Below are 56849 nucleotides of genomic sequence, written 5' to 3'. Positions count from 1 at the left end.
GACTCGAACCCCTGCACCCGATGCAGTGCGCGGACCGGTCCGTTCTGTCCACTGTGGACCAAGCGCTGGCGATCGCCGGGGAGCACCCCGCCGAGCAGGTCGGGGTGATCGTCGACGAGTTCCACGTCTGGTGGGACCCGCGGATCGAGGAGTCGATCGCCGCGGCCGCCGGGCGGATCGCCGGGTTCCACGTGTGCGACGTCCTGGTGCCGCTGCCCGACCCGCTGCTCGGCCGCGCCCTGCCCGGCGACGGCCCGATCGACCACCGCCACCTGCGCGCCTGCGTGGAAGCCACGGGCTACCGCGGGCCGATCGAGGTCGAGGTGTTCAACGCGGGACTGTGGGCGCGACCCGGCGCGGAGGTGCTCGCCGAGACGATCGCGGCCTTCGAGCGACACGTGGCGTAACTCCGCGCGGCCCAACGTCTTGAATGACTCATTCAGGTCTTCGGAGGTCCTGAATGACTCATTCAAGACGCGCGCCCGCTGCGGCATTCGAGCGAAAGGCAGCCCACCTCGGTCCACCTGCCGGTATTCTGGGTCCACCAGGCGGACGGGAGGCTGCCGTGAAGGACGAACCCAGCGAGGACGGAGCGGTCCGAAGCGTGCTGCGCGCCTTCGACCTGCTCGCCCTCTTCACCGAACACCGCCGGACGTGGGCGGTCAAGGACCTCACCGCCGCCAGTGGCCTGGCCAAGACCACCGTCTTGCGGCTCGTCGCCACCTGTGAGCAACGGGGCCTGCTCTGGACCCGGCCCGACGGGCGGATCACCGTCGGGCCCGGGATGCTGCGCTGGGCCCAGCTGGCGAACACGGCCTGGCAGCTGCCCGAGCCCGTGCGCCAGGTGCTGCGCGAACTGACCCGCGAATGCCGGGAGACCGTCAACCTCTACGTCCGCAGCACCTCCGTCGTGGTCTGCGTGGCCCAGGAGGAGGGCCCGCTCGCCATCCGGCACGTCGGGCGCGTCGGTGACGAACTGCCGCTCGGGTTCGGGGCCGCCGGGAACGTTCTCGACGGCGCCGAGGGAGCCGCGGTCAGCCACGGCGAGCCGGAAGCCGGTGCGTCCAGCGTCGCCGCGCCCGTGCACGACGGGGACGGGCGGGTGCTCGCCGCCCTCGCGGTGACCGGTCCCACCAGCCGGTTCAGCCCTCCGGAGGTGGCTGCGGTTACCGAAGCCGTCGTGGGTGCGTCGGTGCGGATATCGCAAATCGGCCTCGGGACCCGGACGGAATAGGCCACAGTCGTCCGGGATCCGGCGCATCGTTGGTTAGGCTGCCCGGCATGCCGAACCTGCTGGTGGTGGAAGACGACGCGGCGATCGGCAGCGTGCTCGAATCGACCCTGCGACTGCACGGTTACCAGGTGTGCTGGCGGCGCGACGGCCGCGGTGCGCTGCAGGCCGCCGAGGCGGGCGACTTCGACCTCGTGCTGCTCGACCTCGGCCTGCCCGACCTCGACGGCGTCGAGGTCTGCCGCCGCCTGCGGTCCGCGCTGCCGGGTGCCGTGCTCGTCATCCTCACCGCCCGCCAAGAGGAGATGGACGTCGTCGTCGGCCTCGACGCCGGCGCCGACGACTACCTCACCAAGCCGATCCGGCTGGGCGAGCTGCTGGCCAGGGTGCGGGCGCACCTGCGCCGCGGCGCGCCGTCCGGGGCCCGGCCGCCGGTGACCGTCGGCGGGCTGACCGTCGACATCGCCGGGCGCCGCGCGACGCTGGGCGGGCGCGAAGTCGTCCTGCGCGCGAAGGAGTTCGACCTGCTGGCCCGGCTCGCCGAGCAGCCGGGGGTCGCGGTCAGCCGCGAGACGCTGATGTCCGAGGTCTGGGACGCGCACTGGTACGGCTCGACGAAGACCCTCGACGTGCACATCGCGGCCGTGCGCCGGAAGCTGGCGTCGGCCGCCGGGCCCGGCGACGAGGTCCCCCGGATCGCCACCCTGCGCGGGCACGGCTACCGGCTGGAGGACCCCACCCGGACCGTCGCCGAAGGCTGACCGTGCGCCGCCGGATCACCTCGCTGACGGTGCTGGCCGCACTCGTCGCCACCGTGCTCTTCGCGCTGCCGCTGGGCATCGCGGTGTGGCAGTACTACCACGACGACACGAAGGGCGACCTGGAGCGGGCCGCCGACGCCACCGCGCTCACCGTGGCACCGGACCTGAACTCCGGCCGGACGCCGACCGTGCCCGCGCTCGACGAGGAGGACGACGAAGCCGGGGGCGAGGTCGGCGTCTACGCCCCGGACGGGCGGCTGCTCGCCGGGCGCGGGCCCGCCGTCGCCGGCCCGGTCGAGCGGCGGGCCGCGGCGGCCACGACGGACGTCGTCATCGACCGCGAAGGCGACGAAATCGCGCTGGCGGTGCCGGTGGTCAGCGGCTCTCGGGTGACCGGCGTGGTCCGCGCCGCGATGCCGCTGTCCCAGCTGCGGCTGCGGATCGTGCTGACCTGGGTCGGCATGGCCGGGCTCGCGGTCGCGACGACCGGGGTGAGCTGGCTGATGGCCCGGCGCTCCACCCGGCGGCTGGTCCGCCCGATGGAGGAGCTCGCCGCCGCGGCCGAGCGGCTCGGCGACGGCGACTTCACCGCCCGGTCGCCGCGCGCGGGCATCGCCGAGATCGACCAGGTCGGCGTGGCGCTGGACACCACGGCCGCCCGGATCGGCGAGACGCTGGAGCGCGAGCGCGCGTTCTCCGCGGAGGCGTCGCACCAGCTGCGGACGCCGCTGACCGGGTTGCGCCTGCAGCTCGAAGCCGCGTTGCAGACGCCGGGCGCCGACCCGTACGAGGCGATCCGCGCCGGGATCGCGTCGGCCGACCGGCTGGAACGCACCATCGAGGACCTCCTGGCCCTCGGCCGGGAACGCCGGGCGCCGCGGGCGGAGCTGGATCTCGACGCCCTCCTCGACGAGCTCCGGCAGTCCGGCGAAGCCCTGCTGGAGCCACGCGGGCGGGCGCTGCGGATCGTCCGGCAGGATCCGCCGACGGCGCGGGTGGCGGCCGCGGCGGTCCGGCAGGTGCTCGGCGTGCTGCTGGACAACGCCGTGACGCACGGGCGGGGCACGGTCACCGTGACCGCCCGCGACGCCGGTGACACGCTCGCCATCGACGTCGCCGACGAAGGCCCCGACCTCGGCGAGGCCGACCCGTTCGCGGCCGCGGCCGGCGGGCACGGGATCGGCCTGCGGCTCGCGCGCAGCCTCGCCGAAGCCGAGGGTGGGCGGCTGCGGCTGAGCAAGCCGGACCCGCCGACGTTCACGGTGCTGCTGCCCGCCACCGACTGATCTCCCGCCGGAACGATTCGCCACGATTCGCGGGTCTTGTGCAATGAATCACCTGTGATTCATCTGTACGCGCAACGTTGCCCTGTTTTGTGTGCCGAACACGGCCGATACCGTCGTCGGCATGAACCTGCGAGCCGCGACGGTGCGGCGGAAACCGGTCGCCGACCTGGTCGCCGAAAGTGATCATGGCACGTTGAAGCGCTCGCTCGGCCTCGGGCAGCTGACCATGCTCAGCATCGGAGCGACGCTGGGCAGCGGGATCTTCGTCGTGCTCGGCGAAGCGGTCCCGGTGGCGGGCCCGGCCGTCGTGCTGTCGTTCGTGCTCGCCGGGATCACGGCGTTGTTCTCGGCACTGTCCTACGCCGAGCTGGCCGGGATGATCCCGCTGTCCGGCTCGTCCTACTCCTACGCGTACGCCACGCTCGGCGAGCTCGTCGCCTGGGTCTGCGGCTGGTGCCTGGTGCTCGAATACGGCGTCTCGGTGGCGTCGGTGGCCGTCGGCTGGGGCCAGTACCTCAACGAACTGCTGCGGCTGGCTTTCGGCTTCGCCATCCCGGACGCGCTGAGCCAGCCGCCGGGTTCGGGCGGGATCGTCAACGTGCCCGCCATCGTCGTCGTGCTCCTCGCGATGCTCCTGCTGCTGTCCGGCGCGAAGGAGAGCGCGCGGGCCAACGCGGTCATGGTCGTGGTCAAGATCGGCACGCTGGTGCTGTTCTGCGCGATCGCGTTCACCGCGGTGCGGGCGCGGAACTTCTCGCCGTTCCTGCCGCTCGGGCTGGCCGGGCTCAGCGCCGGTGGCGCGAAGTTGTTCTTCTCCTACATCGGGTTCGACGCGGCCTCGACCGCGGGCGAGGAGGCGAAGAACCCGCAGCGCGACCTGCCGCGCGCGATCCTGCTCTCGCTCGGCATCGTCACGGTGCTGTACTGCCTCGTCGCGGTGGCCGCGGTCGGTGCCCTGCCGTGGCAGCAGTTCGACGGCCAGGAAGCCGCGCTCTCGCACGTGCTCACCGTCGTGTCCGGCAACCCGTTCTGGGCCGGGCTGCTCGCCGTCGGCGCGATCGTGGCGATCTCCAGCGTCGTGCTGACCGTCCTCTACGGACAGACGCGCATCCTGTTCGCGATGTCCCGCGACGGACTGGTCCCCAGCGTCCTGTCCAAAGTGGATGCCCGGTCGGGTTCGCCGCGGGTCAACACGCTCGTGGTGTCCGGCTTCGTCGCCGTCCTGGCCGCGTTCATCCCGCTCGGGAAACTGGCCGACGCCACCAGCATCGGGACGCTGTTCGCGTTCGGGCTGGTCAACGTCGCGGTCCTGCTGCTGCGGCGGCGCCAGCCCGAGCGGCCGCGCTCGTTCCGCGTGCCGTTCTCGCCGGTGACGCCGATCCTGGGCGTGCTGTGCTGCGCGTACATGATGCTCAGCCTCGACGGCGCCACCTGGGTCGTGTTCGGCGGCTGGATGGCACTGGGCCTGCTGATCTACTTCGGGTACGGCATCCGGCGGTCGAGGCTGGCATGAAGGTCGCGATCCACCAGGGCCCGTTCGCCGAGCTGCCCGCCGCGGTCGCCGCGTCCGGCGCGGACCTCGTCGTCACGGCGGAGATGATCACCACCGGCTACCACATCGGCGCGCGCACGCACGAGCTCGCCGAACCGGCCGACGGCCCCACCGCGGCCCGGATGGCCGCGCTGGCCCGGGAAACCGGCGTCGCGCTGGCCTACGGCTACCCTGAAACCGACGGCGAGCACGTCTACAACAGCGTCCAGCTCGTCGACGCCGCCGGGCGCCGCCTGGCCAACTACCGCAAGACGCACCTGTTCGGCGACCTCGACCAGGCGTGGTTCACCCCCGGCGACGAGGCGGTCGTGCAGGCGGACCTCGACGGCGTCCGGGTCGGGCTGCTGATCTGCTACGACGTCGAGTTCCCGGAAATGGTGCGGGCGCACGCGTTGTCCGGCACCGAACTGCTCGTCGTGCCGACCGCGTTGATGCGCCCGTACGAGCTGGTCGCCGACACGCTCGTGCCCGCGCGGGCCTACGAAAGCCAGCTGTTCGTCGCCTACGCGAACCGCTGCGACACCGAACGCGAACTGACCTACTGCGGGCGCTCGTGCGTGGTCGCGCCGACCGGCGAAGTCCTGGCCCGCGCCGGGTCCGGGCCCGGACTGGTCCACGCCGACGTCACCCGCGACGCGCTCGTCGCGTCCCGCCTGGAGAACACCCACCTGGCCGACCGACGGCCCGATCTGTACCGAGGAACCCCCGCATGACCTCCGCCGTCCCCACCGCGATCCACCACGAGGAGCCCGCGGGCCGCCCGATCACGATGTTCGGGCCGGACTTCCCGTTCGCCTACGACGACTACCTCGCCCACCCCGCCGGGCTGGGTTCGGTGCCCGCCGCGTGGTACGGCACCGAGGTCGCCGTGATCGGCGGTGGCCTTTCCGGCATCGTCACCGCGTACGAGCTGATGAAGCTGGGCCTGCGGCCGGTGGTGTACGAGATCGCCGAGATCGGCGGACGGCTGCGCAGCGTGCGGTTCCCCGGCTGCCCCGACGACGTCGTCGCCGAGATGGGCGCGATGCGCTTCCCGCCCGCGTCGACCGCGCTGTACCACTACATCGACAAGGTCGGCCTCGAGACGACGCCGTTCCCGAACCCGCTGGCGCCCGAGACGCCGAGCACCGTCGTGGACCTGAAAGGAGAGAGCCACTACGCGCGGACGCCGGAGGACCTGCCCGCGGTCTTCCGCGACGTCGCCGCGGCCTGGGACCGGACCCTGGCCGAGCACGCGTCCTTCGCCGAGATGCAGACGGCGATCCGGGACCGCGACGCGAAGACGATCAAGCGACTGTGGAACGAGCTCGTCCCGCGGCTGGACAACCAGACGTTCTACGGCTTCCTCTGCGACTCCCCCGCGTTCGCCTCCTTCCGCCACCGCGAGATCTTCGGCCAGGTCGGCTTCGGCACGGGCGGCTGGGACACCGACTTCCCCAACTCCATCCTGGAAATCCTGCGCGTGGTCTACACGGGAGCCGACGACGAGCACCGCAGCATCGTCGGCGGCAGCGGGCAGCTCCCGCTGCGGCTGTGGGAACTGGCCCCGGAAGACATCGCCTTCTGGCCCGCGGGCACGAGCCTGTCCACTCTGCACGGCGGGCGGCCGCGGCCCGGCGTCGCGCGGCTGCACCGCACCGCGCCGAACAACATCACGGTCACCGACACCGAGGGCCACATCAAGACGTTCCCCGCGGCCGTGTTCACCGCGCAGAGCTGGATGCTGCTGTCCAAGATCGAATGCGACGCCGAGCTGTTCCCGATCGACCACTGGACGGCGATCGAGCGCACGCACTACATGGCGTCGTCGAAGGTGTTCGTGCCGGTCGACCGGCCGTTCTGGCTCGACCGCGATCCGGCGACCGGCCGCGACACGATGAGCATGACGCTCACCGACCGGATGCCGCGCGGCACCTACCTGCTCGGCAGCGACCCGGACCGGCCCGCGGTGATCTGCCTGTCCTACACGTGGGCCGACGACTCCCTGAAGTGGCTGCCGCTTTCCGTCGGCGAGCGCGTCGAGGTGATGCTGCAGTCGCTGCGGGAGATCTACCCCGGCGTCGACGTCCGGCGGCACATCATCGGCGACCCGGTGACCGTGTCGTGGGAGGACGAGCCGCACTTCATGGGCGCGTTCAAGGCGAACCTGCCCGGGCACTACCGCTACCAGCACCGGCTCTTCACGCACTTCGTGCAGGACGCGCTGCCGCCGAAGTACCGCGGGTTGTTCCTGGCGGGCGACGACGTCTCGTGGACGGCCGGCTGGGCGGAGGGCGCGGTGCAGACGGCGCTGAACGCGGTCTGGGGCGTGCTGCACCACTTCGGCGGGGCAACCGATCCGGTGAACCCGGGCCCCGGCGACCTCTTCGACGACCTCGCTCCGATCACGCTCCCGGACTGAGCGTGCCCCGATCGTGGCAGCGCTTCCGACACCGTGCTCACTGAACTGCCCGGCGCGACGGGGCATGCGACGATGGGCCCATGAACACCGAGCCGGCGCCGAGATGGCGGAGATTGGAACCGGACGAACGGAAGGAACAGATCTACGCTTGCGCGGCGCGGCTGTTCGGTGAACGTCCCTACTCCGAAGTGTCCACTTCGGACATCGCGGCGGCGGCGGGCGTCGCGCGCGGGTTGATCAACCACTACTTCGGCACGAAACGCGAGCTGTACCTGGAAATCATCCGGCGCGCGCTGACCGTGCCGCGGCTGGCCGTCGAGATCCTGCCCGACGGCCCGCTCGAGCTGCGGGCCGACGTCGCCATCGAGTGGTTCCTCGACATGGTCACCAGCCAGGAACGCATGTGGCTGGCCGCGATCGCGCCCGAGGGCATCGGCCGCGACCTCGAGGTCGAGCGCATCCTCGAGGAAGCCGACCGCGAGTCCGCCGACCGCGTGCTCGAAGCCGTCGGGCTGTCCAGCGCGAGCGAACACGGGCCGGAGCTCAACGCGCTCGTGCGCGCGTTCGGCGGGATGGTGAAGTCGGCCGGGCGGGAGTGGCTCGTGCGCGGCTCGCTGACCCGCGCGCAGGTGCACCTGCTGCTCGCCAAGTCGCTCGTCACGCTGGTCGGCGAAATCTTCCCGGCCATCCAGGCGGAACCGCCGCGGGGCGGGCCGCCGTCGCCGCGGCAGAGCGGCCCGGAATAGCAGACCGGAGCCCCCGGCGCCACGAGGGGGAGGAGGGCGCCGGGGGCTCCGGGCCGGTGGGCGGACCACCGACGCACGCCCACGGTACGCCGGAGCACTGTCAAGTCGCTGTCAACCCCGGTTCGTCCGGTTCGCGAAGTTCGCCCAGGCGGTGGGCGAGGCCGTCGAGGCACCGCCGGACGGCGTAGTCGTAGAGCTGCGCGTAGTAGCCAGCCGCGAGGTCGGGGTCGCCCATCAGGTCGTGCATCGCCGCGCCCAGCTCCGCCATGCCCGGCAGGTCGCCGCGAGCCCGGTACGTCGCGTACTCCTCGGTGTTGTCGATCCGCAGGGCGAGCGCGCCGTCGCGGTCGTCCTCCATCGCGACGAACTGGCAGGCGGTCATCAGCAGCAGGTTGTAGGCCAGCACGCTCTCGCGGCCGAACCCGGCGGCCAGCAGCACCCCGATCCCGGCGTCGATGCTGCGCGAGGCGGCTTTCACCGACGGGCCGAACAACGCGAGCCGCCGCGCGCAACCCGGGTAGGTGCGCAAGAGCGCGCGCAGCCCCGCCAGCAGCTCGGTGAACCACTCCTGCCACGGGAGCCGCTCCTCCGGCAGCTCCAGGAACCCGACGACGCGGTCGACGACGGCGTTGACCACCGCGTCCCGGTCGCCGACGTGGTGGTAGATCACCGCGGGGTAGGCCTCGACCGCGCGGGCGAGCTCGCGCAACGTCCAGTTGTCGAGGCCGCGTTCGGCGGTCAGCTTCGTCGCCGCGCTGACGATCCGGTCGGCCGTGAGCGCCGGCAGTCCCGCCGCGGCCCGCGACCGGGGACGCTGTCCGGTGCCCGAAGAGGAAGTCGGCATGGGGCGTAACGGTAACCGCACGGACGGTGCCGGTGCCAGCCTCGCGCGCGTGCGGCAGGATCGGGGGCATGGCACGCGCACAGGCCAACGGTCTCGAAGCTCGAGTACGACACCTTCGGCGACCCGGCGGACCCGCCCCTGGTCCTGGTGATGGGCCTCGGCGCCCAGATGATCACCTGGGAGGACGATTTCTGCGAGCTGCTCGCCGGCCGCGGGTTCTTCGTGGTGCGCTACGACAACCGGGACGTCGGGCTGTCGACGTGGCTCGACCACCTGCCCGCCCCGGACCTGGCGGCGCTGGCGGCCGGCGACCTGACGACGGCGCCGTACACGCTTTCGGACATGGCCGACGACGCCGTCGGGCTGTTCGACGCGCTCGGCATCGACCGGGCGCACGTGGTGGGGGCGTCGATGGGCGGGATGATCGTCCAGCAGCTGGCGATCGACCACCCGGACCGGCTGCTGAGCGTCACGTCGATCATGTCGACGACGGGCGACCCGGCGGTCGGGCAGGCGGAGCCGTGGGCGCTGGCGTTGCTGACGCGCCCGCCGGCGTCGACCCGCGAGCAGGCGCTGGCCGACAGCGTCGAGGGCTACCGGCGGCTGGGCTCCCCGGGTTACCCGGACGACGAGGCGTTCCTCCTGGCCAAGGCGACGGTGCACTACGACCGGGCCCGCCACCCGATCGGAACGCTCCGCCACGCGGCGGCGGTGGTGGCCTCGGGCGACCGCACGGCCGGGCTGCGTTCGGTGCGTCTCCCGGCCCTGGTGATCCACGGCGACGCGGACCCGCTGATCAACGTGAGTGGTGGCAAGGCGACGGCGGAGGCGATCCCGGGCGCGGAGCTGCTGGTGGTGCCAGGCATGGGCCACAACCTGCCGCGCGCGGTGTGGCCGGAGATCGCGGCGGCGGTGGCGCGCGTGGCGAGTGTGGCGGGTCAATGAATCGTCAAGATCCGGCGGTCCCGGCGTAGGGAATGTGTCCTGGGTCATGGCCGCCGGTGGCGCCGGGCGGTGCGGTGGGGGCATGACTGGTTTCGGGTTCCCGTTCGGCTGCGTGGCCGCGGTGGCCGCGGTCATGCTCGCGGTCTTCGCCGGGGCGACGCGGTATCCGTGGTACGCGCTGGTCACGCTGGGGGCGGTGGTGCTGGTGGTGGCGGTCCGGACGTCGTTCACGGAGGCGGCCGGGGTGGCGGTGGTGGCCTGGGCGCTGCACGACGGGTTCGTGCTGGGCCGGGCGGGCGAGTTGCGGTTCGACTGGCCCTCGGCGGTGGCTGCCGGGGTGCTCGGGCTGGTGCTCGTCGCCGGAGCGGGTGCCGCGGTGCTCGGGCGGGCTCCGCTCGCGGTGCGAGTTCCGGCCCCGCGGCGCCCGGCGAAGCTCCCGTCCCGCAGCCCCGCCCACACGGCAACCTGATCGGGCGCTCGCCGCGCGCGAGCCGCGCGCGGGGCGGCTGTGCGCGGCGAGATCGGGAGGCCTGCCGCGCCACCTCAGCCGCCGCCCGGTCGAGGTGGGCTGAAGGGCCCTTTCCTCCCACCACATGCGAGGAAAGCGCCCTTCAGCTCATCAGATGCCATGAACGTCCCCTTCAGCCCAGCCGGGGGCCGGGTCAGCCGCGGGCGGCCAGCGATGCCCGGCGCGCCGCCACCGCCGCGATGATCCGCGGCAGGCCCGCCGGGTGGATCGGGTCTATGCCCGTCAAGTCCCGCACCCGCCGCAGCCGGTAATCCACCGTGTTCGGGTGGATGTGCAGGCGGGCCGCCGTGCGGCGGCGGTTCGTCTCCAGCTCCAAGTACGTCTCCAGCGTCTCCACCAGCTCCGCGTGCTCCTCCACCGGGGCCAGCGCCGCCGCCAGTCGGTCCCGCGCCGCGCCCGGGCGGGTCAGCTGGTACTCCACCAGCACGTCGTCCAGCCGGTACAACCCCGGCCCGCGGCCGAACCAGCGCAGCACCTCCAGCACCTCGCCCGTCCGGCCCGTCACCTCGCGGACCTCGCCCGGCGCCGCCGTCTCGGCCGCCGCCAGCACCTCGACCCCCGCCTCGCGCCCCGCCCCTTCGAGCAACGCTTGCCACGATGCGACCGAAGCCAGGCGCTCCGCCAGCGGGACCAGCACCAGCCCGCCCGCGCCGTCCAGCGATGCCAGGACGCCGTCGCCGCAACAGCGTTCGAACGTCGCCAGGAACCGGCGGAGCTTGCGCCGGACCGCGATTTCGGCGTCCACCCCCGGCGATGCCTCGTCCGCGTGCGGCCCCAGCTCGACGCTCAGCACCAAGTACCGCGACGGCAACGTGATCCCGGCACTGCGCGCGACGACGTCGACCGGACCGCCGTCGACCAGCGCCGACAACAGCGTGCGACGCGCCGTGTGCTCCTGCCCGACCTTCGTCCGCAGCTCCTCCAGGTACCCGCGCGTGACCGCGCGCGTCACCGTGCCGACGAACGCCAGCACCCGGTCCGCGACGTCGACGAGGTCGGCCGTGTCGGCGCCGCCCGCTTCGGCCGTGCCGACGGCGAGGATCTCGCGCGCGCCGACGTGGTACGCCGTCAGCACCGCTTCGAGCGGGAATCCCTCTTCCGCCCGGCGCACCGCCGACGCGCCGATCCGGTCGAGCTCGGCCGCGTTGAGCTCGCGGTCTTCGCGCAGGCTCCGGGCGAACGCGCGCACCGCCTGCCGGGTGATTTCCGCGATGTCGCCCGTCAGCTCCTCGGCCGGCAGCCGCCGGTAGTCGGCGACCTCGGCCTGGATGCGGGCCAGTACCCTGGCGATCAGGTCGGGCTCCTCGCGGGTGAGCCGCTCGTGCACGCGCTGCCCGCCGAGGGACAGGGCACCGCCGGGCTTGTGCGCCGTCACAACCGATCCCCTCGTTCTCTGCCCGGATTCCCAGTCAGCCCGGGCGCGGCCGGTGCCGATGGTGTCACGGAAACCAACCATCGGCACCACGTCAAGGAGGACCGCGTGCGACTGAGGAAGACGGCGTTCATCGCGATCACGGTCGCCGCGCTGGGGAGCGCGACGGCGGGCCCGGCGACGGCGGCCACCACCGGGGAGTACGTGGCGCTCGGCGACTCGGCGGCGGCCGGGCCGCTGATCCCGCCGCCGGACCTCTCCTCCCCCGGCTGCCTCCGGTCGCTGCTCGACTACCCGCACATCGTCGCGAAACGGCTCGGCCTGCCGCTCAAGGACGTCACGTGCTCCGGCGCGACGACCGCGGACATGACGTCGCCGCAGCAGACGTCGTCGGGTCCGGTGCCGCCGCAGCTGGACGCGCTCAGCGCGCGGACGCGCACGGTGACCGTGACGATCGGCGGCAACGACGTCGGCCTCGTCGGCGCCGCGACCAGCTGCATCACCCTCCTGCCGGGCCTCACCCCGGACTGCGTCGACCGCTACACGGCGGGCGGCCACGACCAGCTCGCCGAGCGGATCGCCGCGTTCGAGCCGACGTGGGGCGCGCTGTTCGACGCGATCCACGCGCACGCCCCGAACGCCGACGTCTACGTCGCCGGGTACGGGACGTACTTGCCGCGCAACGGGTGCTGGCCGATCGCGCCGCTGACACCGCGCGACGCGAACTACATCCAGGGCAGCATCGACAAGACGAACGCCGCGCTCGCCCGGCAGGCGGCCGCGCACAACGCGCACTACGTCGACGTCCGGACGGCCTCGATCGGGCACGACGTCTGCAAGCTGCCCGGCGTCAAGTGGTTCGAAAGCCTGGTCCCGACGTCGGTCGCGGCCCCGCTGCACCCCCACGCCGACGGGATGGTCGGCATCGGGGCGACAGTGGCGGCGGCCATCACCGGCTGAAGTCCCAGCGGGTGGCGCCGTGGGGCTCGGCGGTGGCGACGCCGATGGCCCGGTCCAGCACGAGCCGGTAGAGGGACCACGGCGGCGCCCCGGCGCTCGGCGCGCTGTACGGGGCGGTGAGGGAGTCGCCGTCGACCGTGGCGGGCCAGCCGCCTTCGCGGTAGACGGCGGCCACCCGCTCCAGGGTCGCGGAGTCGGTGACGCGCTGGGCTTCGCCCTCGAGGGTGAGGTCGAGGCCGTTCAAGCGCACGGAAACGACGCACGCCGGGTTCGCCGCGAGGTTGCGGGCCCGGCGGGTGCCGGGTCCGCTCTTGAAGTAGAGGGCACCGTCCACCCAGATGGCGCCGACGGGCGCGGAGTGCGGCCGCCCGTCGGGGCGGACGGTGCCCACGAAGAAGCTCAGGTTTTCCTTGGGGGTCTGGGTGGCGAGGAGGTCGCGCGCCCTGCTCCACGGCAGTGCCGCGAAGCCGTAGCGGTCGTCGAGGTTCTTGGTCTTGGTGGGTTCAGTCATGCCAACGCGTCGAACGGGCCGGGCGCGGATCGACACGCTCCGGCGAAATGACGCTCGGCCTGCGGATCGACACGGTCAGACCGCGGCCTCACGCCAGCTCCGCCGCCCGATCGTCATCGCTGGCCGCGGAGACGATCGCCACCTCAGCGACCCTCAGGCCAGCTCCGCCGCCACCGCCGCGAGCGTCTTCGCGCCACCCGGATCCTCATCGCTGGTCGCGGGCACGATCGCCAGCTCGTCGACCCCGGCCTCGGCGTACTCCCTTGCCTTCGCCGCGATCTCCGACGGCGCGCCCAGCAATCCCACCGCGGCGATCGCCTCCACCGGCACCGCCGCCAGCAGCTCACGCGGGTGCGGCCGCGTCCGTGCGAAGTCCACCAGCTCGCCGAACCCCTCCGCGTGGAACATGTCCGCGTAGCCCGGCGCCGCCAGGTAACCGACCACCCCGCGGCGGAGCTGCTCCAGCTCGGCCTGGCCCGGATCCGCGGCGCCGACCACCCACGCGGCCACCGGCGGCGGCGTGGTCCCGGCCCGTGCGGCCGCGGCACGCAGGCCTCGCACCAGCGAGGCGGCGGCCGCCGGGCTGACGAGGTTCACCACCATCCGGTCGGCGTACCGCGCGGCGACCTCCAACGCCCGCGGCCCGAACGCCGCGATCGTCAGCGGCGAATTCGGCGCGGCCAAGCGCAGCCGGTACCCCTGCGAACCGACCACCGAGCCGTCCACAGTGGACTTCGAACCGGAAACCAGCTGCCGGACGGCGATCGCGGACTCCGCCAACGCCGTCGCCGCGCGGGACCGGGACCGGCCGTGCCAGCCGCGGACCACCACGTCGCTGGACGTGCCCAGCGCCACCCCCGTCGCCCGGCCCGTCAGCGCCGCCACCGATGCCACGCCCATCGCGATCGTCGCCGGGTCCCGCACCGTCACCGCCAGCGGCCCGAACGTCAACGCGATCCGCGAAGTCGCCGCGCCGATCGCCGTTCCCAGCGCGAACGCGTCCCACGTCGCCATCTCGCCGATCCACAGCTCCGGGTAACCCGCGGCCTCCGCGGCCCGCGCCGTTTCCAGCGCCTCCTCCGGCGGCCGGTCCTGCCAGAGCCCCAGCGACACCGAAAGCTTCATGCCGAAGCCCGCACGATCATGGTCACCACCGTAGTGAACGACCCGCCGACGTTCAGCGTCAACGCCGTCCGCGCGCCCTCGACCTGCGTCTCCCCGGCCGTCCCCGTCACCTGCCGCGCCGCGTCGCGCAACATGCGGACGCCCGTCGCGCCGACCGGGTGGCCGAGGCCGATGAGGCCGCCGCCCGGGTTGATCCCCGCCGCGTCGAGCCCGCCGTCGGCGATGAACCGGCCGCCGCCGCCCGGTGGGGCGACGCCGAGGTGCTCGCACGCCACCAGCCCGGTGATCGTGAAGCAGTCGTGCACCTCGATGACGTCCAGCGCGTCCGGCCCGGCCACGCCCGCGCGCTCGTAGGCGTCGACGACCGCGCCGCGCAGGTGCGGGAACAGGTACTCGCCGTCGGCGGCCAGCTTCTCCGCGAGGCCGAGGTGCGCCGTGCGGTGCCCGTACCCCGCGATCCGCGGGAACCCGCCGCCGAGCCGCTCGGCGAACGCGGGTGAGGCCAGCAGGACCGCCGCGGCGCCGTCGGTGATCCGGCCGCAGTCCTGCTTGCGCAGGCAGCCCTCGATGACCGGGTTCAGCGTGTCGTCGGGCCCGAACGCGCCGTCCGGGAAGCGCCAGTCGCGGGCCTGGGCCAGCGGGTTCAGCCTCGCCCGGGCGAAGGCGTGTTCGGCGAACACGCCGAGGTGCGCCGAGTCCAAGCCGTACCGCTCGTCGTACGCCGAGGCGACGTCCGCGAACAACGCGGGCCACGGGAACTTCGCGGACACGGCTTCGTGCCCGGCCCACGCGGCGGATCCGAGGTGCTCGGCGGCGCGCTGCCCGTCGACGTTCCGCATCAGCTCGACGCCGACCACCAGCGCCAGGTCGTACCGGCCCGCTTCGAGATCGGCGCACGCGGCGAGCACCGCGGTGCTGCCGGACGCGCACGCGGCCTCGTGCCGGGTCGACGGCACCCCGTCCAGCTCCGGGACGGCGGCCACCAGCAGCCCGCCGAGCTGCGCCTGGCCGGTGAACAGCTCCGCCGCGAGGTTTCCGACGTGGGCGACCTCGACGTCTTCGGCCGCGACACCGGCGTCGGCCAAGGCGGCGGGCACGACCTCGGCGAACAGCTCGAGGATCCCGTGCCCCTCTTTGGTGACGTTGCGCGCGAAGTCCGTCTGCGCCCCGCCCAGCACGAACACGGTCATGGCCTCACCCCAGACTTTCCCGCAACCGCCGCTTGAGGATCTTCCCGACCGCGTTGCGCGGCAAGGACTCCGCGTACTCGAGCCGTTCCGGCAGCTTGAACGCGGCCACCTTCTTCTCGCGCAGGTAAGCGACCAGCTCGTCGAGCGACGGCTTCCGCGCGCCCGGCACGACGACCGCGCAGACCCGCTCGCCCATGACGTCGTCGGGCACGCCGACGACGCCGATGTCGGCGACGTCCGGGTGCCCGGCCAGCAGGCCCTCGACCTCGGCGGGCGAGATGTTCATCCCGCCGCGGATGACCAGGTCCTTCATCCGGTCCACGTACTTCAGGAACTCCCCGCGGTCCCCGGCGACCTCGAAGACGTCGCCGGTGCGGAAGTGCCCGTCTTCGTCGAAGGACGACGTGTCGAGCGGTTCCCCCAGCGACGTCAGGTACCCGGCGAACACTGTCGGCCCGGCGATGCGCAGTTCGCCGGGCCGCCCGGGCTCGGTCACGTGCTCGCCGGTGACCGGGTCGTGCAGCCGCACCGACGTCCAGTCCGCGACCGGCGTCGACCACGTCACGCCGGAGGCGTAGTTCGGAAAGTAGCTCGCGCGCTGGTCCGGGTCCGGGATGTCCACCGGGCCGGACAGCAGCGCGGTGCCCTCGTTGGAGCCGAAGAAGTTGATGATGTCGATGCCGTGACGTTCCGCCCAGGTGCGCACCAGCCACGGCGAGAGCGGCGCCGAGCCGGACCCGATCTTCCGCAGCGCCGAGATGTCCACTTCGGACAAGATCTTTTCGTTGTGCAGCAGCATGGTCAGCAACGCCGGGGGCGCGAGCGTGTACGTCACGCGCTCGGCCGCGAGCTGGCCGAGGAACACCGGCAGGTCGAACGGGTGGTGCGGGACGAACACCGCGCCGGTCAGCAGCCACGGCAGGAACATCCCGCCGATGCCCGCCATGTTCGTCATGGGGAACGGCGAAAGCAGGACGTCTTCACGGGTGAGACCGGCGGCTTGGACGCAGCCCGCCGCCGTCGCCAGCCAGTCGCCGTGGCAGCGCGGGACCGCTTTCGGCTCGGCTTCGGTGCCGGACGTCCAGCAGATCGTCACGCAGTCGTTGACGTCGGTGTCGAGCGCGGCGAGGTAGCTGTCCAAAGTGGATCGCTCCGCTTCGGACAGTGGATCTTCCGGCCAGGCCAGGGCGCCGGCCGGTTCGTCGTCCCCCCGGGCGACGACGAACCGGACCGACGGCGCCGAAGCGCCGGTTAGCCCAAGGGCCGCCCCGGCGAGCGGGTGCTCGCCGCATCTGGATGCCGTCACCACTCCCACGGCCCCGGTGCGCCGGCACATCGGGCCCAGCTCGTGCTCCCGGTAGGACACCGGGAACGGGGTGACGACCGCGCCGATCCGCACGACCGCGAGGAACGCCTGCACCAGGGCCGAGCAGTTCGGCAGCTGCACGGCCACGACGTCACCTGCTCGCACCCCTCTGGCGAGCAGCGACGCGGCCAGGACGTCGACGCGTTCGTCGAGCCGGCTCCAGGTCCACCGCACCGGGTCGCGTCCGACCAGTGCGGTGGTGTTCGGTGGATCGACCAGCGCGAGACCCTCCGGGTCGGCACCTACCCGCTCCTTCACGAGCCGGTCGATCGTCTCCGCACTCCACCATCCCCGCGCCCGGAAGTCCCGGGCGCGACCCTCTCGATGGCATCTCATGCGCGGAGTGGTTCCAGCTGGTCCGCCCGGACCCAGGTCGCGTGAAAACCGAGCGGGACACGCTGGGGAAGCAGGACCCTGGCCACGGGTCCGGCAGCGAGATCGGCGGCGTCGAAGATATCCAGTTCCGAGCGTCCCTCACGCTCGTCCTGCACGAACGTCACCAGATGACCGTCCGCCGAATCGGCGGCCGCTCCTTCGCGGGGTGCGAACGGAGCCTCACTGCCCCACCGGCCGGGACCGAACCGGTATTCGGTCTTGGCGCCGGCAAGATTGTCGTAGCGCACCAGCCCGTCGAACTTCAGCGTCGACTCGGGCGAGATGTGCACCGCGTAGGAGTACCGGTTCCGCCGTCCGACGCCGCGGGCGTCGACAGTCGGGAACTCGGTGTTGTCGTCGTCGAGCGGGGCCTCGCGGCACACGCCGGTCCGCAGGTTGAAGCGGTAGCGGTGCAGCTGGGCGTCGAGCCGCAGGTAGGAGAGCATCTTTGCGAGCGGCGTGCGCGCGTCGGGCCGGGGCGCGGGCTTGCGCACGCGGCAGACGTCGAGGACGACCTCTTCGCCCTGCTCCCAGGCGTTGACGACGTGGTAGATGTAGCACGGGCTGGCCTCGAACCACCGGATCTGGCTACCGTCTCCGTAGCGTGGCAGGACGCCGAACCGGCTCGGCATCGAGCGGTCGAAGTGCAGCTTGTGCCGCCCCAGCTTCGCCGCCTCCAGGTCCTGGACCAGCGGCAGGTCCATCAGCACCGCGAAGTGCTCGGTGACGGCCATGTCGTGCGGCAGGCGCGGGCCCGGCAGCTCGATCTCGGTCGTGTTCACGACCTCGCCGTCCGCGCTGATCACGCCGTAGCGCAGGTACGGCGGGCGGGGGCCGTAGTCGAACCAGAACAGCTCGCCGGTGGCCTCGTCGACCTTGGGGTGGGCCATCATGTCGCCGACCAGCGTGCCGAGGAAGTCCTCCGCGCCCAGCGTCTCCAGCGAGAGCGGGTCGACCGCGTACGGCGAGCCGCACAGGTACCAGGTCGCGAGGATCCGGCCGCGGTGGAAGATCACGTCGGTGTTGGCGTTGTCCTTGAGCCCCAGGCCGTGCGCGTTGCCGAACGGGTTGCCCGCCGGGTTCTCCATCACGCCGGTCCAGAGCGCCTTGCCCGCCTCGGACTCGGCTTCGAAGGCCTTCGTGCGGACCCAGCGGTTGCGGTAGCGCGCCTTGCCGTTCTCCAGGTGGACGGCGTGGATCATGCCGTCGCCGTCGAACCAGTGGTAGCGGCCTTCCGGGGCGAACCGCGGGTTCGGGCCGTTGCGCAGGTAGACGCCGTTGAGGTCCTTCGGGATCTCGCCGATGACCTGCAGGTCTTCCGCGTCGATCTCGGTGCCGACCGGGGCGTAGACGCCGAGGAGGTAGGGGTTGGCCTCGCCGGTGTCCGCCGTCCGGGCCACCATCAGCGGCTGTTCGGAGGTGCTGGTCATCGGGCTGCTCCCTGACTCTCGGGCTCACCGCGCTGGCTGATGGGGATGAGACTATGATTTGTGTACCCAGGTGTCAATAGGCTTCTTTTGGTGTAGTCAGGTGTACGCTGAGGCCGCTATGCAACGAGGGGGAACGACGGTGACCGAAGCGACCGCACACCGCATCCGGCCGGCGGGGGACCCGCTCCGCCGGGCGCTGGAGCTGGTCGGCGACCAGTGGACGCTGCTCATCCTGCAGAGCCTGTTCCTGCGGTTCCGCCGCTACGAAGAGCTGCGGCTGCGGCTGGGCATCTCGCCGACGGCGTTGTCCGGGCGCCTGCGGGACATGGTGGACGCGGGGATGCTCACGCGCGTGCCGTACCGCGACGCGCGCCGCACGCGGCACGAGTACCGGCTCACCGAGCGCGGCCTCGAGCTGTGGCCGCTGCTGATCTCGATCTGGGCGTGGGAGCGCGAGTGGGTCGAAGGCCGTCGCGAAGTGCTGCCGACGTTGATCCACCTCGACTGTGAGCTGGCTACATCAGCGCCCCTCGGCTGCGCGGCCTGCGGGCGCCGGGTCGACGCGCGCGACGTCCGCGCCGAGCGTCTCGACAGCACCGGCGTCGCCGCCGCGACCGCGTCCAAGCGCTTCCGCCGCAAGGACGCCGAATCGCTGGCCGGCGACCCGCTGATGTTCTTCCCCGACACGATGGAACTGCTCGGCGACCGCTGGTCGACCGGGCTCTTGGTGTCGGCACTGCTCGGCTGCCGCCACTTCTCGGAGTTCGAGCGCGAGCTGGGCATCGGGCCGAGCGTGCTGTCGGGACGGCTGAGCAAGCTCGTCGAAGTCGGTGTGCTGCGCACCGGCACGGCCAAGACCCGCACGGACGCGCGCGACTACCGCCTCACCGCCAAGGGGCTGGCGTTCTTCCCCGCGCTGGCGTTCATCGCGGAGTGGTCGCGCGGGTTCGAGGTGGCGGGCCAGGAGCCGGACATCACGCTGAACCACGTCGAATGCGGCAACCGGCTGCGGCCGATGCTGCTGTGCGACCACTGCGGCCGCCCGTTGACGCGCACGTCGGTGCAGTTCGGCGGCGTGCCGTCCCCGAAACGCTGAAATGAACTCGCCAACCGGGTGCGCGACTGCCAGGCTGGAGTGGTCACACGTCGTCACGTCCGGAGGTCAGCATGAGTGAACCGAATCCGTCGCCGAGCGGCGAGGAGGACGACGTCAAGCGCAAGTTCCGCGAGGCACTGGAGCGCAAGCAGGCCCACGCCCGTGCGGGCGCGTCGCACGAGAGCGGGGGCGGCAAGAACCAGCACGCCCACGGCCCGGCCGCGAACAAGCGCACCTTCCGCCGCAAGAGCGGCTGAGACCGCCAAGCCCCTGAAGGCCACCATCAGAGCCTTGATGGTGGCCTTCGGAGCGTTCACGGGACGAACGTGCCCAGGTGGTCCAGGACGACGAACTCGCTCGCCGGGCTCGCCGCCGTCACCGCCTCGCGCAAGGTGTCGAGGCCGCCGTTGGGGTCGTGGGCCTGGCCGAGCGGGAGGTCGAAGTCGTCCCAGTGCGTGGCCGCCACGTACCGCGGGTTGCCCAGCGTCCGCAGGAGCCGCGGCACGTACTGCGTCACCTTCGCGCCGCCCACCGGCAGGCACACGACGTCCGGGCGCACGCCCGCCAGCTCGGACTCGATGTAGTTCGAGCCGCCGAAGTTCAGCACGCTCGCGCCGCCGCCGGTGACCTGGTAGGCCAGCGTGCCGCCCTCGACGAGGTCTTCGATGACGCGCGGCCGGTCGCGGCGGGACAGCGGCCGCGAGCCGGGGAACGGGACGCGGGCCCGGGGGCCGGTCGCCGAGTGCAGGGACCGGAAGATCCGGATCGAGTAGCCGTCGAAGGTGAGGTCCTCGCCGCCGCTCGCGACCGCCAGCTGGTCTTCCGGGGCGCCGAGCGCGGCCATGAGACTCAAATGGGTTTCGGTGCCGAAGACCGTCGCGCCGGTGCGTTTCGCCAGGTAGGGGACGTCGCTGAGGTGGTCGTAGTGGCCGTGGGTGACGAGGATGTGGTCGGCGCGCAGCTCGCCGCGGTCGAGGTAGCCGTCGATCAGCTCGCGGTTCACCGATAGCGGGGTCTGGGGGTCGGCGCCGGCCGGGGTGTACGTCCCGGTCTTGAAGCGGGTCAGCCACGGGTCGATGAGGATCGTCTTGTCCTCGACGCGGACCTCCCAGCCGTTGTTCCCCCACCACCGCAAGGTCATCCGTGAGGTGCCGGGGCTCGCGGCGGCCGGGCCCGCGCCCACCAGGATGGCCGCCGCCGCGGCCCCCGCGCCGAACAGCCCGCGTCTGCTGAGTCCTGTGTCCATACCGGGCACCAGACCACGGACCGGGCGCGGCTGTCCAAGATCGGGACGTCGGCATGTCGATATGCGGTCGGCTATCGTCGCAGCGTGGACCACCTCCGTTCGCTGCGGTACTTCCTCGTGGTCGCCGAAGAACTCCACTTCGGCCGCGCCGCGGACCGGCTCGGCATCGCGCAGCCGCCGTTGAGCCAGCGCATCAAACGGCTCGAAGCCGAGCTGGGCGCGAAGCTGTTCGAACGCGGCCGCCGCGTCACGCTCACCGAAGCGGGCGAAGTGCTCCGCGCGGAGGCACGCGACCTGCTGTCCCGCTGGGAGCGGATGACGGCGCTCGTCGCGAAGGCCTCGCGTGGCGAGACGGACGCCCTGCGCGCTGGGGTGCCACCCGAACTGCCTGGGCGGGTGCTGGCCGCGATCCTGACGGCGTTCGCTTCGCAGCACCCGATGGTCCGGCTCGACCTGCAGGAGCTGACGACGGCCGAGCAGGCGCGGCTGCTCGCGGACCGGTCGCTGGACGCGGGGTTGCTGCAGCTGCCGGTGGACGTCGTCGGGCTGGAACTGGGTCCCGCGGTCGACACGCCGCTGGGCGTGGTGCTCCCCCGCGACTCGCCGTTGGCGCGGCGGTCGTCGCTGGCGCTCGCCGACCTGGCGGGCGAAGGGCTGGTGCACGCCCCGCGCGCGGCGGCACCGGGGAGTTACGACGCGCTGCTGCGGACGTGCTGGGACCACGGCTTCCGCCCGGCGTCGATCCGCCACGCGCGCAACCCGGAGTTCGTGCTGGGACTGGTGCTGGCCGGGCACGGGGTGGCGTTCGAGCCGCGGGCGCGCAAGGAACCGCGCGTGGTGTGGCGGCCGTTGACGGGCGAGGTGCTGCGGTCCCGGACGGCGTTCGCGTGGCCGTCGTCGAGCCCGCACCCGCAGGCGGCGAAGCTGGCGGAGATCGCGGCGGAGGTCCTCCGCGACGACGGAGTCTCCCGGCTGGTGCCCGCCGACCCCGGAGCAGCCCGCCCCTGGGACGTCTTCTACGACCGCGCCTGAAAGCGTCGTGAGTGTTTAGGGCGGTTCTAACCGCCCTAAACACTCACGACCGCAGGGCCTCCACCGCCGTACGGGCCGCGTCGCCGATCGCTCGGTCGATGTCCGGGCGCCGCAACGTCTCCGCCTCGGCCACCGTGAACACCGCCACCGCGTACGCGGCGCCGTCCGGGTAGGTCACCACCCCGATCTCGTTGCGGATGCCCGGCAACGTGCCCGTCTTGGCCGCCACCGCCACCTCCGGCGGGAACCCGGCCGCGAGCCGGTGCCAGCTGACCTGCGCCGTCATCCACCCGAGGACCCGCGCGCCCGGCCCCGGGTCCGCCCAGAGCGCCGCCAGCAGGCTGGTCATCTCCCGTGGTGTGCTCGCCGACGTCCGCAGCGGATCCAGCGCCCGCAACGGCCGCCGGGCCGCTTGGTCCTCGAGGATCGTCGCCAGCAAGTCCCGCGGCGCGCCGATGACGGACGTCCGGGACAGGCCCAGCTCCGCCAGCAACGACCGGACGTTCGCCACGCCGACCCGGTCGAACAGCAGGTCCGCGGCCGTGTTGTCCGAGATCGACAACGCCAGCAGCGCCGCGTCGCGCAGGCTGTAGGAGACGTCGTCGGCGAACCCCGCCGAACCCGTGCCGCCCAGGCGGTCCGCCGCCGTCGCGTGCACGCGGTCCGTCGGGTCCAGCTGGCCCGCCGCCACCTGGCGGGCGAACTCGTACGCCAGCGCCACCTTGACCACCGAGGCCAGCACGACCGGCGCGTCGGCGTCGACGCCGACCTCGCCGGGGGAACCGAGACGGCGGGCGTGCAGGAACCCCCGCACGCCCGCCGTTTCGAAGATCGCCGAAAGACTCACCCGGTCATGATGGACCGCAGCCGCCCGACCTCCGCCATCCGCCGCTCCGCCAGCCGGTCGGCCGCCGTCGCCGGGGGCACCCCCTCGGTGTCCGCCAGCGCGAACACCGCCTTCGTCGTGTCGTAGATGGCCGTCGTCTTGCGCTTGGCGCGCTCGAAGTCGAAGCCGTGGCGCTCGTCGTCGACCTGGATCACGCCGCCGGCGTTGACCAGGTAGTCCGGCGCGTACAGCACGCCGCGGTCGGCGAGCTGCTTGTCCACGCCCGCGTGCGCGAGCTGGTTGTTGGCCGCGCCGCAGACGATCTTGGCGCCGAGCACCGGCACCGTCTCGTCGTTCAGCACGCCGCCCAGCGCGCACGGCGCGAAGACGTCCAGCTCGGTGCGCAGCAGGGTGTCCACATCGGACACGACCTGTACGTCCGGGTACACCGACCGGGTCCGCTCGATCGCCGGCGCGTAGACGTCGGTGATCGTCACCTGCGCGCCCGCCTCGACGAGGTGCCCGACGAGGATGTGCCCGACCTTGCCGACGCCGGCCACGCCGACGCGCTTGCCCGCCAGGTCCGGGCTGCCGAAGACGTGCTCGGCCGAGGCCCGCATGCCCTGGAAGACACCGAACGCGGTGAGCACGGACGAGTCGCCCGCGCCGCCGTCCTCGGGCGAGCGGCCGGTGACGAACCGGGACTCCCGCGCCACGATGTCCATGTCGTGCACGTAGGTGCCCACGTCGCACGCCGTGATGTAGCGGCCGCCCAGGGACTGCACGAAGCGCCCGTACGCGCGCAGCAGCGCTTCGGACTTGAGCGTCTTCGGGTCGCCGATGATGACGGCCTTGCCGCCGCCGAGGTCGAGCCCGGCCAGCGCGTTCTTGTACGCCATGCCCTTCGACAGCGCGAGCACGTCGTCGAGCGCCTCGGACTCGGTGGCGTAGGGGTGGAAGCGCGTCCCGCCCAAGGCGGGCCCGAGCGCGGTGGAGTAGATGCCGATGATGGCCTTCAGGCCACTGGCCTGGTCGTGGCAGTACACGACCTGTTCGTGCCCGGTGCCCCGGGCGAACACTCCTTCGGTCACGGTGGTGACTCCTTTGTCTCCCGCGCCCGGTTCGTGGCCGGGACGCGCTTCACAGGGTTGACGGGGACCCGGCGCGCGGAGGTCGTCCGCCCGGTGGGTACCCGGGATCAACCTAGATCCCCGGTGATCGCCAGACCAGTGGAGGTCCCGCGATACGGACCGGTAATCAGCCGGTGATCACCTTGCCGAGGGTGCGCATCGCCGTTTCGAGCTGCGTGTCGGAGAGGTAGGGGGCGGGGCCGAACCGCAGGTACGAGCCCCGGCTGTCGGTGCGGACGCCCTGCGCGGCCAGCGCCGCCTGCAGCCCCGCCGCGTCGGCGCAGCGGAGCGAGAGGAACCCGCCGAGCCGGTCCAGCGGCGTCTCGCGGTCGCGGGTGACGACGTCTTCGGGCAGCCCGAGCGAGTCGAACACCGACGCGAGCAGGCCGACCTGGTGCTGCGAGACCTGCCGCAGGAACTCCGGCGTCAGCCCCTGCTCGGCGAAGAACCGCTGGACGCGCACGCCGCGGTAGTGGCTGGCCGGGTCGTACGTCGCCCCGGCGAACCGGTCACCGCCGGTGGCGTAGGCGACCTTGCCCGGGTGCCGCTCGTCGGCGAGCGCGCCGAACTCGGCGTACCAGCCGGTGATCACCGGCCGCAGCTCCTGGGCGTGCGCGGGCAGCCGCAGGAAGCAGTTGCCCTCGCCGAGCTGCAGGTACTTGTAGCCGCCGCCGAGCACCCAGGCGTTGGTCAGCCCGAGGTCGTGCAGCGCGAACGGCACGACGCCGAGCGCGTGGTAGGCGTCGACGACGAGCTCGATCGACCGGCCGCGGCAGACGTCGGCGAGGTGCGCGAGCCCCGGCACCAGCCGCGACGTCTCGAACAGCACCGCCGAGACGAGCACGGCGGCGGTGTCGCCGTCCACCTCGGCCGCGACGCGCTCGGCGAGCGTCGGCACCGGGTCGAGCGGCACCCGCACCACCTCGACGCCCTCCTCTTCGAGGCGGGCGAGCTGGCGGCGCAGGGTGTGGAACTCGCCGTCGGTGGTGACCAGGCGCGGTCTTCGCGGCAGCTCCATCGCCGAGAGGAACCGCAGCACGAGGTCGTGCGTGCTCGCGCCGAGCGCGTACTCGCCGTGCGGGTCGCCGAGCAGCACGCGGAAGCCCGCGCGCAGTTCGTCGGCCTTCGCGAAGGCGCGCTCCCACTTCGCGTCGACGTCGCGAGCCGCGTCCGCGAAGGACTCCAGCAACCCCTCCTCCGCGACGTCGGGCCACGCCTGGTGCGAATGCCCGGACAGCAGCAGCCGGTCGGCCACCGCGAACCGGGAGTAGTGCGGCGCCAGTGCGTTGTCGTCCGCGCGCAGTTCGTCCAAGGTGGTCAAAGTCGGCTCCGTACGGCCCAGAGGTCCGGGAACATCGGCTGGAAAAGCGTGGTACGCAGGTAAGTCGCGCCGGATGATCCTCCCGTCCCGGTCTTGTCGCCGATGGTGCGTTCGACCATCTTCACGTGCCGGTAGCGCCACTCCTGCATCCCTTCGTCGAGATCGACCAGACATTCCGCGACGACCGACGGACCGCCGTCGTCGCTGTACACGTCCAGCAATATCGCCTGCAGGGCCGGGGACGGCTCCACCGGTCGAGTGACGTCTCGATCACACTCGACGGAATAGCCAGAAGCCTTGAGATACGCCAGAAAAGAGTCGAACAACGACGGCCGCGCCATCGCTTCGGCAATGCGTTTCCGCTGCTCGCCGCCTTCGGGGTAGTGCGCGAAAACGCGCTCGTCGCGTCGCCCGAGCACCGCTTCGAGCTCGCGGAACTGGGCCGACTGGAAGCCGCTCGAAGCGTCCAAACGGGCGCGGAAACTCGTGAACTGGCTGGGCGTCATGGTTTCCAGCACGTCGATCTGCGCGACGGCCACCTTGAGGATGGTCAGGATCCGCCTCAGGATCCGGATCGAATGCGCGGTGTTGCCTTCCTCGAGGTTGCGCTGGAGGAATTCCGCTTCGTGCAGGATCTGCTTGAACCACAGTTCGTACACCTGGTGGATCACGATGAACAGCAGCTCGTCGTGTTCGTCCGAACGCGGGCGCTGGGCGTTGAGCACTTCGTCCAGCGCGAGGTACGAGGTGTAGCTCAAGGCTTCCTTGGTCGCTTGGCTGGGTTCGGTCATCCTCGGGTCACCTCGTCGAAATGGCGCTGCGCGGGTTTCGCGAGCGCGGTGTACAAATCGTGGAACAGCTCGACCGCCGCCGCCCGGCGATCCGGGGCCGGCACCAGGTCGGCGGGCAGTTCCGGGTCGAGCGACGGGAACATCCGGAACGTGTGCACCAGCCGCGTCCGCACCTCGAACGCCTCGGCGTCCGGCAGCTCCCGGTCGCGGTGGCCGCCGAACTGCGCGACGAACCCGGCGTAGCGCGCGGCCAGGTCGTCGAGGTCCCAGGCCCGGCCCGCGAACCGGCGGACGTCGAGCCCGGCCGACGGGCGGCCGAGCAGCAGCCCGGCGTGCTCGGTGACGTCCAGCTCGCCGAGCAGCGCGAGGACCTCGGCCTCGCGGTCGTGCGGGGCGATCCAGGTGCCGTCCTGGTAGGGCCCGAACCCGAGGAACCGCAGCCGCCGCACCAGCCGTTCCCGTGCTTGCCGGCGGCTCTCCGGGATGCTCTGCCACAGCACGGTCCACTCGCCCGCGGCGCGCTCTCGGCGGCCGAGGGAGAAGATCCGGTGGTCGCCGTCGACGAGCAGGGCGATGGTGCGGCGGGTCAGGGAGTAGTGCACCGTGCGGCCCTCGCGGTGGCGCTGGAGCAAGCCGCGGCGCACCAGGCGGGTCAGCGCGATCCGGGCCGCGCCGTCGGAGAAGCCCAGCTCGGCGAGCACCGCGACCAGGCCGCCCGACCACACCCGGCGGGTCTCGCGCGGGTGCACGTAGCTGCCCAGCAACGTCACGACCAGCTCCTGGGGGCTGGCTTCGAACGCGTCGGCGGGCATGCGCCCAACTCTATACACCTCAGGCCGCTGCGGTGTAGCTTGATTTGCGTGACGTACTTCGCGGACCTCACCTCTCGCCAGGTCGCCGAGCTGGCTGCGGGTGACCGTGTCCCGGTGCTGCTGCTCCCGCTGGGCGCGGTCGAGCCGCACGGTCCGCACGCGCCACTGGGCACGGACCCGCTGATCTCGCGCGGGATGTGCGAGCGCGCGGCCGACCGGCTGGCCGCCGACGCGGGCGTGCACGTCCTGGTCCTGCCGGAAGTCCCCTACGGCGTGACGCGGTTCGCGGCCGGGTTCGCCGGCGGCATCCACATCGGCGAAGAGACGCTGCACTCGCTGCTCGTCGACATCGGCGCGGCCCTGATCGGCCAGCGGCTCCCGCGGATCCTGCTGGTCAACAACCACTTCGAGCCCGCGCACCTGGTCACGCTGCGGCGCGCGGTGGAGACGTTGAACTTCGCCTACGACGGCCGCGTCGCGCTGCTCGACCTGGTCCGGCGGCGGCACGCGCAGCGGCTGACCGAGGAGTTCCGCTCGGGCGAGTGCCACGCCGGGCGGTACGAGACGTCGCTGGTGCTCGCCGACCGGCCCGAGCTGGTCGACCAGCCGCTGATGCGGACGTTGCCGCACGTGCCGGTGAGCCTGGCCGCGGCTCCCGAAGACGGCGGCTTCCTCGCCATGGGCATGACCGAGGCCTACTGCGGCTCCCCCGCCGAGGCGACCGCCGACGAGGGCACCGAGACCTTCTCGACGTTGACCGACCTGCTGGTGGAAGCGATCCGGGAGCTGGCCCGTGCCTGAGCCGTTCAACCTCGCCACGCACTTCCTCGACCGGCACGTTCTTTCCGGACGGGGTGGCCGGACCGCCCTGCTCGTCGGCGACCGTTCGGTCACCTACGCCGATCTCGCGAAGCTGGCCAACCGCGTGGGGAACGTGCTCCTCGACGCCGGTGTCCGAAAAGGACAGCGGGTGTTGCTGGCGCTGAGCGACGGCGACGAGTTCGTCGCGGCCTGGTACGGCGCGCAGAAGATCGGCGCGGTCACCGCCGAGGTGTACCCGTTCCTCCAGCCCAAGGACTACGCGTATTACCTCGGCTACACCGAGGCCGTCGTGGTGCTCGCCGACGCCGTCACGCTCCCCGCGTTGCGCGAAGCCGGGGCGGCGAACCTGCTCGTCACGGGTGTCCCCGAGAGCGAGCTGCGACCGGGCGAGCGGCCGTTCCGCGCGCTGGTGGACGCCGCGCCGGACACCCTCGAAGCCGCACCGACCACTGTGGACGACGTCGGGATCTGGAAGTTCACCACCGGCAGCACGGGCGCGCCCAAGGCGTGCGTGCATCCCTTGCGCAGCCCGCTCGAGAGCTTCGAACGGTACGCCGTCCAGGTGCTCGGGCTGAGGGAAGACGACCGGGTGCTCGCCGTGCCCAAGCTGTTCTTCGGCTACGCCCGCGACCTGGTGGCGTTGTTCCCCTTCGGCGTCGGCGCGGCCGGGATCGCGTTCCCCGAGCGCAGCACGGCGGACCTGATCTTCGAGCTGATCGCGAAGTACCGGCCGACGGTGCTGGTCAACGTGCCGACGATGATGAGCGCGATGGTCGCCCACCCGGCGGCGGCCGAGCAGGACCTGAGCTGCCTGCGGATGACGACGTCGGCCGGCGAGGCGCTGCCCTCGGAGCTGCACCGGAGGTGGGACGCGGCCTTCGGCGTGCCGGTGGTCGACGGGATCGGCTCGTCCGAGGCGTACCACATCTACCTGTCGAACCGGCCGGGCGCGGCGCGGATCGGCACGCTCGGCACACCTGTTCCCGGGTACACCGCCGAGGTCGTCGACGAGCTCGGGAACCCGTTGCCCGACGGGGAAATCGGGCCGCTGCGGGTGACCGGGCCGACGATCGCGCTGGAGTACTTCGGCGACCCCGAAAAGTCCGCGCGGACGTTCGACGGCGACACGCTCACCTCCGGCGACCTGTTCAGCCGCGACGCCGACGGCTGCTTCCGCCACCACGGGCGGGCCGACGCGCTGCTGAAGGTCGGCGGCGTGTTCGTCGCGCCCGGTGAGATCGAGGACTGCTTGCTCGGCCATCCGTCCGTGGTGGACTGCGCGGTGGTCGGGCACGAGGTCGACGGGCTCGTCGTGCCGCGCGCGTACGTCGTCGTGCGGTCCCCGGTGACCGCGGACGAGCTGAAGGACCACGCGAAAGCCCACCTGGCCAAGCACAAGTACCCCCGCGAAGTGGTGTTCATGACGGAACTTCCCCGGACCGCCAACGGAAAGCTCGACCGGCGCGCGCTGGCGGCCCGCCCGTGAGCCGCGTGGTGGTCGTCACCGGCGGCACGCGGGGTATCGGCGCGGCGATCGCCGACCGGTTCCGCGCCGCCGGTGACCGGGTACTCGCGCCCGGCCGCGCCGAATGCGACGTCACCGACGAGGAAGCCGTCGCCGCGTACTTCGCGTCGGCGGGGCCGGTGGACGTGCTCGTCAACAACGCCGGGATCTCGTCGAGCGCGCCGACCACCCGGACCACTGTGGACGATTGGCGGAGCCAGTTCGAGGTCAACGCGACCGGGGCGTTCCTGTGCACCCGGGCGGTGCTGCCGGGGATGCGCGAACGCGACCGCGGCCGGATCGTCACGGTGGCCTCGACGGCGTCGCACGTCGGTTACCGCTACACCGCGGGGTATACGGCGTCGAAGCACGCGGCGGTCGGCCTGATGCGGGCGGTCGCGGCGGAGCTGGCGGGCACCGGCGTCACGGCGAACGCGGTGTGCCCGGCGTTCGTCCGCACCGACATGACGGCGACGTCGGTGGCCCGCATCCAGGAGCGCACCGGCCGGTCCCTCGACGACGCCGAGTCGGCACTGGCGGCGGCGTCCCCGCTCGGCCGGCTGCTGGAACCTTCGGAGGTGGCGTTCGCCGTCTCCTTCCTGGCGGCCCCGGAGGCCGCCGCGATCAACGGCCAGACCCTCGTACTCGACGGCGGAGGAATCCAGTCATGAGCCCGTTCCGCGCGACCGCACCGCTGACGAAGGAGTGGGAGCACTTCGAGTTCACCGTGGACGACGGCGTCGCCACGGTGACGTTCACCCGCCCGGAGAAGCTGAACGCGCTGACGTTCGACGTCTACGCCGACCTGCGGGACCTGGTCACCGAGCTGCCGCAGCACGAGGACGTGCGCGTGCTGGTGATCACCGGGCGGGGCCGCGGGTTCTGCTCCGGCGGCGACGTCGAGGAGATCATCGGCGAGCTGCAGAAGTTCGAGACCGCGGAGCTGCTGGAGTTCACGCGCATGACGGGCGCGGTGGTGAAGGCGCTGCGCGAGTGCCCGCTGCCGGTGATCGCGGCGGTCAACGGCGTCGCCGCGGGCGCGGGTTCGGTGATCGCACTGGCCAGCGACTTCCGGTTGCTGGCGGAGTCGGCGAAGTTCGCGTTCCTGTTCACGAAGGTGGGCTTGGCGGGCGCGGACATGGGCTCGGCCTATCTGTTGCCGCGTCTGGTAGGGCTGGGCCGGGCGACGGAACTGCTGATCCTGGGCGACAAGATCACGGCAGCGCGCGCTTCCGAAATCGGCCTGGCTTCCCAGGTGGTGCCGGACGACTCGCTGGCATCGACGGCCGCGGCGCTGGCTCGGCGTCTCGCGGACGGCCCGGCACTGGCGTACGCGACGACGAAGGTGCTGCTGACCCGCGAGCTGGACATGGACCTCGGCAGCGCGATCGAGCTGGAGGCGATGACCCAGGCCCTGCTGATGACGGCGAAGGACCACAAGGAGTTCTACGCGGCCTGGACCGCGGGCCGCGACCCGCGCTGGACCGGCCGCTAGAGCCTGTATCGAAATCGGTCGGAGCCGTTCGGCGATCGCGGCCGCGGCTCCCGGGTCCAGGGCTGTCATGAGCGTGAACCAGCGTTCTGGCGGCCGACCTACGCCTCGCCCTCCACGCTGCCACCGGTGACCCGCTCATCAAAGGTCTTGAATGAGTCATTCAGGTCTTCGGAGGTCCTGAATGACTCATTCAAGACCTCGGCGGAAGCCGCGGCTGTCCATGCCGGACACCGGCGCCGACTTCGAGACAGGCCCTAGCCAGAGGGCGGCCGCCTGCCCACCACGACGTCTTGAATGACTCATTCAGGTCACCGGTGGCCCTGAATGACTCATTCAAGACGCCAGCCCCGCCAAGCGACGGTGGAGATCACGCGCGGGGAGGCGCGCTTTGAACCGCAGGTTGGTCAGACGGCGGTGACCGCGATCGCGTTTTCCTCCAGCGAGCCGAAGTACAGCTTTCCCTGCCACTCGCGGACCCCCACGAGCATGTGGAAGCCGTCGATCTCGCCCCGGAGTTCCTTCACCACCGTGCCGTCGGCCGCGACGCCCAGCACCCCGACCTCGCGGCCCGGGCTCGGCTGCAACGACGTCGGCAACCGCCGGATGCCCGCGCGCAACGGCGCGGGCAGCTTGCGGACCACGTCCAGTGCCGCGACCTTCGGCGACGCCTGCGTCACCCAGATCAGGCCGTCCGAGCCGGTCGCGATGTTGTCCGGGAAGCCCCACAGGCCATCGAGGAAGACGTCGGACCGGCCGTCGGCCAGCCGGACTCGCGACACCCGGCACGCGCCCGTCTCCGCCACCGCCACGAACGACTCGTCCGGGGCCAGCGCGACGCCGTTCGCGAACTGGAGGCCGTCCAGCAGCAGGTCGATCGAGCCGTCCGGGGACCGGCGGAGCAGGCGGCCGCCCGCCGTCTGCTCGATCAGGTCGTCGCGCCAGTTGTCGATGCCGAAGCGGCGCGAGGAATCCGTGAAGTAGACCGTCCCGTCCGAAGCCACCGCCGCGTTGTTGCAGAACACGAAGTCCAGCCCCAGCGCCGAAGTCGCGAGCACCGACGGCGTCCCGCCCGCCAGCGGCACCACCAGCAGCCCGGCCCGCGCGTCGCAGATCAGCAGCTCGTCCTCGCCGTACAGCTCCAGCCCGAGCGGACGGCCACCGGTGTCGGCGATGACGTCGATGCGCCTTCCGTCGGGGGAAAGCCGCAGGATCCGGCCGTCGTCGACGCCGGTGTAGATCCGGCCTTCGCCGTCGACCACGACGTCTTCCGGGCCGTGGCCGTTGACCGGGTGGAGCGTGACCTCGCCGAACCGCATCGAACGCCTCCTACCGGTAGGTGAGCAGCCCCGCCGCGTCCGCCTCGAAGTGCGGGTGCTCGTTGAACGACAACATCGTGACCCCGCCGCGCCCGGACACCAGCTTCGTGATGCCGCCGTTGACCGTGACGCGGTTGAGCTTGAGCAGCCCGGCTTCGGGCGTGCCCAGCAGCAGGCCGCAGATCGTGGCGATCACCCCGCCGGAGGTGAACACCACCGCGTGCTCGCCCTTGCCCAGCGATGCCACCAGGTCTTCCAGCGCGCCGCGGCAGCGCGCGAGGAACGCGGGCCACGTCTCGGCGCACGGCCCGTCGGCACCGGCCGACGTCCACGCGGTCAGCGCCGCGTCCAACACCCCTTGGTACGCGCGGGAATCCTCCTGCGGCGCGCCTCCGGCGTGGTGCAGCGCGATGTCGACGTGGTCGTACTCGTTCCAGCGCGCGTCCTCGACCACGGGGACGTCGGTGCCGAGCACCTTCAACGCCGTGGCCGCGGTATCGCGCTGCCGTGCCAGCGTCCCGGACCGGACCTGGCTGAAGGCCACCTCGCGGCGCACCAGCTCCGCACCGACCACAGTGGACTGTTCGAAGCCGCGCGGGGACAGCGCGTCGTAGTCCGCCGCGCCGAACGACGCCTGCCCGTGCCGGATCAGGTAGATCGCGCCCACTACACGCTTCCCTTCGCGATGATTTCGCGGCAGCGCCAGTCCAGGTAGCCGACGAACTGCCAGAAGTCCTTGAACGCCGGGTTGCGCGTCGCGCCGTCGTGGTAGCGGCGGTACAGCTGCTGCAGCACGGCGGCGAGCCGGAACAAGCCGTAGACCTCGTAGAACCGCCAGTCCCCCACCGCGAGCCCGGTCTTCTCGGCGTACCGCGCGACGAACTCCTCGCGGGTGAACATGCCCGGCAGGTGCGTCGGCTGGCGGCGGCTGGCGTGCATGACGTCGTCGTCGCCGGCCTGCACCCAGTAGGCGAGCATGCTGCCGAGCTCCATCAGCGGGTCGCCGAGGGTGGCCATCTCCCAGTCGAGCACGCCGGTGATGTTCAGCGTCCCCGGGCCGTCGAGGACCAGGTTGTCGAGCCGGTAGTCGTTGTGGATGAGGCAGATCTTCACCTCCGCGGGCTGGTTTTCCGCCAGCCACGCTCGGACTTCGGCGAAGTCGCCGACGTTGTCCGTCCGCGCCGCCACGTACCGCTGCGACCAGCCGCGGATCTGCCGCTCGACGTACCCGGCGCCTTTGCCGAGGTCGGCGAGCCCGGCCTTTTCGACGTCGACCGCGTGCAGGTCGACCAGCCGGTCGACGACCTTGCCGGACAGCTCGCGCGCCTGCTCCGGCGTCAGGGTCATGCCTTCGGGCAGGTCGCCGCGCAGGATCAGGCCGTCGAGCTTCTCCATGACGTAGAAGTCGCCGCCGAGCACCGCCGGGTCGTCGCCGAAGGCCAGCATCCGCGGCACGTACGGGAACACCGGCTTCAGCGCGTGCTGCACGCGGTACTCGCGCCGCATGTCGTGCGCCGACGCGGCCTTGTGCCCGGCGGGCGGGCGCCGCAGGATCAGCTCGCGGTCCGGATAGCTCAGCAGGTACGTCAGGTTCGACGCGCCGCCGGGGAACTGCCGGACGGCGGGCGGTTCGGCCCCGAGGCCCTCGATCTTCGCGCGCAGCCACTCGTGCACCGCGACGGTGTCGAAGGCGTCCTCCGCGCGGACCTCGACGGGGGCGTTCACGCGAACTTCCGCAGCACCGACGCCGGGACCACGCGCATCGCGACGCTCAGCGGCACCCACGGCCACGCCGGCACGTAGGCCCGCGCCGGTTCGGCCTCGATCGCCTTGGCCAGCGCCCGCGCGCCGCTGTCGGCCTTGGCCAGCAACGGGTTGCGGCCGAGCCGGTCGTTCATCTCCGACTCGATGTAGCCCGGCCGGACGTCGGTGACGGCGATGCCTTTGCGCTTCAGCTCGTGCCGGGTGCCGTCGACGAACGCGGAGATGCCCGCCTTCGAAGCGGCGTACGCGGTGAGGTTGCCCGGCAGGCCACGGATCGCGCTGAACGACGAGATGACCGCCAGGTGCCCGGCCCCCTGCTCGCGGAAGATCCCGGCGGCGGCCTCGATCTGGGCGGCGGCCGCGACGAAGTTGACCTCGAGGGTCTGGCGGTTGGCGTCGAACCGGCCCTTGCCGACCGGCTGGCCCTTCCCGAGCCCGGCGTTCACAATCACCCGGTCGAGGGACCCGAGCTCGGCGCGGAACTCCTCGAAGACGGCGAACACGCGGTCGTGGTCGGTGACGTCGAGGGTGCGCGTGACGACCTTGATCCCGGGGTGCGCGGCTTCGAGCTCCTTGGCGAGGTTTTCGAGCCGTTCGGTGCGCCGGGCGCACAGCGCGAGGTTGCGCCCCTTCGCGGCGAACTGGCGGGCCATGCCTTCGCCCAGTCCGCTGCTGGCACCGGTGATCAGGATGTTCTTCCGGAGCGTCATGTCCGGGATGCTACCCGGTGGTAACAAGACCGGTGGCCCGGCGCTGGGGGCGTCGCCGGGCCACCGGTCATCGCGCGGCCACCCCGGCCGGTCGCACAACGCGGCCGGGTGAGCCGGAGCCGTTCTTCACGGCTTTTCGTCCGGCGTCCCGGTGGGCCGTGAGGGGGAGGCGGGGCCACCGGCGCGGACAAGTCATACAAGCGCGTCCGCCCAGGCCGGGGCAACGGTTCACAGTTGCCAGTACTAGCCCGTTCGCCCGAGCGGCCGCGCGTCCCCGGCCACCGGCACCCCCGGCGAAGAGGGCCGCGGGCGGTCCGGTGGATCCTGCTAACGTGCACCGTGTCGGGATCGTCGGGGGACGGCACGGGGTGGGTCGGATCGGCAATGGCGGGCAACGGCGAAGAGGGTGAGCGCACCGCGTTCGCGGCCCAGCTGCGCGCGGCCATCGCCACCAGCGGGCTGTCGCTCGACCGGATCCAGGCGCGGCTGCGCTCCCGCGGCGTCGTCGTGAGCGTCACCGCCCTCAGCTATTGGCAGTCCGGCAAGCGCCAGCCGGAGCGGCAGAGCTCGCTCTCGGCGGTGCGCACGCTCGAAGAGATCCTCGACGTCCCGGCGGGGTCCCTGCTCGGCCTGCTGCCCCCGCCCCGGCCGCGAGGCGGCGCCGGACGGCGGCAGGCGGGCGAGCCGATGTCGTTCCCGCGCGAGGTGCTGCAGCCGCTGCTGGACAAGGTGGGGGCGCCGAACGCGCTCGAGCGCCAGCACCCGCTGAAGCTGGTCGGGCTGCACGACCTGTGCGAGATCGCCGCGGACGGCGGCCAGCGCGCGGTGACGGCACGGGCGGTCTTCCAGGCGGCCGCGGACGGCCAGGACCGCTGGCTGCTGGTCTACACGCAGGACGACCCGGCGGCGGGCCTGCCGCAGTTGCACGCGGTCCGCAACTGCCGGGTGGGCCGCGCCGAGGTCGACGAGGCCCACGGCCTGCTCGTCGCCGAGCTGCTGTTCGACCAGCCGATCGACCGGGGTGAGACGCACCTGATCGAGTACACGCTGACCAACAGCGGACCGCCGTACCCGGAGTGCCGCAACACCCACTACCGCGAGTTCCGCCGCCCGGTGCGCGAGTACCTGCTGGAGGTCCGCTTCGCGCACGGGACGACGCCGGACAGGTGTTGGCAGTACTCGCGCAACGGCACGACGGGCACGCTGTCCCGCCGCCAGCTGAAACTGGACGGCGCGGACGGCGTGCACGCGGTGGCGCTGGACTTCGGCCCGGGCGTCTTCGGCATCGACTGGGACTGACGCCCGCGGCTCAGGAGAGCTTGTTGCGCAACACCTTCCCGGTCGCGTTGCGGGGCAGCTCGTCCAGGAACTCGACGTCGCGCGGGACCTTGTACCGCGCCAGGTTCGCCTTGACGTAGTCGCGCACGCCCTCGACGTCGAGCTTCGAATCCTCGGTCCGCACGATGAACGCCTTGAGCCGCTGGCCGAACTCCGGGTCCTCGACGCCGATCACCGCCGCCTCGAGCACGTCCTCGCGCTCGACCAGGAGGTTCTCCACCTCGATCGGGAACACGTTCTCGCCGCCCGACACGATCATCTCGTCGTCGCGGCCGTCGATGAACAGCAGGCCGTCCTCGTCGAAGTGGCCGACGTCGCCGCTGGAGAGCAGGCCGTCGATGATCTCCTTGTGGCGGCCGTCGGTGTAGCCGCCGAAGCTGAGGCCGCTGCCCACGAACACGCGGCCGGTCACGTTCGGCTCGGTGATCTTGTTGCCCTTTTCGTCGTACAGCGCCACCTTGCAGCCGACCGGCGCGCGGCCGACCGTGCCCGGGGCCTTCGCCCAGTCCTCCGGCGTCGCGACCGTCGCCACCGCGACCTCGGTCGAGCCGTAGAGGTTGTGCACGACCGGGCCGAACGCCTCGTTCGCGCGGTTGCCGAGGTCCGGCGACAGCGCCGAACCGGCGACGAAGATGATCCGCAGCGACGACGTGTCGTACTTCTCCCGGATTTCCTTCGGCAGGTCGACGATGCGCTGCAGCATCGTCGGCACCAGCACGAGCGCGGTGCACTTGTGCTCGGCGACGCCGCGCAGCGCCTCCTCCGGATTGAACTTGCGGCGCATCACGACCGTCGAGCCGAGCGCGAAGGACAGGATGAACTGCGACAGCCCGGTGCCGTGGAACAGCGGCGCGCCCATGTACGTCGCCTCGTTCGAGCGCAGCGGGATCCGGTCCAGGAACTGCGCCGACGCCAGCGCCGACGTGTGCGGCCGCGGCGCGCCCTTCGGCGTGCCGGTGGTGCCGCTGGTCAGCAGCACGAACCCGCCCGGCTTGGCCGGCGCCGGCCACGGCCGGTCGTCGGTGCTGGCGATGAGCTCGGACAGCACCGGGGTGTCCCGGTCGGTCAGGTCGGTGCCCGGGTCGACCCACGCGAGGTAGCGCTCGACGCCGTCCGGGATGGCGTCGAGCAGGCCGGTGAACTCCTGGTCGTACACGAGCGCGGTGACGCCCTCGCGCTTGGCGACGTCCGCCAGCTGCGGCTTCGCGAAGCCGGTGTTCATCAGCAGGAGGCGCACTCCGAGCTTGCCCGACGCGGCCATCGTGAGCACCAGGCCGCGGTGGTCGCGGCACAGCGCGGCGACGACCTGGCCGGGCTGGATGCCGCGCTCGGACCACGCCCTGGCCAGCGCGTTGGACTGGTCGTCCAGCTGCTTGTAGGTGAGCGGGCCGAGTCGTCGACGATGCCGACGGCGGTCGGGTCGCGGCGCGCGGAGATGTGGTTCGCGCCGGCGAACGGGCCGAACTTCCGCAGCGCGACCAGTGAGCGGACGCCTTCGTCGAGCCGGGGGAAGGGGACGAGACCCGCTCGCCGCATGACGTCGACGCTGCGCGCCGTCTCGGCCACCTTGTCCGCCACCTGCGTTGCCAGCGCGACCAGGCTCATCCGGGCACCTCCGTTGCTGCGGGAAGAGAACCCACGCCGACGGCGGGCGTACCGGCGGTATGGGGGCTACTGGAGAGTAAACCAAGCCCGCCGCGCGCGCACCAGCCGTGCGCTCGGCGCTTTTTGTCGGTGGTGGTCGGCACAATGTCTTCGTGCAGGTGATCGCCGGGCGGGAGGAGGACGGGAGCTTCACCGTGCGCACGCCGTCCTCGACGGTGAACGGCCTGGACGAGGCGGGTTTCGCGGCGCTGGCGCGCGAGCTGGAGGCGTCGCTGCGGCCGCGCTGGGTGTTCCCGTCGGTGGAGGGGACGTACCCGGTGCTGGTGGCCGCCGGCGTGCGGGTGCGGCGGTGCTACGACCCGGCGCTGGCGGAGGGGCTGCTGCTGGCGTACGAGGGTCAGGAGGGCCAGTCGCGGAGCCTGCGCGCGGCCTGGGCCAGGGCGAACGGCGAAGAACCGCCCGCCGACTCGGCGGCCGTCGAGCTCGCGCAGCCGACGCTGTTCGAGACGCGTGCGCCGACGCTGCCGGACGGCGTGACGGTCGTCACGGCGCTCCAACGGGTGCTCGCCGAGCAGGAACGGCGAGTGGCGGCGACCGAGCACCCGGACCGGTTCCGGCTGCTGCTGGCCGCGGAGTCGGCGAGCGCGCTGGCCGCGGCGGAGATGTCGGCCGACGGCCTGCCCTGGCGCGCCGACGTGCACGAGGCGCTGCTGGTTTCGCGGCTCGGTCCGCGGGTGCCCGCCGGGCAGCGGCCGAAGGCGCTGGTGGAGCTGGCGGCGAAGATCACGGAGGCGTTCGGCGGGCGGCCGGTGAACCCGGATTCGCCGCCGAGCGTGGTCCGGGCGCTGGCCCGCGAGGGCATCGAGGTGCCCGCGGCGCGCAAGTACCTGCTGCGCGGGATCGACCACCCGGCGGTCGGGCCGTTGCTGGAGTACAAGGAACTGTCCCGGCTGTTCGCGGCGAACGGCTGGGCGTGGCTCGACGAGTGGGTGCACGAGGGCCGGTTCCGCCCGCACTACGTGGTCGGCGGAGTGGTGTCGGGGCGCTGGGCCAGCCGCGGCGGCGGGGCGTTGCAGATCCCGAAGGTGCTGCGGACGTGCGTCCGGGCGGACCCGGGCTGGCGGCTGGTGGTGGCGGACGCGGCGCAGCTGGAGCCCCGGGTGCTGACGGCGTTGTCGGGCGACCGGCGCTTGGCCGACGTCGCGGCGGCGACGGACTTGTACGCACGCTTGGCCGAGGCGTTGTTTTCGGGGACGCGCTGGGTCCCGGCAGCGAACGACGACCGAGACGACCGGGCCCGGGCGAAGATCGCGATGCTGTCGGCGATGTACGGCGGCACGTCCGGCGAGGCGGGGCCGCTGCTGGGGTTGCTGCGCCAGCGGTTCCCGGACGCGGTGTCCTATGTGGAGCAGGCGGCCCAGGCCGGTGAGCGCGGCGAGCGGGTCAGGTCGCGGTTGGGCCGGACGTCCCCGGCGCCGTCGGCGGCGTGGCGGGCGTTGACGGGCGGCTTGGCGGCGGACGACGCGGCGGAGTTGAAGGCCCGCAGGGCATCCCGAGGCTGGGGCCGGTTCACGCGCAACTTCGTGGTCCAGGCAACGGCGGCCGACATGACGGCGGTGATGCTGGCGACGCTGCGAGGACGCCTCCCGGCCCCGGCCCACCTGGTGTTCTTCCAGCACGACGAGGTGATCGTCCACACCCCGGCGGAGCTGGCGGAGGAGGTCTCGACGGCGATCACGGACAGCGTGGCTGAGGCGGCCCGCATGCTGTTCGGCCCGGCGTGCCCGGTGCGGTTTCCGATGCACATCGCCCCGGTGGACAACTACGCCGACGCGAAGTGAGGCCGCGTCGGCTCTCCAGTCACACGTGAAGCTCCACCGATCACGAACCACATGGAGGACATCCGTTCGGCGCAACGGAGATCGCAGCCGGTGAAAGGCGTACCCCCATGAGGTGCTCGGCCGTTCGTCGGCCAGCCTTGGGCTACCTGCGCTTGGCCGCGGTGATCTGGTTGTGGTTATTGCCGTCCATCGACCCGGACGTAAACGCGTACGACATGCTGCTCGGCTGCCATTTCCGGCAGCGCAAGTGGCGAAGCTGAAGAGGGCCCGTCCTCTGCCTTCGCCGGGATACTCTCCGCGTGCGTGCCCAGCGTGGCACTTATCGCCAAGTAGCGACGATCGGCGCGGAAGCCACGTTCGGACGCCGAGCGGTGCGCCGCGTCGGCCGCTCCCCACGGGAACAGCCGACGCGGCACCTCACATCACGGGAACATCGGCAACGTCCGCGTCCCGACATCCTGGTTCGGCAGCGTCCGTCCCGGGTTGCCGCGGAAGTCGGTCCAGCACGGGTGCAGGCGGAAGTCCGCGCCGATCGCCGCGGCCGTGTAGTCGCCGATGAACACCCCCTGCAGCTCCTTTCCCGTCACCGCTCCCGTCGACACGAACTGGACCTGGGGGTTCGCCGTCTGCGTTGTGATCCGGCGGATCGGGGCCGATGCCACGCCGCTGCCCCAGCCCGTCGCGTACGCGTAGTCGAGGCCGATCCCGCCCGCGTCGTACGCGCGCGTGTAGAACGTGACCGCCACCCGGCCCGCCAGTGCCGCGACCGCCGGGAACACCTCGTCGGCGCCCGTGCCGATCTTCGCCGGACGAGACCAGCTCCGGCCGTCGAAGCCGCTCAGGAACGCGTCGCCGTTCGTCTTCACCGACTCGCCGTCGCGGTACGTTCCGTTGCGGTCGTCCGCCCACGTCACCCACAGCTTGTCCGTCACGCGGTCGTACGCGAGCTGCGGGAAGCTGTTGACCCGGAAGTTCTCGCCGGTCAGCGCGTTGTTCGCGACGTCTTCGTCCACCGGGAAGTCGAAGTCGAGCGCGACCTCCGTGTGCCGGAACGTCCGGCCGCCGTCTCGCGACGTCGCCACGACCACCGCGTCGTGGTCCGACGGCCGGTCGCACGCCGCCGTCGCGCACACCGACGTCTCGTACGCCACCTGGAGCGTCCCGTCGCGGGTCACCACCGGGTTCGAACCACTGCCGTACGGCGTGATCCCGCCGTGGAAACCGGTCAGCGACGGCGAAATCCGGCGCATCCGCGACCACGTCCGGCCGAAGTCGCCGGACTTCGACAGCACGATCGGCGACTCGAGGAACTCGCCCTCGGCGTTGTACGTGAACTGCGTCCACGTCACGTAGACGTCGCCGGACACCGGGTCGGCGGCGATCCACTCCTTGTCGTTGAAGATGTACGCCGGGGCCGGCGTGCCCGCCGGGGTCACGCCGTCGAGGTGCAGCACCGCCGGGTCGCCGAAGGTGCGCCCGCCGTCGTGGGACACCGACACCGCGATCCCGCTCGCCAGCTGCTGCCCATCCGGCACCTCCGCGCGGCTGAACACCAGCGTCGCGTAGTAGACCGTGTTGTGCGGGCCGAACGCGATGGCCGGGTCGCCCGCGGCGTCCATGTAGGACAGTGGAGCCGCCGCGCCCGCCGGGTAGTCGAGGTGCGGCAGCTGGACGTTCGCCCAGGTGCGGCCGCCGTCGAACGACGTGTAGGCGAACCCGCCGGAGTCGTTGCGCGCCTCGCGGGTGTTGTAGAGCCGGTAGTCGTTCGCCCCGGCGACGATGTTGTTCGGATTCTCCGGATTGACGGCGATGGTCGTTTCGTTCTGGGCCGTGCTGCAGCCGGCCTGGCTGCCGGTGGGCACGATCGTGTCGCCGTCGATGACGTCGGTGTCCGGCGCGAGCGGCCGGTACGGGTTCGGCCGGCCGAGGTAGCTCTGGCAGAGCGCGGACAGCGCGGGGTCGTCGCCGTCCTCCTCTTCCTCCTCGGCGAACCGCTCCTTGAGCAGCGGGTTCGGCACGTCGTGCCGCGGCTCTTCGGCGGCCGCGGCGATCTTGTGCTTGCCGGGCCGGGGATCCGCCGGCAGCGGCGAGCCACCGGTGGCGGCCTGCGCCGCGGGCGCCAGGACGATGGAGAGGGGCAGGAGGAGCGCGGTGAAGGTGATGGCGATTCTTCGCTTAGCGGAGGAAACACCCAAGGACATCGGAAGGTCCTTTCCCGGAGGGGTCTTCAACCGCCCCAGGCTTGACGCCCGTACGCCTGCGGTCAACCGCCGGAAGTTCCGAGCCGGACATACCCGGCGGACCTCACGCCAGTGCGTCGTCGATGGCCTTCGTGATCCGTTTCAGCGACACGGGATGGGCCGTTCCCAGCGTCTGCGCGAAGAACGACACCCGCAGCTCTTCGATCATCCACCGCACCTCGTTCAACGCCGGTGACGAAGTCCCCGGCGGGAGCGAAGCCAGCGCCTCCCGGTACTCCCCGGTGATCCAGGCGATGTCCGCCGTCCGCTGGAGATCCCGCGTCGGCTCCGAAGGCAGCTTCTCCAACCGGCGCGAAATCCCCTGCAGGTAGCGCACCACGTGCCGCAACCGCAAAGCACCCGTCGCCGTCACGAAACCCGCGTACACCAAGCCGGAAAGCTGCGCGCGAATGTCCGAAAGGGACTCCGCGGGCCCCCGCGCGCTCGACAGCGCGACCTCCACGTCGTTCGCCGCGCGGAGGATCTTCTCCACCTGCGTCAGGACTTCCAGCACCTCCGGGTGCAGGCCGGCCCGGACCTTCTCCAGCAGCGCCGCGAAGCCCGCCTCGTCCCAGGCCGGACCGCCCGCCGCCGTCATCAGGGCGTCCACCGCGCAGTCGACGCAGTCCTCGAGCAGCGCCGCCACGCTGCCGTGCGGGTTGCGGTTGAGCACCAGCTTCGACGAGTTCGACAGCGACCGCGTGATGAACTTCATCGGCGAGTTCAGGTTGAGCCGCAGCATCCGCCGCGTGCCCGCCCACATCGCGTGCTCCTGCTGCCCCGGCGTGTCCAGCATCCGCACCGCGACCGACGCGCCTTCGTCGACCAGCGCCGGGTACGCCTTGACGTCGTGCCCGCGCTGCGTCGACTCGAACACCTTCGGCAGCGAACCGAACGACGGCTTGGTCAGCCCGGCCTTCTCGAGCGTGTTGGCCGCCTTGGAGATCGTCGCGCGGACCTTCGGGGCCAGGCGCCGCTGCAGCCCCTCGACGTCCTTGCCCTCGGCCACCTTCTTGCCGCGCTCGTCGACCACGCGGAACGTCATCTTCAGGTGCTCCGGCACCGAAGCGAGGTCCCAGTCCGCGTACGGCACCGTGACCCCGCGCAGGGCACGCAGCTCGCGGCCGAGCACCTCGAGCAGCGGACCGTCCGAAGGGGACACTCGCGAAAGGACGTACTTCGCGGTGTCCGGAGCCGGGACGAAGTTGCGCCGCAACGCCTTCGGCAGCGACTTGATCAGCTGCGTCACCAGCTCCTCGCGCAGGCCCGGCACCTGCCAGTCGAAGCCGTCCGGCGTCACCTGGTTCAGCACCGGCAGCGGGACGTGCACGGTGACGCCGTCGGCGTCCGCGCCCGGCTCGAACTGGTAGGTCAGCTTGAAGACCTGGGTGCCCTGCGTCCACGAGTCCGGGTAGTCGGACTCCCGCACGCCGCCCGCGTTCTCGTTGATGAGCATGGACTTCTCGAACGAGAGCAGGTCCGGGTCGGTGTGCCGAGCCTTCTTCCACCAGCTGTCGAAGTGGCGCACCGAAACGACGTCCGCGGGCACCCGCGCGTCGTAGAACTCGTACAGCGTCTGGTCGTCGACCAGGATGTCGCGCCGCCGCGCCCGGTTCTCGAGGTCCTCGACCTCCTCCAGCAGCGCCCGGTTCTCCGCGAAGAAGTGGTGGCGCGTCTGCCAGTCGCCCTCGACGAGCGCGTGCCGGATGAACATCGCCCGCGACAGCTCCGGGTCGATCCGGCCGTAGTTGACGCGGCGGTCGGCGACCAGCGGGACGCCGTAGAGCGTCACCCGCTCGGTCGCGATCACCGCGCCCTGCTTGCGTTCCCAGTGCGGCTCGGAGTAGTTCCGCTTGACGACGTGCTGCGCGAGCGGCTCGACCCACTCCGGCTCGATCCGGGCGTTCACCCGCGCCCACAGCCGCGACGTCTCGACCAGCTCGGCCGACATCACGAACCGCGGCTGCTTCTTGAACAGCGCCGACCCGGGGAACACGCCGAAGCGGGCCCCGCGCGCGCCCAGGTAGTCGCCCTTCGCCGGGTCCTTGAGCCCGATGTGCGAGAGCAGCCCGGCGATCAGGGAGGTGTGCACGCGCTGCGGGTCGGCCGGGGTCGTGTTCAGCGCGATGCCGAGCGGCTTGGCCAGCTGGCGCAGCTGGCTGAAGATGTCCTGCCACTCGCGCAGGCGCAGGTAGTTCAGGTACTCGGTGCGGCACATGCGGCGGAACTGGTTGCCCGACAACGCTTTCTGCTGCTCCGAGACGTACTCCCAGAGGTTCAGGTAGGCCAGGAAGTCCGACGTCGGGTCGGCGAACCGCGCGTGCTGGGCGTCGGCCGCCTGCTGCTTCTCCGCCGGGCGCTCGCGCGGGTCCTGAATGGACAGTGCGGCCGCGATGATCATGACCTCGCGGACGCAGCCGTTCTTCGCGGCCTCCAGCACCATCCGGCCCATCCGCGGGTCGACCGGCAGCTGCGCGAGCTTGCGGCCGATGTCGGTCAGCTCGCGGTCGGCGTTCGAGCTGGCGAACGCGCCCAGCTCCTGCAGCAGCCCGATGCCGTCGGCGACCTGGCGGCGGTCCGGCGGCTCGACGAACGGGAACGCCGCGATGTCGCCGAGGCCCAGCGACGTCATCTGCAGGATGACCGACGCGAGGTTGGTCCGCAGGATCTCCGGGTCGGTGAACTCGGGCCGGCTCTCGAAGTCCTCTTCGGAATAGAGCCGGACGCAGATGCCGTCGGACGTGCGGCCGCAGCGGCCCTTGCGCTGGTTCGCCGAGGCCTGCGACACCGGCTCGATCGGCAGCCGCTGCACCTTCGTGCGGTGGCTGTAGCGCGAGATCCGCGCGGTGCCCGGGTCGACGACGTACTTGATGCCCGGCACGGTCAGCGACGTCTCGGCGACGTTGGTCGCGAGCACGACCCGGCGCCCGGTGTGCGACTGGAACACCCGGTGCTGGTCGGCCGCCGACAGCCGCGCGTACAGCGGCAGGACTTCGGTGTTGCGCAGGTTCGCGCGGTTGAGCGCGTCCGCGGTGTCGCGGATCTCGCGCTCGCCGGAGAGGAACACCAGGATGTCGCCCGGGCCCTCGGCGCACAGCTCCTCGACGGCGTCGAGGATGCCCTGCGTCTGGTCCCGCTCGTCTTCTTCGGGCGCGTCGGGGTCGACGAGCGGCCGGTAGCGGACCTCGACCGGGTACGTCCGGCCGGAGACCTCGACGATCGGCGCGTCGTCGAAGTGCTTCGAGAAGCGCTCCGGGTCGATGGTCGCCGAGGTGATGATGACCTTGAGGTCCGGGCGGCGCGGCAGCAGCTGCTTGAGGTAGCCGAGGATGAAGTCGATGTTGAGGCTGCGCTCGTGGGCCTCGTCGATGATGAGCGTGTCGTACTGGCGCAGCGACCGGTCGGTCTGGATCTCGGCCAGCAGGATGCCGTCGGTCATCAGCTTGACCAGCGTGTCCTGCCCGGACTGGTCGGTGAACCGCACCTTGTAGCCGACGGTCTCGCCGAGCTCGGTCTTGAGCTCGCTGGCGATCCGGTCGGCGACGGTACGGGCGGCCAGCCGCCGCGGCTGCGTGTGCCCGATCTGGCCGAGGACGCCGCGGCCCAGCTCGAGGCAGATCTTCGGCAGCTGGGTGGTCTTGCCGGAGCCGGTCTCCCCCGCGACGATGACGACCTGGTGCTTCTCGATGGCCGCGGCGATCTCGTCCTTGAGCTTGCTGACCGGCAGCTCTTCGGGATATTCGATCTTGGGCACGCTCTCGCGCCGCGACTGGACACGCAGCTCGGCGGCGTCGACGTCGGCGGCGATCTGCTGCAGGACGGCGTCGCGGTTGCGGGCCTTGCGGGCACCTTCGAGCCGCCGGCGCAGCCGCTGCCGGTCGCGCGGCATCAGCTCGGGCAGGCGCGCACGCAGCGCTTCGAGGGGGGATGGCGTGGACATACTCGGACCAAGGATAGCCGTGCGTGACGACCCGGGCTTCCGAATATCCCCGCCGCGTGACCGGCCCCACCCGGACCGGCCCCGAGCGCCCCAATGTGGCCTTGGTTGCGTCTCACGCACCGAAGGCGGCCTTGGTTGCGTCTGACGCACCGAAGGCCGCCTTGGGGCGCTCGGGCCGGGATCAGCGTTGGGGCGCTACCGGGTCAGCCCTGGGGCTGGTTCGGGTACTGCTGCTGCGGCGCGGGCGGCTGCTGGGCGACCTGCGGCTGCGGCGCCGGCTTCGCGCGGTTCATCGCCGCCGCGCCGCCGACCAGCGCGAGGCCGACGACGCCGAGGATGATGCCGAAGAACGGCTGCATGTCGCTCGCCCAGGCGATCAGCCGGAACTCGTAGTCGAACTGCTCGAGGATGAGCGAGCCGAAGCCGAGGACGGCGAAGAGGATGCCGATCCGCGTCATGATCGAAGACATGGGAAACCCCCAACGGGAAAGAGAATGAGGAGCAGGCCGCCCCCGACGGCCCGCGATGGGACTCGTACAGTAGCGGGCGGCTCCCGGGCTGTCCCGGGATTTCCCGATTCGTTACCTCACGTCCGCTGGAGCGAGTCCGGACCCAGGTCGGCGAGCGTGCGGTGCCCGGACAACCCCATCGTCAGGTCGAAGTCAGCCAGCAGGCTCCGCAGCACGTGGCGGACGCCGTCCTCGCCCGCGTGCGCCAGGCCGTACACCCACGGGCGTCCCACCAGGACCGCCCGCGCGCCCAGCGCGACCGCCTTGAGCACGTCCGCGCCGGTCCGGATGCCGGAGTCGAACAGCACCTCCACGCGGTCGCCGACCGCCGAGACGATGCCGGGCAGGGCCTCCAGCGCGCCGATCGCGCCGTCGACCTGGCGGCCGCCGTGGTTCGACACGATGATGCCGTCCATGCCCGCCTCGGCCGCGCGGCGCGCGTCCGCCACGTGCTGGATGCCCTTGAGCACGATCGGGCCGTCCCAGTGCTCGCGCAGGAACGGCAGCTGGTCCCACGTCCGGTCGGTGCCGGTGATCATCCCGATCCAGGTCAGGATGGCCGTCCCGCGGTCCTCCTCCGGCGTCTTCTGCAGCTGGGCGCGGAACACCGGGTCGGTGAACGGCACCGCGAGCCCTTCGCCGTTGAGGAACGGCAGGTACGCCTGGTCGAGATCGGACGGTCGCCAGGCCAGCGTCCACGTGTCCAGCGTGACGACCAGCGCCGTGTAGCCCGCGTTCTTCGCCCGCGCCAGCAGGCTCGCGCAGACGTCCGCGTCGCCGGGCCAGTACAGCTGGAACCAGCGCGGGCCGTCGCCGTTGGCCGCGGCGACGTCCTCGATGCCGGTCGACGACGCCGTGGACAGGATGAACGGCAGGCCGACCGAAGCCGCGGCCCGTGCGGTCGCGGACTCCGCGTCCGGGTGCACGATCGACTGGACGCCGACGGGCGCTACGGCCACCGGCGCGGGCAGGCGGGTGCCGAGCACCGTCGTCGAAAGGTCGCGGTCGGTCGCGCCGGTGAGCATCCGCGGCACGACGCGCCAGCGGTCGAACGCCTCGCGGTTGGCGCGGGCGGTCGCGCCGGAGCCCGCCGCGCCCGCGACGTAGGAGAACGGGCCGGGCGCCATGACCTCGCGGGCCGACGCCTCGAGCTTCGTCGCGTCGGTCGAGCACGGCGGCAGCTGACCACCGAGTCCTTGCAGGTAGAGCTCGTTCTGGTAGCTGCCGAAGCGTTCGGTCACGGCTTCCTCCTCGCCTTCGAGGGGGCACTGTACTCGTCGGTAACGGGACGCCGCATCGGCCGCATCGGCGGCCCGCCCGGCGGCGCGAACGCGGGCCCGTGGTCGCCGAACCCGAGCCGCCGGTAGAGCCGGACGCTGTCCGGCGAGCTGGCCTCCAGGTAGGTGGGCACGCCCTCGCCGTCGGCCCGCGCGAGGCCGTGCCGCAGCAGCCGCGCGCCGACGCCCCGGCGCTGCCGCGCGGGGAGGACCCCGATGAACTGCGCGTGCCACAGCGGCCCGGGCGGCTCGCGCTCGGCCATCATGCCGAGCAGGGTGGCCAGCCTGCCGTGCTCGCCCGCGTCCAGCCCGGCGATCGGGGCGTCGTCGCCATCGTCGCCGCCGGGCAGCCACAGGATCGCCGCCGAGTGGTCGGTGGTCACGTCGACGAACCCGGCCGCGAACGCCGCTTCGGCGATGGCGCGGAAGAACGCCGGGTGGGCGGTGGCGCGGCGGCGCTCGTCGTCCGGGAACACCCAGCGGCTCACCGGGTCGTCCTGGAACGCGGCGACGAGGACACCCACCACGGTGTCCAGTTCGGACGGTGCGGCGGCGCGGACGTCGCTCACCGAGGGTCCAGGACCGGCTCGTCGTCCTCGCGCAGCGGCCCGCCGATGCCCGCGTAGACGTCCGGCTGGCGGGTGCGCAACGCCTCGCCGCGGAAGAAGCCCACGAGACCGGCCAGCAGAAGGAGCCCCGGCAGGCCCCAGCGCAACGCCGGGATCGCGCCGGCCGGGCCGAGCAGGACGTCGAAGTTGACGATGATCAGCACCAGGACCGCGGTCAGCGTCACCGCCGCGAGCGCGGGTGCGCCGCGCCGCCGCCACCACGTCTCCCGGCCGGGCCGGCGGGCGAAGAACCCGAGCACCGACAGCGAAACGGCGACCATGATGATCGTGACGCCGGTCGAGGCGGTGACCCCGGTCCAGGTGAACAGGTCGGTGAACGGGTCGCGGCCGACCAGCGCGAACACCGCGACGACGACGAACGCGATCGTGGTCTGGACCAGCGACCCGCCGATCGGGGCACCGGTGCGCTTGCTCGTGCGGCTGAACCCCTCCGGCAGCAGCCCTTCCCGGCCGAGCGCGAAGAAGTACCGCGCGACGGCGTTGTGGAAGCTCAGCAGCGCGGCGCACTGGCTGGTCAGGAAGAGCACGTACGCCGTGTCCGCGAACGCCGTGCCGACGTACTGCCCGCCGAGGCCGAACAGCAGCCCGGGTCCCTCGGCGGCGGCGCGCTCGACGACGTGGTCCGGACCGGTCGCGACCGCCATCCCGAGCGACGAGGCGATGTACAGCACCGCCGTCAGGCCGATCGCGATGTAGGTCGCGCGGCCGACCGTCCGGCGCGGGTCGCGGCACTCCTCGCCGTAGGTCGCCGCGCCCTCGAACCCGGTGAAAACCGCGATGGAGAAAGCGAAAACGGCGCCGACACCCGCGGTGAAGAGGCTCGACGGCGAGAGCGGGACCAGGGAAACGCTTCCCCCGTCCGGGTGGCTGAACATCGCGACGTCCACGACCACGAGCACCGCGACCTCGAGCCCCAGCGCGACCCCGAGCACCTTCGCGTTGAGGTCGATCCGCAGCACCCCGCCCGCCCCGACGACGAGCACCATCAGCAGCGCGGCGAGCCACCACGGCACGCTCAGCCCGAACACCGCGTCCAGCCACGTCGAGAGGGACAGCCCGAACAGGCCGTAGACGCCGACCTGGATGGAGCTGTAGGCGAGCACGGTCACGTAAGCGACGCCGGCCCCGGCCGACCGCCCGATCCCGTGCGCCACATAGGGGTAGAACGCGCCCGCGTTGGTGACGTGCCGGCTCATCGCGGCGTAGCCGACGGCGAACAACGCGAGCACGGGAGCCAGCAGCACGAACGACAACGGCACGCCGATGCTGCCCGTCACCGCGTACGTCGCCGAAACCCCGCCCGCGATCGCGTACAGCGGACCTGCCGCCGCCACGACGAAAAAGACGATCTGCGCGGCACCGAGCCGCCTGCTGCCGAGGCCGCGACGCCCCGGCGTGTGGGTTCCCATGGACCTTCCCCCGCGCCGTTGGTGATCTTGGCGGCGGTGCCCCAGCGTAGGGGCAGGGCGCCCGGCGGCGGTACGTCCGTTCGGGGTAAAACGGGACGGCACCGAAAGCCGCACGAGGCCGGACCGCTATCTTCGATTCCCGCACCGCGACCGCCCAGGGGGCCGTTTTCCGTCATGCGCCGGCTCACCTTGGTCGATTCCTTCTTCTTCCTGGGGCACGACGAGTTCTCCGGCCGCCCGGTGCTCAGCCGGACGTCGCTGGGCATCGGCCTGGCCGGAGCGGTGCTGTGCGATCTGCTGTTCACCGACCGGATCACCGTCGAAGACCGGAAGATCCGCACGATCGCGACACGACCGCCGGGCATTCCGACGATCGACCACGTCTTTTCCGAAATTGTTTCGGAAAAGCGGGCGCACCCCGTACGCGACTGGATCGGGCACCTCCGCGAAGAACTGCCGTCGCTCGTCGCGGAAAACCTCGTCGCGCTCGGCCTCGTCCGGCGGACCCCCGATCGGGTGCTCCTGCGCCGGCGACACCGCTACCCGCCCGCCGACCTGCTCGTCTCGACGGCGGCGCGCAGCAAGGCGCGGTCCGCGGTGTTCGGCGTCGAGCGGCCCGACCCGCATTCGGCGTGCCTCGCGCTGCTGGCGTGGACCGCCGGCGTCGACGACCTGTGCGAACCGGAGCTCGGCCGGGCGCAGGTGCGGGCGTGGATGGCCGACACGCACGAGGCGATGCCGCGGCGGATCAGCGACGTCATCAGCGGGGTCGCGGCCGCGGCGGCCGCCGCCGTCTACACGGGCGACCGGAAGTGACCGGCGGGTAACCTGGGCGCTGTTGCCGTCCCCTGGAGGAGACATGCGCGCGCACGACGTGGTCCTGTTCGGCGCCACCGGGTTCACCGGCGGCCTGACCGCCGAGTACCTGGCGCGCCACGCGCCCGCGGAGCTGCGCTGGGCGCTGGCCGGGCGCAGCCGCGAAAAGCTCGAAGCCGTGCGGACGAAGCTCACCGCGATCGACGACCGGTTCGCCTCGCTCGACCTGCTCGTCGCCGACTCCGGTGACCCGGCGTCGCTGCGCGCGGTCGCCGAAGCGGCGAAGGTGGTGATCACGACCGTCGGCCCGTACCTGGAGCGGGGCGAGCCGCTGGTCGCGGCGTGCGCCGAGGCAGGCACCGACTACGTCGACCTGACCGGCGAACCCGAGTTCGTCGACCGGATGTACCTGGCGCACGACCGGCGCGCCCGCGAGACGGGGGCACGGCTGGTGCACGCGTGCGGGTTCGACTCGATCCCGCACGACCTGGGCGCGTGGTTCACCGTGCGGCAGCTGCCGGAAGGCGTGCCGCTGCGCGTCGACGGGTACGTGCGCGCGAGCGGGATGCCGTCCGGCGGCACGTTCCTCAGCGCCTTGACGGTGATGTCGCGGCTGCAGGCCGGCGCCCGGGTGGCGCGCGAGCGCGCGGCGGCCGAGCCGCGCCCGGCGGGACGGTTCACGCGGGCCCCGCTGGGGCGCCCGCACCGGGTGGCGGACGCGGGCTGGTGGGCGGTCCCGCTGCCGACGATCGACCCCGCGATCGTCCGGCGCTCGGCGGCCGCGTCCGAACGGTACGGGCCGGACTTCACGTACCGGCACTTCGCGGCGGTCCGGCACCTGCCGGTGCTCGCGGGCGGCGCGCTCGGGGTGGGCGCGTTGTTCGCCGCGGCGCAGGTCCCACCGGCGCGGCGCGGGCTTTCGCGGCTGCTGGCCCCGGGCGACGGGCCGAGCCCCGAGCGGCGCGCGCGGTCGTGGTTCTCGGTGCGGTTCATCGGCGAGGGCGGCGGGTCCCGGGTGGTGACGGAGGTGTCGGGCGGCGACCCGGGCTACGACGAGACGGCGAAGATGCTGGCGGAGTCGGCGATGTGCCTGGCGCTGGACGACCTGCCGGAGACGGCGGGCCAGGTGACCACGGCGACGGCGATGGGCGACGCCCTGGTGGACCGGCTGACGAAGGCGGGCATCAGGTTCGCAACCCTCTGACGATCCGCGGGGCTCACCTGGTGGTCGTGAGTGGGGATTCGGGTTAGAACCCTAATTGCCACTCACGACCACCAGGCGACCTCACCGCAGCTGGGCGGAAATCCGGCGGACGTAGGCCGCGCGGGCCGCGGGGTCCAGTTGCGTCAGCGCCCGGTCGTCGCCGATCCAGGCGCGGGCCAGTGACATCACGCGTTCCGGGGTCAGGGCCGCCAGGAGGTCCCACGTACCGAGCCACCTCGGCACCGCCGTCTCCGCCCGGCGCGTCCGCAGCGTTCCCGCGATCGCGCGGGCCACCACCTCCGGGTCCACTGTGGGCAGTGCCCCGCCCAGCCGCACCCCGGCCGCCAGCTCCGTGCGGACCGCGCTCGGCAGCACCGCGCTCACGCTCACCCCCGTCGCCGCGTATTCGCGCCGCACCGCCGCCGTCAGGCCGACGGCCGCGAACTTGCTCGCGTTGTACACCGCCATGCCCGGCAGCGGGATCTTGCCCGCCATCGACGCCACGTTCACGACGTGCCCGCGCCCCCGCGCGATCATCCCCGGCAGCACCGACCGCAAGCCGTGGACCAGGCCGTGGACGTTGACGTCCACTGTGGTCCGGCCGACCTCGTCGGGCTCTTCGAGGAAGTCGCCGAGCGGCATCACGCCCGCGTTGTTCACCAGCACGTCGATCCGGCCGAACCGCTCGGTCACCGCCGCGGCGAACGCGTCGAACGACGCGCGGACCGTCACGTCCAGCGGGAACCCGTGCGCGTCCGGCACCCGCGACGCCAGCGCCGTGTCCAGGTCACCGACGCAGACCGTCGCGCCGCGGGCGGCGAACTCCGCCGCCGTCGCGCGGCCGATCCCGCGTGCCCCGCCGGTGATCACGACCACCGCGCCGCGCGGATCGATCGCCGGGTACCGCTCACCGAACCGCATGGATCCTCCCGATTTCGTAGTCCGCTTCGTCGAACGCCCCGACCTGCGACCGGAGCCGTCCCGTCGAGAACGGCCAGCTGAAACTGTTGCGCCCGTTGACATCCGTGTAGTAGCTGGAGCAGCCGCCCGACTGGTACACGGTGCCCGGCAGCGCCGCCTGCACCTGCGCGTTGAACGCCGCCTGGGCCTCCGGGCGCACCGAGAGCGACGTCCAGCCCGAACGCAGCGTGCGCGTCACCGCCGCGACCGTGTGGCGCAGCTGCGCCTCGAGGATCATGAACGCCGACGAGTGCCCGGTGCCCAGGCTCGGCCCGAGCAGCAGGTACAGGTTGGGGAACCCGGCGACCGTCGTGCCCGCGTACGCCTGCGGGCTGCCCCGCCAGTGGTCGTCGAGGCTGCGGCCGTCCGCGTCGAACACGCGCGCCGACACCGGCATGTCGAGGATGTGGAAGCCGGTGCCGAAGATGATCGCGTCCACCTCGGCCGACGAGCCGTCCGCGCCGCGCACCCGGTTCCCCTCGACCGCCCGCACCGCCGTCGGATGGACGTCCACAGTGGACGACGTGAGCGATCGGTAATACGTATTCGACATCAGCAAACGTTTGCAGCCGAGCGTGTAGTCCGGGGTCAACGCCGCCCGCAGCGCCGGATCTCGTACCGCCAGCCGCAGGTGCGCGAGGCCGATCTTCTGCACCTGCCGCAGCAGCCACGGGTGGCGGAACCCGAAGCCGAGCGTCTCCATCGCGCCGTACTCGGCACTGCGCAACGCGCGCTGCAGGGCTGGAAACCGCCGCAGAAGGAACCGTTCGACGCCCGGGACGTGGTGGTCCGGCTTCGGCAGCACCCACTGCGCCGTGCGCTGGAACAGGTGCAGCCTGCCTACGCGGGGCACGATCTCCGGCACGAACTGCACCGCGGACGCGCCCGTCCCGACCACCGCGACGCGCTTGCCGGTCAGGTCGTAGCCGTGGTTCCACCGCGAGGAGTGGAAGACCTCGCCGGGGAAGCCGTCGAGGCCGGGCAGGCCGGGGATCTTCGGCTCGTGCCACGGCCCGGTGCCCGCGACCAGGATCCGCGCCGAGTACGGCCCTTGCGACGTCTCCAGCTCCCACCGCGCGTCGACGGCGTTCCACCGCGCCCGCGTGACCTCGACGCCGTAGCGGATCTTGCCGGTGACGCCGAAGCGCTCGGCCGTGTCGCGCAGGTAGGCCCGGATCTCGGCCTGCCCGGCGAACGCGCGCGTCCACCCGGGGTTCGGCGCGAAGGAGTACGAGTACAGCGCGGACGGGACGTCGCACGCGCAGCCGGGGTAGGTGTTGTCGCGCCAGGTTCCGCCCAGGTCGGCGGCCTTTTCGAGGACGGCGAGGTCGTCGACCCCGGCCTGGCCGAGCCGGATGGCGGCCCCGAGCCCGGAGGCCCCGGCACCGATGACGAGAACGTCGAAGTCGCGCATTTTCGGAGACTATCAGTATCTCAATACCATCGGTACCCCGATTCCGAGGCTCGCTAGAGTGGCACCCATGGCCCGACTCACCCGCGCGGAAAGCCAGGCGCGCACCCGCGAGCAGCTGATCGAGACCGCCAAGCTGCTCTTCCTGCGCGACGGCTATTCGGTGACGTCGCTGGAGAAGGTCGCCGACGAGGCCGGGTACTCGAAGGGCGCGGTGTACTCGAACTTCCGCAACAAGGACGAGCTGTGCCTGGCCGTGCTCGACCGGATCCACGACGAGCAGGTCACGCTGGTCGCGGAGGCGCTGGTCGGCGCGGAAGGGGTAGACGGGCTGCTGGCGGCGTTCCAGACGTGGGCCGAGCGCAGCATCGGCGACGAGGCGTGGACGGCGCTCGAGGTCGAGTTCGCCACGAACGCCCGCCGCAACCCGCACGTGCGCGCCGAGCTGGCCGCGCGCGACAAGGCGATCCGCGACACGATCGCGGGGTTGCTGAGCGGGTACGCCGAGCGGTTCGGGATCACGCTCCCGATGTCGGCCGACGACGCCGCGACGGCGTTGCTGAGCTTGGGCATCGGCCTCGGCGTGCAGCGGGCGATCGACCCGACGATCCCGGTGAACGTGCTGCCGGACGTCATCCGCCTCTTCGCCGGGGCTCGCTGACCGCACGCCTTCGCGGAAGGGTCGCGCCGCGGCAGCGTCTTGAATGAGTCATTCAAGTCTTCGGAGGTCCTGAATGACTCATTCAAGACGCGCCACCCGCGGCGGCCGGACGTCCGTCCTTTGAGGACCTCCTCCGATGGTCTGGACCGTTCACGAACATGAACGAATTCCGCCTCTTGTGGACCCGCTGACCCTCCGCTACCGTGTCGCTACGCCGCAGCTCCACCCGCACCACCCGAAACCGCCGTGATCCCCCACGGCGCACCCTCGGAAAGGGACTCCTCCCATGAGCAAGAAGTTGCGGCCGGTCCTCGTCGGCGCGCTCGGCGCGGCCTCCGTCGCGGCCCTGGTGGTCACCACCCCCGCGTTCTCCTCCGCGGCCCCCGCTCCCCTGGCGGCCGGCGCGTCCGTCCGCGCCGTCGGGGACCTTTCGGCCCCCGCCAAGAAGGAAATCGCGATGAAGCTGGTCTCCAGCGCGGAAAACTCGTCGCTGGACTGGAAAGCGCAGTACAAGTACATCGAGGACATCGGCGACGGCCGCGGCTACACCGCGGGCATCATCGGCTTCTGCTCGGGCACCGGTGACATGCTGGAACTCGTCGAGGCCTACACCAACGCCGTGCCGAACAACCCCCTCGCCAAGTTCCTGCCTGCGCTGCGGAAGGTGAACGGAACGGACTCGCACGCAGGCCTCGGATCCGCCTTCGAGAGCGCGTGGAAGCAGGCCGCCGCCACCAGCGCGTTCCAGACCGCGCAGAACAACGAGCGCGACCGCGTCTACTTCAACCCCGCGGTGAACCAAGGCAAGTCCGACGGCCTCAGCACCCTCGGCCAGTTCATCTACTACGACGCCATCGTCATGCACGGCCCCGGCACCAGCTCGGACAGCTTCGGCGGCATCCGCCGGACGGCCATGCAGAAGGCGAAGACGCCGGCCCAGGGCGGCAACGAAACCACCTACCTCAAGGCGTTCCTCGACGCCCGCAAGGTGATCATGAAGCAGGAGGAGGCCCACGCCGACACCTCCCGCGTCGACACCGAGCAGCTGGTCTTCCTCAACGCGGGCAACTTCGACCTGAAGACCCCGCTCAAGTGGAAGGTCTACGGGGACTCCTACACCATCAACTGATGACCCGTCAGGTGATCACCGTCGTCGCCGGTCCGGCGGCGGCGGTGCTCACCGCGTGGGACCACGACGCCGGACGCGTGCACGGCCCGATTCCCGCGCACATCGGGAAAGACGGCGTCGGGCGGGCGAGCGAATCGACGTCGCACACGCCCGCCGGGGTGTGGCCGCTGACCGAGGCGTTCGGGACTTCCCCGGCCGAGACCCGGCTGCCCTACCGCGTGGTCACGACGTCGGACTGGTGGGTCTCCGACGTCGATTCCCCTTACTACAACACGCATTTCTCCGGCGCGCCCGGCACCTGCCCGTTCGACGAGGCCGCCGGGGAGAACCTCGGCGCTGCGGGCGCGGTGTACGCCCGCGCCGTCGTCATCGACTACAACCGCGACCCCGTGGTGCCCGGAGCCGGGTCGGCGTTCTTCCTGCACGTCACCGACGGCAGGCCGACCGCGGGCTGCGTCGCGATCGAACTAGCCGACCTCGAAGTCCTCCTGCGCTGGCTCGACCCGGCGAAGCACCCCGTCCTCGAGATCAGCGGCTGAGCAGTTCGTCCGCCGTGCGCGTGTTGATGATCCGCTCCGGCCCGATGCCCGCCTTGACCGCGCGCTCGCAGCCGTAGGGCTGCCAGTCGAGCTGGCCCGGCGCGTGCGCGTCGCTGTCGATGGCGAACTCGCAGCCGATCTCGGCGGCCAGGCGCAGCAGCTTCATCGGCGGGTCGAGCCGCTCCGGGCGGGAGTTGATCTCCACCGCGACACCGTTCTCGCGGCACGCGGTGAACACCGCTTCGGCGTCGAACTCCGACTCCGGACGGCCGCGGCCGACGACCAGGCGTCCCGTGCAGTGCCCCAGCACCCGCACGTGCGGGTTGCGGACCGCGGCGAGCATCCGGCGCGTCATGTCCCGAGCCGGCATCCGCAGCTTCGAGTGCACGCTCGCGACGACGAAGTCCAGCTGCCCCAGCAGCTCCTCTTCCTGGTCGAGCGAGCCGTCGTCGAGGATGTCGACCTCGATGCCGTGCAGCAGCCGGAACGGCGCCATCAGCTCGTTGGCCTTGGCGACGATCTGCATCTGCGTCCGCAGCCGGTCCGGCGAGAGCCCGTTCGCGACGGTCAGCCGCGGCGAGTGGTCGGTCAGCACCATCCACTCGTGCCCGATGTCGCGGCCCGCGACGGCCATCTCGCCGATCGAGCTGCCGCCGTCCGACCAGTCGGAGTGGGTGTGGCAGTCGCCGCGCAACGCCGACCGCAGCGGCTCGCCGTCCGGCAGCTTCTTCTCGACGATCTTCGACCGGTACTCCGGGTCACGGCCGGCGAGCGCGTCCTCGATGACGCCGGCGGTGGCCTTGCCGATCCCCGGCAACGACGTGAGCGTGCCGTTCTCCGCCATCTTGGCCA

The 56849-nt window shown here is 72.0% G+C and carries 51 protein-coding genes and 1 pseudogene (2 of these 52 only partly in view); 25 read left to right on the top strand and 27 right to left on the bottom strand.

Annotated elements, in window-relative coordinates; all coding sequences use genetic code 11:
* From QP939_RS27385 to QP939_RS27350, 8 genes are all read left to right on the top strand, one after another.
* A protein-coding gene (locus QP939_RS27385) for a sugar phosphate isomerase/epimerase family protein (RefSeq protein WP_285449080.1) crosses the window boundary here: on the top strand, positions 1-407 show its 3' portion. Its footprint begins 406 nt before the window's first position; only the last 407 of its 813 coding nucleotides appear in the window; its start codon lies off the left edge, out of view; the stop codon is at positions 405-407.
* A gap of 158 nt (positions 408-565) precedes the next feature.
* Positions 566-1234, top strand: a complete 669-nt coding sequence (locus tag QP939_RS27380) for an IclR family transcriptional regulator (protein ID WP_285449078.1) — start codon at positions 566-568, stop codon at positions 1232-1234.
* A 47-nt stretch (positions 1235-1281) separates the two neighbouring features.
* A complete protein-coding gene (locus QP939_RS27375) occupies positions 1282-1992 on the top strand; it encodes a response regulator transcription factor (protein ID WP_285449077.1) in 711 nt (236 codons plus the stop codon).
* Positions 1993-1994: 2 nt separating this feature from the next.
* Positions 1995-3278, top strand: a complete 1284-nt coding sequence (locus tag QP939_RS27370) for a sensor histidine kinase (RefSeq protein WP_285449076.1) — start codon at positions 1995-1997, stop codon at positions 3276-3278.
* A gap of 121 nt (positions 3279-3399) precedes the next feature.
* Positions 3400-4791: an amino acid permease gene (locus QP939_RS27365; RefSeq protein ID WP_285449075.1), complete on the top strand. Its 1392-nt coding sequence runs from the start codon at positions 3400-3402 to the stop codon at positions 4789-4791.
* The gene (locus tag QP939_RS27360; protein WP_285449074.1) at positions 4788-5543 is read left to right on the top strand and encodes a carbon-nitrogen hydrolase family protein; all 756 of its coding nucleotides are present in this window, start codon (positions 4788-4790) and stop codon (positions 5541-5543) included. Before QP939_RS27365 ends, QP939_RS27360 begins: the two co-directional genes overlap by 4 nt.
* Entirely contained in the window at positions 5540-7231 is a 1692-nt protein-coding gene (locus QP939_RS27355) for a flavin monoamine oxidase family protein (RefSeq protein WP_285449072.1), read from the top strand. The genes QP939_RS27360 and QP939_RS27355 overlap by 4 nt, the downstream gene beginning before the upstream one ends.
* A gap of 80 nt (positions 7232-7311) precedes the next feature.
* Entirely contained in the window at positions 7312-7977 is a 666-nt protein-coding gene (locus QP939_RS27350) for a TetR/AcrR family transcriptional regulator (RefSeq protein WP_285449071.1), read from the top strand.
* Positions 7978-8077: 100 nt separating this feature from the next.
* On the opposite strand, the gene QP939_RS27345 is transcribed toward QP939_RS27350, so the two are convergent.
* The gene (locus QP939_RS27345) at positions 8078-8821 is read right to left on the bottom strand and encodes a TetR/AcrR family transcriptional regulator (protein WP_285449070.1); all 744 of its coding nucleotides are present in this window, start codon (positions 8819-8821) and stop codon (positions 8078-8080) included.
* Positions 8822-8971: 150 nt separating this feature from the next.
* Here QP939_RS27345 and QP939_RS27340 point away from each other — a divergent pair, with 150 nt between their 5' ends.
* Both QP939_RS27340 and QP939_RS27335 read left to right on the top strand, forming a co-directional pair.
* Positions 8972-9766 carry an alpha/beta fold hydrolase gene (locus QP939_RS27340; RefSeq protein ID WP_285449069.1) on the top strand — a complete coding sequence of 265 codons (795 nt, stop codon included), beginning with the start codon at positions 8972-8974 and terminating at the stop codon, positions 9764-9766.
* An 82-nt stretch (positions 9767-9848) separates the two neighbouring features.
* Positions 9849-10235 (top strand): hypothetical protein, encoded by a 387-nt coding sequence (locus QP939_RS27335; protein ID WP_285449068.1) that lies wholly within the window; start codon positions 9849-9851, stop codon positions 10233-10235.
* Positions 10236-10428: 193 nt separating this feature from the next.
* Here the strand turns inward: QP939_RS27335 and QP939_RS27330 are convergent, their stop codons facing one another.
* Positions 10429-11670 carry a PucR family transcriptional regulator gene (locus QP939_RS27330; RefSeq protein ID WP_285449067.1) on the bottom strand — a complete coding sequence of 414 codons (1242 nt, stop codon included), beginning with the start codon at positions 11668-11670 and terminating at the stop codon, positions 10429-10431.
* Between the two features lie 111 nt (positions 11671-11781).
* On the opposite strand from QP939_RS27330, the gene QP939_RS27325 reads away from it, so the two are divergent.
* Positions 11782-12627 (top strand): SGNH/GDSL hydrolase family protein, encoded by an 846-nt coding sequence (locus QP939_RS27325; RefSeq protein WP_285459858.1) that lies wholly within the window; start codon positions 11782-11784, stop codon positions 12625-12627.
* Here the strand turns inward: QP939_RS27325 and QP939_RS27320 are convergent.
* From QP939_RS27320 to QP939_RS27300, 5 genes are all read right to left on the bottom strand, one after another.
* The gene (locus QP939_RS27320) at positions 12617-13138 is read right to left on the bottom strand and encodes a pyridoxamine 5'-phosphate oxidase family protein (protein WP_285449066.1); all 522 of its coding nucleotides are present in this window, start codon (positions 13136-13138) and stop codon (positions 12617-12619) included. The two genes, QP939_RS27325 and QP939_RS27320, sit on opposite strands and share 11 nt — an antisense overlap.
* A gap of 153 nt (positions 13139-13291) precedes the next feature.
* Complete coding sequence (locus tag QP939_RS27315) at positions 13292-14263, bottom strand: LLM class F420-dependent oxidoreductase (RefSeq protein ID WP_285449065.1); 972 nt, start codon at positions 14261-14263, stop codon at positions 13292-13294.
* Positions 14260-15453 carry an acetyl-CoA acetyltransferase gene (locus tag QP939_RS27310; RefSeq protein ID WP_285449063.1) on the bottom strand — a complete coding sequence of 398 codons (1194 nt, stop codon included), beginning with the start codon at positions 15451-15453 and terminating at the stop codon, positions 14260-14262. Before QP939_RS27310 ends, QP939_RS27315 begins: the two co-directional genes overlap by 4 nt.
* Positions 15454-15457: 4 nt before the next feature.
* Positions 15458-17077, bottom strand: a complete 1620-nt coding sequence (locus QP939_RS27305; protein ID WP_285449062.1) for a class I adenylate-forming enzyme family protein — start codon at positions 17075-17077, stop codon at positions 15458-15460.
* A gap of 74 nt (positions 17078-17151) precedes the next feature.
* Positions 17152-18624 carry a carotenoid oxygenase family protein gene (locus QP939_RS27300; RefSeq protein WP_285449060.1) on the bottom strand — a complete coding sequence of 491 codons (1473 nt, stop codon included), beginning with the start codon at positions 18622-18624 and terminating at the stop codon, positions 17152-17154.
* Between the two features lie 139 nt (positions 18625-18763).
* On the opposite strand from QP939_RS27300, the gene QP939_RS27295 reads away from it, so the two are divergent.
* Together QP939_RS27295 and QP939_RS27290 are read left to right on the top strand one after the other, a co-directional pair.
* Positions 18764-19720 carry a winged helix-turn-helix transcriptional regulator gene (locus QP939_RS27295; RefSeq protein ID WP_285449059.1) on the top strand — a complete coding sequence of 319 codons (957 nt, stop codon included), beginning with the start codon at positions 18764-18766 and terminating at the stop codon, positions 19718-19720.
* A gap of 71 nt (positions 19721-19791) precedes the next feature.
* The gene (locus QP939_RS27290; protein WP_285449057.1) at positions 19792-19977 is read left to right on the top strand and encodes a DUF5302 domain-containing protein; all 186 of its coding nucleotides are present in this window, start codon (positions 19792-19794) and stop codon (positions 19975-19977) included.
* A 56-nt stretch (positions 19978-20033) separates the two neighbouring features.
* On the opposite strand, the gene QP939_RS27285 is transcribed toward QP939_RS27290, so the two are convergent.
* Positions 20034-20966, bottom strand: coding sequence for an MBL fold metallo-hydrolase (locus tag QP939_RS27285; protein WP_285449055.1), 933 nt, complete (start codon positions 20964-20966; stop codon positions 20034-20036).
* A gap of 84 nt (positions 20967-21050) precedes the next feature.
* Between QP939_RS27285 and QP939_RS27280 the strand changes: the two genes are divergently transcribed.
* Complete coding sequence (locus QP939_RS27280; RefSeq protein WP_285449054.1) at positions 21051-21998, top strand: LysR substrate-binding domain-containing protein; 948 nt, start codon at positions 21051-21053, stop codon at positions 21996-21998.
* A 43-nt stretch (positions 21999-22041) separates the two neighbouring features.
* On the opposite strand, the gene QP939_RS27275 is transcribed toward QP939_RS27280, so the two are convergent.
* The 5 genes from QP939_RS27275 to QP939_RS27255 all read right to left on the bottom strand — a co-directional run bounded on the left by QP939_RS27275 (position 22042) and on the right by QP939_RS27255 (position 26878).
* Complete coding sequence (locus QP939_RS27275) at positions 22042-22845, bottom strand: serine hydrolase (protein WP_285449053.1); 804 nt, start codon at positions 22843-22845, stop codon at positions 22042-22044.
* Complete coding sequence (locus tag QP939_RS27270; RefSeq protein WP_285449052.1) at positions 22842-23915, bottom strand: Glu/Leu/Phe/Val dehydrogenase dimerization domain-containing protein; 1074 nt, start codon at positions 23913-23915, stop codon at positions 22842-22844. Before QP939_RS27270 ends, QP939_RS27275 begins: the two co-directional genes overlap by 4 nt.
* A 166-nt stretch (positions 23916-24081) precedes the next feature.
* A complete protein-coding gene (locus tag QP939_RS27265; RefSeq protein ID WP_285449050.1) occupies positions 24082-25275 on the bottom strand; it encodes a kynureninase in 1194 nt (397 codons plus the stop codon).
* Positions 25272-26066, bottom strand: coding sequence for a tryptophan 2,3-dioxygenase (locus tag QP939_RS27260; protein WP_285449049.1), 795 nt, complete (start codon positions 26064-26066; stop codon positions 25272-25274). The genes QP939_RS27265 and QP939_RS27260 overlap by 4 nt, the downstream gene beginning before the upstream one ends.
* Entirely contained in the window at positions 26063-26878 is an 816-nt protein-coding gene (locus QP939_RS27255; protein ID WP_285449047.1) for a PaaX family transcriptional regulator, read from the bottom strand. Before QP939_RS27255 ends, QP939_RS27260 begins: the two co-directional genes overlap by 4 nt.
* 48 nt (positions 26879-26926) lie before the next feature.
* On the opposite strand from QP939_RS27255, the gene QP939_RS27250 reads away from it, so the two are divergent.
* From QP939_RS27250 to QP939_RS27235, 4 genes are read left to right on the top strand one after another with little or no spacing between them, the layout of a single operon-like run.
* Positions 26927-27679 carry a creatininase family protein gene (locus QP939_RS27250; RefSeq protein WP_285449045.1) on the top strand — a complete coding sequence of 251 codons (753 nt, stop codon included), beginning with the start codon at positions 26927-26929 and terminating at the stop codon, positions 27677-27679.
* On the top strand, positions 27672-29186 hold the full coding sequence (locus tag QP939_RS27245) for a benzoate-CoA ligase family protein (RefSeq protein WP_285449044.1): 1515 nt from the start codon (positions 27672-27674) through the stop codon (positions 29184-29186). Before QP939_RS27250 ends, QP939_RS27245 begins: the two co-directional genes overlap by 8 nt.
* Positions 29183-29875 carry an SDR family NAD(P)-dependent oxidoreductase gene (locus QP939_RS27240; protein ID WP_285449043.1) on the top strand — a complete coding sequence of 231 codons (693 nt, stop codon included), beginning with the start codon at positions 29183-29185 and terminating at the stop codon, positions 29873-29875. The genes QP939_RS27245 and QP939_RS27240 overlap by 4 nt, the downstream gene beginning before the upstream one ends.
* Positions 29872-30699: an enoyl-CoA hydratase family protein gene (locus QP939_RS27235; RefSeq protein WP_285449042.1), complete on the top strand. Its 828-nt coding sequence runs from the start codon at positions 29872-29874 to the stop codon at positions 30697-30699. Before QP939_RS27240 ends, QP939_RS27235 begins: the two co-directional genes overlap by 4 nt.
* A gap of 404 nt (positions 30700-31103) precedes the next feature.
* On the opposite strand, the gene QP939_RS27230 is transcribed toward QP939_RS27235, so the two are convergent.
* Genes QP939_RS27230 through QP939_RS27215 form a run of 4 tightly spaced genes read right to left on the bottom strand, consistent with a single transcriptional unit; the run spans position 31104 to position 34489 of the window.
* On the bottom strand, positions 31104-32015 hold the full coding sequence (locus tag QP939_RS27230) for an SMP-30/gluconolactonase/LRE family protein (protein WP_285449041.1): 912 nt from the start codon (positions 32013-32015) through the stop codon (positions 31104-31106).
* A gap of 10 nt (positions 32016-32025) precedes the next feature.
* On the bottom strand, positions 32026-32682 hold the full coding sequence (locus tag QP939_RS27225; protein ID WP_285449040.1) for a histidine phosphatase family protein: 657 nt from the start codon (positions 32680-32682) through the stop codon (positions 32026-32028).
* Entirely contained in the window at positions 32682-33740 is a 1059-nt protein-coding gene (locus QP939_RS27220) for a phosphotransferase family protein (protein ID WP_285449038.1), read from the bottom strand. The genes QP939_RS27225 and QP939_RS27220 overlap by 1 nt, the downstream gene beginning before the upstream one ends.
* On the bottom strand, positions 33737-34489 hold the full coding sequence (locus QP939_RS27215; RefSeq protein ID WP_285449037.1) for an SDR family oxidoreductase: 753 nt from the start codon (positions 34487-34489) through the stop codon (positions 33737-33739). Before QP939_RS27215 ends, QP939_RS27220 begins: the two co-directional genes overlap by 4 nt.
* Before the next feature lie 384 nt (positions 34490-34873).
* Here QP939_RS27215 and QP939_RS27210 point away from each other — a divergent pair, with 384 nt between their 5' ends.
* The gene (locus QP939_RS27210) at positions 34874-35788 is read left to right on the top strand and encodes a hypothetical protein (RefSeq protein WP_285449036.1); all 915 of its coding nucleotides are present in this window, start codon (positions 34874-34876) and stop codon (positions 35786-35788) included.
* Positions 35789-35798: 10 nt separating this feature from the next.
* On the opposite strand, the pseudogene QP939_RS27205 reads toward QP939_RS27210, so the two are convergent.
* Positions 35799-37432: pseudogene (locus QP939_RS27205) on the bottom strand (acyl-CoA synthetase).
* Between the two features lie 152 nt (positions 37433-37584).
* Between QP939_RS27205 and QP939_RS27200 the strand changes: the two are divergent.
* Positions 37585-39273: a bifunctional 3'-5' exonuclease/DNA polymerase gene (locus tag QP939_RS27200; protein WP_285449034.1), complete on the top strand. Its 1689-nt coding sequence runs from the start codon at positions 37585-37587 to the stop codon at positions 39271-39273.
* Positions 39274-39695: 422 nt separating this feature from the next.
* Here QP939_RS27200 and QP939_RS27195 read toward each other — a convergent pair whose 3' ends face one another.
* From QP939_RS27195 to QP939_RS27170, 6 genes are all read right to left on the bottom strand, one after another.
* On the bottom strand, positions 39696-41474 hold the full coding sequence (locus QP939_RS27195) for a sialidase family protein (RefSeq protein WP_285449032.1): 1779 nt from the start codon (positions 41472-41474) through the stop codon (positions 39696-39698).
* A gap of 103 nt (positions 41475-41577) precedes the next feature.
* Positions 41578-45453 (bottom strand): ATP-dependent RNA helicase HrpA, encoded by a 3876-nt coding sequence (hrpA, locus tag QP939_RS27190; RefSeq protein ID WP_285449030.1) that lies wholly within the window; start codon positions 45451-45453, stop codon positions 41578-41580.
* Between the two features lie 203 nt (positions 45454-45656).
* Positions 45657-45923, bottom strand: coding sequence for a hypothetical protein (locus QP939_RS27185; protein WP_285449029.1), 267 nt, complete (start codon positions 45921-45923; stop codon positions 45657-45659).
* 116 nt (positions 45924-46039) lie between these two features.
* Complete coding sequence (locus tag QP939_RS27180) at positions 46040-47203, bottom strand: lactate 2-monooxygenase (protein WP_285449027.1); 1164 nt, start codon at positions 47201-47203, stop codon at positions 46040-46042.
* Positions 47200-47808, bottom strand: coding sequence for a GNAT family N-acetyltransferase (locus QP939_RS27175; RefSeq protein ID WP_285449026.1), 609 nt, complete (start codon positions 47806-47808; stop codon positions 47200-47202). The genes QP939_RS27180 and QP939_RS27175 overlap by 4 nt, the downstream gene beginning before the upstream one ends.
* Positions 47805-49277, bottom strand: coding sequence for an APC family permease (locus tag QP939_RS27170; protein ID WP_285449025.1), 1473 nt, complete (start codon positions 49275-49277; stop codon positions 47805-47807). The genes QP939_RS27175 and QP939_RS27170 overlap by 4 nt, the downstream gene beginning before the upstream one ends.
* Before the next feature lie 174 nt (positions 49278-49451).
* On the opposite strand from QP939_RS27170, the gene QP939_RS27165 reads away from it, so the two are divergent.
* Both QP939_RS27165 and QP939_RS27160 read left to right on the top strand, forming a co-directional pair.
* Positions 49452-50093 carry a GOLPH3/VPS74 family protein gene (locus QP939_RS27165; protein WP_285449023.1) on the top strand — a complete coding sequence of 214 codons (642 nt, stop codon included), beginning with the start codon at positions 49452-49454 and terminating at the stop codon, positions 50091-50093.
* 43 nt (positions 50094-50136) lie between these two features.
* Positions 50137-51297: a saccharopine dehydrogenase family protein gene (locus QP939_RS27160; RefSeq protein WP_285449021.1), complete on the top strand. Its 1161-nt coding sequence runs from the start codon at positions 50137-50139 to the stop codon at positions 51295-51297.
* 81 nt (positions 51298-51378) lie between these two features.
* Here QP939_RS27160 and QP939_RS27155 read toward each other — a convergent pair whose 3' ends face one another.
* Both QP939_RS27155 and QP939_RS27150 read right to left on the bottom strand, forming a co-directional pair.
* Positions 51379-52218 carry an SDR family oxidoreductase gene (locus tag QP939_RS27155; RefSeq protein WP_285449019.1) on the bottom strand — a complete coding sequence of 280 codons (840 nt, stop codon included), beginning with the start codon at positions 52216-52218 and terminating at the stop codon, positions 51379-51381.
* Entirely contained in the window at positions 52205-53671 is a 1467-nt protein-coding gene (locus QP939_RS27150) for a flavin-containing monooxygenase (protein WP_285449018.1), read from the bottom strand. Before QP939_RS27150 ends, QP939_RS27155 begins: the two co-directional genes overlap by 14 nt.
* 67 nt (positions 53672-53738) lie before the next feature.
* Between QP939_RS27150 and QP939_RS27145 the strand changes: the two genes are divergently transcribed.
* From QP939_RS27145 to QP939_RS27135, 3 genes are all read left to right on the top strand, one after another.
* Positions 53739-54329 (top strand): TetR/AcrR family transcriptional regulator, encoded by a 591-nt coding sequence (locus tag QP939_RS27145; RefSeq protein WP_285449016.1) that lies wholly within the window; start codon positions 53739-53741, stop codon positions 54327-54329.
* A 286-nt stretch (positions 54330-54615) separates the two neighbouring features.
* The gene (locus QP939_RS27140; RefSeq protein ID WP_285449014.1) at positions 54616-55458 is read left to right on the top strand and encodes a chitosanase; all 843 of its coding nucleotides are present in this window, start codon (positions 54616-54618) and stop codon (positions 55456-55458) included.
* Entirely contained in the window at positions 55458-55997 is a 540-nt protein-coding gene (locus QP939_RS27135) for a L,D-transpeptidase family protein (protein ID WP_285449012.1), read from the top strand. Before QP939_RS27140 ends, QP939_RS27135 begins: the two co-directional genes overlap by 1 nt.
* Here QP939_RS27135 and QP939_RS27130 read toward each other — a convergent pair.
* Positions 55987-56849: the 3' portion of a PHP domain-containing protein gene (locus QP939_RS27130; RefSeq protein WP_285449011.1), read on the bottom strand. 124 nt of this gene lie beyond the right edge of the window; 863 of the gene's 987 nt are visible here — the last part of the coding sequence; the start codon falls outside the window, past its right edge; it ends in the stop codon at positions 55987-55989. The genes QP939_RS27135 and QP939_RS27130 overlap by 11 nt on opposite strands.

Origin of the sequence: Amycolatopsis nalaikhensis (genome assembly GCF_030264295.1) — a bacterium.
Lineage (GTDB): Bacteria > Actinomycetota > Actinomycetes > Mycobacteriales > Pseudonocardiaceae > Amycolatopsis > Amycolatopsis nalaikhensis.
This window is presented reverse-complemented; position numbering and strand designations above follow the sequence as displayed.

Coding starts and splice junctions, on each gene's coding strand:
- QP939_RS27290 (WP_285449057.1), top strand. CDS start 19,792: ATGAGTGAACCGAATCCGTCGCCGAGCGGCGAGGAGGACGACGTCAAG.
- QP939_RS27260 (WP_285449049.1), bottom strand. CDS start 26,066: ATGACCGAACCCAGCCAAGCGACCAAGGAAGCCTTGAGCTACACCTCG.
- QP939_RS27140 (WP_285449014.1), top strand. CDS start 54,616: ATGAGCAAGAAGTTGCGGCCGGTCCTCGTCGGCGCGCTCGGCGCGGCC.
- QP939_RS27350 (WP_285449071.1), top strand. CDS start 7,312: ATGAACACCGAGCCGGCGCCGAGATGGCGGAGATTGGAACCGGACGAA.
- QP939_RS27210 (WP_285449036.1), top strand. CDS start 34,874: ATGGCGGGCAACGGCGAAGAGGGTGAGCGCACCGCGTTCGCGGCCCAG.
- QP939_RS27170 (WP_285449025.1), bottom strand. CDS start 49,277: ATGGGAACCCACACGCCGGGGCGTCGCGGCCTCGGCAGCAGGCGGCTC.
- QP939_RS27360 (WP_285449074.1), top strand. CDS start 4,788: ATGAAGGTCGCGATCCACCAGGGCCCGTTCGCCGAGCTGCCCGCCGCG.
- QP939_RS27335 (WP_285449068.1), top strand. CDS start 9,849: ATGACTGGTTTCGGGTTCCCGTTCGGCTGCGTGGCCGCGGTGGCCGCG.
- QP939_RS27215 (WP_285449037.1), bottom strand. CDS start 34,489: ATGACGCTCCGGAAGAACATCCTGATCACCGGTGCCAGCAGCGGACTG.
- QP939_RS27285 (WP_285449055.1), bottom strand. CDS start 20,966: ATGGACACAGGACTCAGCAGACGCGGGCTGTTCGGCGCGGGGGCCGCG.
- QP939_RS27145 (WP_285449016.1), top strand. CDS start 53,739: ATGGCCCGACTCACCCGCGCGGAAAGCCAGGCGCGCACCCGCGAGCAG.
- QP939_RS27160 (WP_285449021.1), top strand. CDS start 50,137: ATGCGCGCGCACGACGTGGTCCTGTTCGGCGCCACCGGGTTCACCGGC.
- QP939_RS27135 (WP_285449012.1), top strand. CDS start 55,458: ATGACCCGTCAGGTGATCACCGTCGTCGCCGGTCCGGCGGCGGCGGTG.
- QP939_RS27185 (WP_285449029.1), bottom strand. CDS start 45,923: ATGTCTTCGATCATGACGCGGATCGGCATCCTCTTCGCCGTCCTCGGC.
- QP939_RS27340 (WP_285449069.1), top strand. CDS start 8,972: ATGGGCCTCGGCGCCCAGATGATCACCTGGGAGGACGATTTCTGCGAG.
- QP939_RS27315 (WP_285449065.1), bottom strand. CDS start 14,263: ATGAAGCTTTCGGTGTCGCTGGGGCTCTGGCAGGACCGGCCGCCGGAG.
- QP939_RS27345 (WP_285449070.1), bottom strand. CDS start 8,821: ATGCCGACTTCCTCTTCGGGCACCGGACAGCGTCCCCGGTCGCGGGCC.
- QP939_RS27150 (WP_285449018.1), bottom strand. CDS start 53,671: ATGCGCGACTTCGACGTTCTCGTCATCGGTGCCGGGGCCTCCGGGCTC.
- QP939_RS27165 (WP_285449023.1), top strand. CDS start 49,452: ATGCGCCGGCTCACCTTGGTCGATTCCTTCTTCTTCCTGGGGCACGAC.
- QP939_RS27320 (WP_285449066.1), bottom strand. CDS start 13,138: ATGACTGAACCCACCAAGACCAAGAACCTCGACGACCGCTACGGCTTC.
- QP939_RS27300 (WP_285449060.1), bottom strand. CDS start 18,624: ATGACCAGCACCTCCGAACAGCCGCTGATGGTGGCCCGGACGGCGGAC.
- QP939_RS27375 (WP_285449077.1), top strand. CDS start 1,282: ATGCCGAACCTGCTGGTGGTGGAAGACGACGCGGCGATCGGCAGCGTG.
- QP939_RS27235 (WP_285449042.1), top strand. CDS start 29,872: ATGAGCCCGTTCCGCGCGACCGCACCGCTGACGAAGGAGTGGGAGCAC.
- hrpA (WP_285449030.1), bottom strand. CDS start 45,453: ATGTCCACGCCATCCCCCCTCGAAGCGCTGCGTGCGCGCCTGCCCGAG.
- QP939_RS27365 (WP_285449075.1), top strand. CDS start 3,400: ATGAACCTGCGAGCCGCGACGGTGCGGCGGAAACCGGTCGCCGACCTG.
- QP939_RS27230 (WP_285449041.1), bottom strand. CDS start 32,015: ATGCGGTTCGGCGAGGTCACGCTCCACCCGGTCAACGGCCACGGCCCG.
- QP939_RS27195 (WP_285449032.1), bottom strand. CDS start 41,474: ATGTCCTTGGGTGTTTCCTCCGCTAAGCGAAGAATCGCCATCACCTTC.
- QP939_RS27155 (WP_285449019.1), bottom strand. CDS start 52,218: ATGCGGTTCGGTGAGCGGTACCCGGCGATCGATCCGCGCGGCGCGGTG.
- QP939_RS27310 (WP_285449063.1), bottom strand. CDS start 15,453: ATGACCGTGTTCGTGCTGGGCGGGGCGCAGACGGACTTCGCGCGCAAC.
- QP939_RS27355 (WP_285449072.1), top strand. CDS start 5,540: ATGACCTCCGCCGTCCCCACCGCGATCCACCACGAGGAGCCCGCGGGC.
- QP939_RS27255 (WP_285449047.1), bottom strand. CDS start 26,878: ATGCCCGCCGACGCGTTCGAAGCCAGCCCCCAGGAGCTGGTCGTGACG.